Origin of the sequence: Paenibacillus sp. NRS-1760, assembly GCF_050467785.1 — a bacterium.
Taxonomy (GTDB): domain Bacteria; phylum Bacillota; class Bacilli; order Paenibacillales; family Paenibacillaceae; genus Pristimantibacillus.
This window is the reverse complement of sequence record NZ_JBITPK010000015.1, coordinates 57672-115342: the sequence shown is the minus strand read 5'-3', so window position 1 is coordinate 115342 and position 57671 is coordinate 57672. Positions and strand designations below refer to the sequence as shown.

Below are 57671 nucleotides of genomic sequence, written 5' to 3'. Positions count from 1 at the left end.
TTCCATTTGCTTCACCTCTGCATCAAGCTTTTTTTCTCATTCGATTATACGAATTATTTCAGCTTATGCATAGGTTGTACCCATTAAGTACGAACCTTTCATTTGATAAGGAACAGGACGTGCAGGTATAATGCCAATATGAGCAATAGCATAGGAGGACAAAGATCATGCGTTTTGTAAGCAATAATGGCATCACCGACCCAACGCTTAATTTGGCATTAGAGGAATATATATTGCGTTCATTGCCTGACAACGATGACTACTTGCTTTTCTACATAAATGAGCCATCCATTATCATTGGCAAAAACCAAAATACCGTCGAGGAAGTTAATGCAGATTACGTCGAAAGCAGTGGGCTTCACGTCGTCCGCAGACTCTCTGGAGGGGGAGCCGTCTACCACGATCTCGGCAACTTGAATTTCAGCTTCATTATGAAGGATGACGGTAAGTCCTTTCACAATTTCAAGAAGTTCACCGAGCCCGTTGTACGTGCGCTTCAAGAGCTGGGTGTAGACGCCGAAATGACCGGCCGAAATGATCTACAGGTTGGCGAGCGAAAAATATCCGGCAATGCGCAATTTTCGACGAAGGGCAAAATGTTCAGCCATGGAACGCTGCTGTTTAATTCTGAAATCGAAAATGTTGTATCTGCGCTAAAGGCAAATGCTGAGAAATATGTATCGAAATCAACGAAGTCGATCCGCAGCCGCGTGGCGAATATTACAGAGTTTTTGAAGGAGCCTATGACAATAGAGCAGTTTAGGCAAAGACTGCTTCAGTCCATCTTTGAGCAATCTGCTGAAATTCCGTTCTACGAGTTATCTGAACAGGACTGGCAAAATGTACACAAGCTGGCGGAAGAGCGCTACCGCAGCTGGGAATGGAACTATGGCCGTTCTCCATCCTTTAATGTGCAGCAGAAGAAACGAATCGAAGGAGTTGGCACCTTTGATGTTCGCCTTCAGGTTGAAGAAGGATTGATTGTGAACGCCGCTATTTACGGGGACTTTTTTGGCCGTGGCGACAGCAATGAAGTTGCTCAGAAACTGATCGGCATTCGTTATGAAGCTTCCGCTCTAAAGCAGCTTACAGCTGATATTGATCTGCCCTTCTATTTCGGTCCGGTAACGAAAGAACAATGGCTTGAGTTAATTTTGTAAGCAGCATGCAAACAGCCCCTTGCAATATGCGAGGGGCTGTTTACGTAATCATTGAAGGAGAGATTATGTTCACCCTTCATCCCCGCTCTCTTTATCCATTGAAACGTCGATATAACCGATTTACTGCTGCTGACATCTTCTCATTTTCCTTCCCCTTGCGCTCCAGATTTTCCTGATCTGCCCTCTCAAGCGAAAGCAGGATTAATCCATAACCAACGGCTGAAAGCGATGCTGAAACCTTGGCCAGTTCTTCAGACTTAATCTCTTTTTTATCTGCCATCAACTTTTCTCCTTTATATTGAAATTTTCAGGAAACTTTTATGTGACAAGCTGAATCATCATGGTCAAAGGTTTAAAGCAGCTCTTCCTTTTCCTCTTTTGCTTTTATGACGGCAAACAATCCAAATAAATCGCCAATGACTAATATAACTGCAGCCCATATAGCAAGATCATCAGACGATAATTCGGTTATCTCCGGTTTTGTTGTCGTTTTTGGCATTCGGATTAAGCTCCTTGATTTCATGTGATGATAACAGCCTATGCCAAGGAGCTGATTTGGGTTTGGGCGTATGCCGCTGTGTCCAGAAATAAAAAGGACGACAGCAAGAAACCCCAAGCGGTTCGCTCGGGGCTTTCAACCAGTTATTCCATTCTGAACTTAGAGACATGGCTTTGCAAATCACCGGCTGCGGCATGAAGCGTTGTTGCAGATGCTGTTATTTCCTCCATGTACGCTAGCTGCTCTTCGGTTGCTGCAGATACGCTTTGCGTCAATGCTGATGATTCATTAGCCTGCTTCGCGCTGGCTGAAGTGGATGCAGCAATGTTTTGCGAGCCTGAAGATATTTGTATGGATGACGCAGCAATCTCTTGAATTTGGCTTGCTACCTCACTCACTGAACTGCGGATAAGCTGGAATTGGCTGCTTGTCTCGATCAATGAACGCTTTCCCTTTTTCACTTCGTTTTTCCCTTTATCCATCATAGAAACAGCCTGCATTGTATTGTTGCGTACAGTGCCGAGCAGCTTAGACGCTTTTTTTGACGCTTCTTCTGATTGTTTCGCTAAGTTTCTAACCTCTTCCGCTACTACAGCAAACCCTAAGCCATGTTCCCCTGCCCTTGCTGCTTCAATGGTTGCATTTAATGCAAGCAGCCGAGTCTGAGCCGAAATGGATGCAATTAATGCTACGATGTTCTCGATGTGCTGCACGCTTTCCTTCACATTTTCCATCGCATTCGCAGTTTCATCGACGATTTGATCAATGCTGCTCATGTCTTGGGTGGCAAGCTCCATGTAAGAATGTCCGCCATCTACGATAAGAATGGCTTGCTCTGACGTTTCCGAAATCACCGTTACCGCGGATGTTATGCTTCTAATTGCTTCGACAATGTCCGCCATCGCTGTTGAAATTGTTTCTGAGCCTTGCAGCTGCTCCTCTGCTGATGCAGCAACCTGCTGTGTTGATTCAACGATGTAATGCGTAGCTGCTGAAGTTTGTTTGGCGCCTTCACGCATCTCCTCCGAGCTTGCTGCCAGCTGCTTCGCAGCCTGATTGACCTGCTCTATCATCTCCTGCAAACCGCTTCTCATACTATCAAACGAGTCTGCTAATGAACCGATTTCATCTTTATTTCGAATGTGAAGAGGCGTGCTGCGCAAATCACCGCTGGCTACGGCCACAGCTAATCCAGACAAACGTCTAATGGGAATGGAAATATTTCTAGAAAGCAGTGTACCCAGCAGCAGCGTCACCGCAATAAGGAGGATACTTCCGATAAGCATAGAAATATTTGACTGATTAACTTCCCTATCGTTTGCCAATACCTTGTCCGCCATAACGTCCTTTTGTTTTTGAGCGAGTTTAATCGCATTGGTGCGAATTAACTTGGCCAGAGGGAAAACCCGTGTGTTGGCATAAGAAGTGGCTTTTAACTGCTCCACATCGTTAATTTCTGCTATCCGTTCCATGTATTGATTGTTCCAGCCCAGAAGGGCGTCAAGCGCTTTAATATCTTCCTCATTTTGTATCAAAGCTTGTGCTGCCTTTGCTTGTCTAACAATATCCGCACTTACCGCATCCATTTCTTTTAACATGTCTTTATTTTTATTCAATAAGTAATCGCTAAAGCTGCTATTGAGCTGAACGGCATTTCTTTGAATAGACTCCATATTCATAAGGACGGCTACATTATTGTTAATGAGCTCATTATAGGATCTATTAAGGGTATTGAGGTTATAGAAAATGAAGCATAATAGAAGCATAATAAAAACAATTGCAGCAAAAAAACTGCCGTAAATCTTATTGGCTATCGTTAATTTACGTTTGCTCCTAATATTCAATTTCATCTATGCCGTCCTCCTTACGTTTTCTGTGAGGCAATATGTACTTCATGATAAAGCTTTAAATAAAAGGGCTGCCGCTGGCAGCCCTTTTATTTATTGCTATAATTTAATTTTTCTTAAGGAGCTTGCTAATGATAACGGCTGCTTGCGCTCTGTTAGCTATGCCTTTTGGAGCATAGGAGCCGTCCGTCATGCCGTTGATCACGCCTTGTTCTGTCAGAAGGGCAATCGCTTCTTTCGCATACGATGCCATTTTAGCTTGGTCGCTAAATTTACTTAAGGCACCCTCTACGTCACTTGCTGCTGCATCCTTATTGATGAGCTTCAAGGCGTTCGCAGCCATAATAGCCATTTCCTCACGTGTAATCGGTCGGTTAGGATCGAATTTGCCCTCTCCTACACCTTGAGCCAGTCCTGCTTTCACCGCTGCAGCTACTGAAGCGTAGTACCAATCCGACGTTTTCACATCACTGAAGTCTGCCGTGGCAGTCGCATCCGCTAATTGATAAGCGCGAACAAGCATCGTCAAAAACTCAGCTCGCGTTACTTGTTTAAGCGGTGCAAATGATGTGCTGCTAATACCTGTAATAATGCCTTTTCCAGCCAACTCCTTAATTGCGTCTCCAGCCCATGCCTCAACAGCTCCTAAATCTTTAAACTCAGGAACGTCAACTGGCGTTGGCGTCGGTTTAGGAGTCGGTGTTGGCGTTGGTGTTACAACTGGACCTGGCCCGCCGGTGCCTGGGTCCGGTGTCACAACAGGTCCCGTCTCCTCAGCAGATGCCGCAGCGAATATTGCATTGGCTACTACTCTGAATTGCTTTTGCGGATGTGCTCTGTTCAGTAAATCATTCGCAAATAACGTGACATTAATTTTGCCTTTTTTGTAGGTGAAGCCAATTGTTTTACCTTTTACTTTATCATTTCCAGGCCACCAGCCTGCTTTAAAGAAGTCAGCATCTGTACTTGCCGTTGCCAACACCTTCGCATTTGCAGGAGTAGAAGTGATCCATGAACCCGATGCAGTGTAGAAGAATTCTTTTGCATCGTACGCAGCCGTAATCAAATGCGTCTGATCCAGCTCTGTTTTGAACAAGCCTTCATGAGAGCTTCCTGTCGTTGCGAAATCGAATCCTGGCAACAGCGTTGAACCCTTCATCGTGTTCATTGCCGATCTTCCGAATCCAACATAAGGCTTGCCCTCACCGATCAGGTTCGTGCTTGCTTGTCCGCTTGTGTTAATAAGCACATCGCTTGCCGCCATATCCGTTGTCACAGGGAAACCCAAATCTTTTAGTACAAAAGCAGGGACTCCTGTTGCGGATACTGTCGTTAATTTCAGCAGCGGCCCTTCCTTGCTGTTCTTACTGTCAAAAGCGATAACATCGAGCAAATACTTTTTGGAAATAGACTGGAGATCCGCTTTGGAAACGAGGAAATCTCCTAATTCATAACCTGCAGCACCTTTGCTCAGCATCGTTACTGCTTTCTTAGCTGCAAGCAATTCATTTACTGCTTTAATGGCCGCATTGCTTGTATTTCTAATGACATATTGTTCTGCGTCGCCTGGAATGGTCGTCTCTGGGATTACGACTCCAGTAACGCTCGTCGTTTTACCGGAGAAGGCTCCATCCTGACGTACCACATAACGATCAAAACCTCTCATATCAGCAAAGCTTTGAACGATTTCGGCATACATTTCAGAGAAATCCGATACATCAAAGCCATCGTACAAGACGAGGTTAGCGTACCCCCTCTTCGCTTGCTTCATGTTGACAACGTAGGAGCCAATTGGATAAACAACCCCGCCAATCGTCACAGGTGTCGTGGTTTGTTCGACTTTGACGCCATTGCTCAGCAAGTACTGAACCATTTCATACGTTGCTAGGCGGTTTTTTTGCAATTCGCTTGCTACAGGAAGAACATAATAGTCTGGGAAGAAATTAGTTTCTGCACCGCGTGGTCTGCCAATGACTTGATCAGCAGCATTCGTCAAATATTTATCAACGGTACGGCTGTCTGTATTCTCGACTCCGCGTTTATAAACTTCAAGCTGGTTCAAGAACAATTTCTCTTTGTTTTCTACTACATACTTGGTTGCTGCAACGCTCGCATAGAAAAGTGCAGTCGTTGAATCCTCGTTAAGCTCTGGTATTTCCAGCGTGTGACCTAATGCACCATGGTGCATCGCATAAACAGCTGTGTAAGCAGGGGATGCATCGTCCCAGCCTGATTTATTAGGTCCGTTGTTGTTTTGATGAGATTCATACGGAATTTCGTAGCTTGTATATTTGGTATTAGCAATACCTGCTTTACCCATCGCATTCGCTTGCTCGAGCATGCTTCCAATCAATAGATCGTACTCGAAGTTCGGATCATGCGGCGGTGTACACGGCTCGATCAGGAAGCTGCCTACGAAACCGTGCATATCCAAGAAGGAAAGCGGCGACCATTTGGCAATTTCTTTCGTTACGATTTTTGTTTCGGGCTGTGTTTGATAGGAATTATCGCGGTTCAAGTCAAACGAGTTGGCATTTGCCCGCGTATTCAATGAACGTCCATCTGGATTTTCCGTAAAATTCATTAGGAAAATAGCATTTTCAAGCGCATCATTTACGTTTAACGTAACAGGCAGCGGATTAGCAGCATCCTCGTTCGTATTAAACGTAATGTTATCCTTCATCCCCATTTCCCGGAAGAAGTTAAGAATAACATCAACGCCAGGCGCTTCATCCGGATGGATGTTGTTAAGCCATACTGGAACTTTATAGTCGGTGAACGTGCCATTTTTGATTTTATCCTGCAAGCCCTTCGGATCATTCATCATAGCAGGCATCGTTTCATTTAAGTATTTGTCTACAGACGCTTTGTCCTTTGCCAAAATCGTAAAATAAATGTTTCTGCCCTGCACGGATTGGCCAAGAACCTGCGTTTCGACATAGCGATTATTTTTCGCATTAATTTCTGCTGTAATCGCGTCAATCTCTGGTTTAATTTCATCATACGAATGATAGCTGTCATAAACATTAAGCTTAATAGGTGCTGTCGCAATGGTGCGGCCTTTCTGATCTAGAACAGCAAAATCACGAGTACCAAGCATTGCCGGGTATCTGGAACGGTGAGCACCAGACAAGTTTGTTGTGTTGTAAATAAGGTCGAACGTAACTTGCGCTTTAACCGTCGTTCCATCCAGCACTGGCGTCCCTTCCAAATAGATGAATGGGTCTCCCGAATAAGAGTTCGTGCCCCACTTCTTCCATTCGGTTAGAGGTTTCTCGCCATAGCTCCATTTCAGATCTGCAAGCGCTACGCCTGCCGGCAATTCGAATGAAACGTCAATCGTTCTTTTTTCTGTTATGGATGCTTTATCTTTGCTTAGTTGAAGCTCTTGCACTTCAAGAAGAATGCCTGTGAGCACTTTAGTAAATGTCGTTAAATGCTCTTGGATTCTTCCCGGATAAGCAGACTCGATATAATCAAGAGTATCTTTTGCTGTGTGCCATATTTCTCCATCCAGTGTAGTCTGCGTATAACCATCCTTGTCGCCAAGGCTCCAGTTCGTCGCTTCCAAGTAGGCGTAAGGAATGCCTGCTTTCGAGAATGGCGCATGATCACTCCAGTCTCCTGTTGTACCAGCTGGATACTTTGGATTTTCACCTGGATTAGTTATAAGGGAAAGACCAAGACGGTCAGCAATACTAAGGCCTAGGTCACGAACGAAACCTTTTGAACCGCTGCTGCCATAAATGTACATATTATCGCCGACAGCCACACTGTCGAGGTTAATCATTGCAACTGTGTTTTTCTTATCTTGAGCAGTCATTTGAGACACATAATATTGAGAGCCTCTAAGTCCTTGCTCTTCCGCGCCAAACGCAATGAATTTAATCGTATACGGCGTAGCTAGCTCGGACACTGCTTTCGCTGATTCCAGCATAACCGCTACACCTGATGCATTATCATCAGCGCCTTTGCCTGCATTGACAGAGTCATAATGCGCGCCTACGATTATAACCTTTGGCGAGGTTCCTACTTTAGTCGCTACGATGTTATTTGAATTAACCGTTGTCCCACCGCGAGTATAGCTGAACGGCTGTACCGCAGTATTAAAGCCTAATTTTTCAAATTCAGCCTTTACATAATTTCCGGCTTCAACCTCTTTCGCTGTACCCGCAACACGAGCACCGATTGTGGTCGCCATATAATTAAGATAATCATAAGCACTTTTACCAACCGAATCTTCCGGCTCAGCAAGTGCAGAGACGATCAGCGGCTCCGTATCCGAAGTTTCTTCCAGCCCCGTTGTTTCTGGAGCAACTGCAGTCTCCTCAGCAGGAACCGAACCAGTATCGGCACCTTCCCGCGCATATGCAGCACCAGGAGCAATGATAGAGAAAATGAGCATTAAGGAAAGCATGAGTGCGAGAAGCTTTTGAGAGATAATCTTCTTAGACATGTTCTTCCTCCTTTTTTGTCTAGCAATTAATCCAATAAACAGAGTGCAGCCAAACGACAGATTGACAATGCTATACTCATCACTCCCATTCCGCTTTTGCGTTAATCAATTTTGACTTAATCTAGGGTGCGCCTTATGTATATGTGGGTAAAGCGTCAAAATTTGTATACAATATACTTCTATACGTGAGATAGTGTAACATCAACATTCCATATAGACAATGATATTTTCAGATATTCGATCGAAATTCGATAAAAATCAATCTTTTATGTTACTTTAATTAACACAAAACTCGTATAATCGCGACTATTATTCATTCATAGTTTAATAGACGTAAGTTTAGCTTGTGTGAACAATAGCATATAATCATGTCCGCCAGCCTTTGAATCTGTACCTGACATATTAAATCCTCCAAAAGGATGAACGCCTACTAACGCCCCTGTGCATTTACGGTTAATATATAGATTGCCGCAATGCATATCCTGCAGCGCCGCTTGGATTCGATCCTCTTCTGCCGAGAAAAAAGCTCCTGTCAGGCCAAACTCCGTATCATTGTAAATATGAATAGCCTCCTGCCAATCCTTCGCCTTAGCAATCGCTAATACAGGCCCGAAGATCTCTTCTTGCATTAACGAATCTTTTGGAGCAACATCAGCAAATACCGTTGGCTCTATGAAATAGCCGCTCTCTATTCCTTTTCCGCCGCCTGCTATTAATCTACCTTCACTCTTGCCTCTCTCAATGGCATTCAAAATCTTGTCAAAAGAAGCTTTATCAATAACAGGCCCGATTGCCGCATTCTCTTCCGGGGAACCCATAACAAGCTTGCTCGTTCTTTCTTTCACTTTTTCAATTAGCTCATCATACACATCCGCTACAACAATGGCTCTTGAGCCTGCCGAGCATTTCTGTCCTTGAAACCCAAAAGCAGAAGCTACAATAGCATCAGCAGCAGCATCGATATTGGCCGTTTCATCAACGACAATACCGTCTTTCCCGCCCATTTCCGCTACAACTCGCTTCATCCATATTTGTCCCGGCGCTTGTTCAGCAGCCAGCCGATTAATACGCAGCCCTATTTCCTTCGAGCCTGTGAAGCTAATGAATCTGGTCTTTGGATGGCTAGTCAAGTAGTCGCCGATTTCTGCACCGCTTCCCGGTAAATACTGAATAACATCAGCAGGCATCCCCGCCTCCACCATCAGCTCATAGAACTTGTATGCAATAATCGGAGTTGTAGATGCAGGTTTCATAATAATCGTGTTGCCTGCAACGATAGAAGCACTAGCCATCCCAGCGCATATTGCCAGCGGGAAATTCCAAGGCGGAATAACAATCCCGACGCCCAGCGGAATATAAGTCAGTCGATTGTCTTCACCTGCTAGCTTAACCAGTGGTTTAATCTCATTGGTTTCCGCTAATTTCAACATTTCACGTGCATAATAATCCATAAAATCAATCGCTTCTGCCGTATCTGCATCGGCTTCTGCCCAGTTTTTACCCGACTCAATTACGAGCCACGCCGAAAAATAATGCTTCCGCTCCCGCATGAGCGCTGCGGCTTTCATCAAGCAGGTCGCCCGTGTCCATACCGATGTATGTTTCCACGTTTCAAAAGCAGCAAGCGCTGATTTCATCGCCTGTTCAGCTAATTCTTGACTTGCTTTTGCCACTTCACCTACTACTTCATCCGACTTTGCCGGGTTGCGTGATACGATATAATCAGAGGTATGAACGGCATGACCTCCAATATGCAGCGGGTATTGCTTGCCTAATTCCGTTCTCACATGAGCAATTGCTTCCAGAAAGGCAGCACGGTTCTCAGCATTGCCAAAATCAGTCATCGGTTCAGTAACAAATGGCGTTACATTCCATTCTCTCATTGTCATTCCCCTCTACTTCCACATATTTTTCAATACAAACCAAACATTATCAGGTCGTTCTGCCAGTCTTCGCATGAAATAACCAAACCAGTCTTCACCGTAAGGGACATAGATTCTTACTCTATAACCATCACGAACGAGTTCATCCTGCAGCTCCTCGCAAATGCCATAAAGCATTTGGAACTCGAATTGCTCCACTGGAATTCCCTGTTCTTTGATGAACCTTTTTGCGGTATCAATGATGGCCCGATCATGGGTCGCTATCGCCGTGTAGCTGCCGCTCTGCAAATGCATCTTTATTAATCTCTCAAATGATTGATCGACATCCGTTTTCTGCGGATAGGCAACCTCTTCAGCTTCTTTATAGGCTCCCTTCACCAATCTTAGGTTGGCACGATTAAGTCCTAGCTCATGAACATCCTGCTCCGAACGAAACAAATAAGCTTGAATAACGATACCAACATGTTCATATGACTCTCGCAGCCTCTTATATAGATCAAGAGCAGGCTGGCAGTGAGAGTAATCTTCCATATCGATTCGAACAAAAATGTTCATTTTCGCAGCGGCATCCAATATCGTTCTCATATGCTCCTCGCACAGCTTGCTATCCAGCTCCAGTCCTAAGCTTGTAAGCTTTAAGGATAAGTTCGCATTTGCATTAGAAGCAGCAATTGCTTTAAGCGTGCGCAAGCACATATTTGCGGAATGAGCAGCTTCTTCCTTGCCTCGAATAAATTCACCTAAATGATCTAAAGTTGCCATTTTTCCTTGTTTATTAAGCTTCTTGACCGCTTCAATGGCGCTGCTTATCTCAACCCCAGCTACAAATCGGCTAGCTCCCAGCTTGAGGCCATATTTACGCGCCAAACTCCCAATCCGACTGCTTTTGCCGAGAGTCAGAAAAAAGCTCCTCATCATTTTTTCCATAGCGAACCCTCGTCCCCTAACCGCCTAGATTCTATATGATTCGTTTGCCAAGCAGAGAGGTCGCCATCTCAACTGCAAGCCGAGAAGTACGCATGCCTACATCCAGCAGAGGATTTACTTCCACAATATCCATAGAGGTTACGCGGCCTGTTTCAGCTAGCAGCTCCAGCGCTAGATGCGCTTCGCGATAGCTTATTCCGCCTGGAACCGGCGTCCCTACACCAATAGCTTCCGCCGGGTCCATACAATCCATATCAAAGCTTACATGCACACCATCCGTACCGCTGCTCACAATCTCAATCGCCTTCTCCATAACTGCCTTCATGCCCATTCGGTCAATGTCATGCATTGTGAAGCAAGCGATTCCTTCTGATCGAATAAGCTCCTTCTCGTAATGATCTAAATCACGCGCTCCGATAATCACTACATTTTCTTTCTTAATGAGCGGTCCAGCTCCCGGTATATCGGAAAGCTTAAATTTCCCTAGACCCATCGCTACCGCAAGCGGCATACCGTGCATATTTCCGGAAGGAGTGGTCTCCTCCGTATTCAAGTCGCCATGCGCATCAAACCAGATAATGCCCAAATTATTGTAATGACCAGTCAAACCAGCTAGCGAGCCAATCGCAACACTGTGGTCCCCGCCTAATACGAGAGGAAAAGAGTCCGCAAGCACTGCGCGATAGACCTGTTCCCCTACTAGCCCGCTCATCTCTTTCACTTCGGGAAAATATTTCATCTTGGGCTGCTTCGGATCAAGCACGCCATGCCTCGGGCAGCTGACCTCGTAGTTGCCAACTAAATCAAATCCCATACTTCTGATTTGACGCGCTAGCCCTGATTGAATAATGCTTTCCGGTCCAAGCTCCGATCCTGCGCGGCTTCCGCCCATCCAGAACGGAACGCTTATGAGTCTCACTTTTTTGCTCGCCATAAAATCCGTCCTCCCCGTCTTGTTAAGATTCGCTTCCCCAATGCTTCCCAAAGTGAACATCCCCTTCCTTAAGCTGTCTCCGTCCGCAAATTCATCCCTTATTCGGATTGAAGCACAAGCGCAATCCTTTCTAACGCCCAATCGATCTCTTCTTTCGTTATAATGAGCGGCGGCGCGAACCGAATGGTCGTGTCATGTGTTTCTTTGCACAATAGCCCTTTCGCCATCAGACATTCACAGTATGGCCTCGCTGCTGTATCAAGCTCCAATCCGATAAACAAGCCCTTACCGCGAATTTCCACAATATGCGGTGAACTAATTTCAGCTAATTGTTCTCGAAAATATTTCCCCAGTTCATCCGAACGCTCTGCCAGCTTCTCCTCCTCGATGACATCAATCGCTGCTGCAGAGACGGCACAAGCCAGCGGGTTGCCGCCAAACGTAGATCCATGCGAACCAGGCTCAAAAACATTTAAAATCGTATCGTTTGCGGCGATTGCCGAAATGGGCATCACCCCGCCGCCCAGCGCTTTGCCCATAATATAAACATCTGGCGTTACATTTTCCCAATCGCATGCAAAGCGTCTGCCTGTACGTCCAAAACCGGTTTGAATTTCATCGGCCACGAACAGCACATCATTTTGTTTGCACAATTCATAAGCTCCTGACAAATATCCTTCCGGCGGAATAATGATGCCCGCCTCCCCTTGAATCGGCTCAACGAGAAAAGCAGCTGTATTTGGTGTAATCGCCTGTTCAAGAGCAGCCAAATCGCCATAAGGAACTAGCTTGAAGCCTGGCGTAAATGGCCCAAAATCCTTTTTGTATTCCTCCGTTGATGAGAAGGAAGTGACCGTTATTGTCCGACCATGAAAATTGCCTATACAAACGATAATTTCCGCTTGGTCGTGCTCCACGCCTTTCTCACGATATGCCCAGCGACGAACCGCCTTAATGGCGGTTTCCACTGCTTCTGCTCCCGTGTTCATTGCCAAAATTTTATTTTTACCCGTGTAATTAACTAGTTTTTCATAAAACTCGCCCAGCTTATCATTGTGAAAAGCTCGTGAAGTGAGCGTTACTTTATCCGCTTGATCTTTAAGTGCATGAATAATCTTTGGATGCCTATGACCATGATTAAGAGCGCTGTACGCACTGAGCATATCCATATACCGATTGCCTTCAGGGTCGTTCACCCAGACACCTTCAGCCTCCGAAATGACGATAGGCAGCGGATGGTAATTGTGTGCGCCGTATCGATCCGACTGCTCCATGACAACCGCTGTAGATTTGGTAGATGTCATATCGATGAAATCACTCCCCGCAAATTTGTATACAATATTCAATTACTGTTATAAAAAAACCTGGATTGATTATTAACCACCAGGAATTTACAAACTAAACGACCTTGCTGCTATAAAACCTTTGCCAAAAAATCTTGCGTTCGCGGGTGCTGAGGATTTTGGAATACCTTCAGCGGCACTCCCTCTTCAACAATGCAGCCGCCATCCATAAACAGCAGCCTATCGCCAACCTCGCGGGCAAAACCCATTTCATGCGTTACAATAACCATCGTCATTCCGTTTTGAGCAAGCTTCCGCATGACTTCAAGCACCTCACCAACCATCTCAGGATCGAGTGCTGACGTTGGTTCATCAAACAGCATCACGCTAGGCTGCATGGCAAGCGCTCTCGCTATCGCAACACGCTGTTTCTGTCCGCCTGAGAGACGATCTGGATAGGCATCTTTCTTGTCTTCGAGCCCCACTAAGCGCAGCAGTTCCACAGCTTCTACATTCGCCTGCTCTTTGCTCAGCTTCTTCAGCTTACGCGGAGCAAGGGTCAAATTTTCCAAGACGGTCATATGCGGAAATAAATTAAAATGCTGAAACACCATGCCCATTTCTTGACGAATGCGATTTAACTCCGACTGTTTATTCGTAATCTCACGATCATTCAGCTGAATATGACCTGCCGACGGCTCCTCCAATCGATTCAAACAACGAAGAAAGGTGCTTTTCCCCGATCCGCTTGGTCCAATAACAACGACGACCTCACCTTTGCGAATTACCGTGTCTATCCCCTTCAATATTTCGTTTTTTCCATAAGATTTGCGCAGCCCTTTTACGACTATCATCAGCTTCTCAACTTCCTCTCTAGCACAGCAAGCAGCCTGGATAATGTAAATGTCATGATAAAATATAAAGCGCAGGCAATTAATAACGGCTCCATCGGCGAGAAGGTGACGCTCTGAACCGTCCGAGCATTGTACATCAGCTCCGCAATGCCTATGACGGATATAAGCGAGGAATCTTTTATAATAATAATGAATTCATTGCCGATTGCCGGCAGCATGTTGCGGAAAGCTTGCGGCAGCACGATGTACCGAAGCGCCATACCTCTGCTCAGACCCAATGATCGAGCCGCCTCCGTCTGACCCCTGTCGATTGCTTCGATTCCCGCTCGAAATACCTCTGCCATATAGGCAGAACTATTAATTGTGAGCGCTACCACTCCTGAAATGAAAGGCGGAAGATTTATACCAAATCCAGTCAGTCCATAATGAATAATGAAGATTTGCACGAGCATTGGGGTGCCTCGTATAATCTCGATATAAGTAGAGGCCAAAAACTTAACCGGCCAGAAGCGCGAGATTCGCATTAATGCAAAGAGTACCCCGAGCACTGTGCCGAGCGCCACGCCGAAGAAAGACAACTCCAGCGTGACCAAGGCTCCTCTCAAAAAAATCGGCCAATACTCAGCCATGAAACCGAAGTTTAAATCCATATCCAACTACTCCGTCCGCTCTTTATTCTCCAACCAGCTCATTGGCCTCAACGACATAACGATCAATTTCGCCGCTTTCCTTCAAACGAGCAATCGTTCCATCAATTTTATTAAGCAAATCTTGATTGCCCTTCTTAACAGCTATGGATACGCCAGCCTCTTCTACGGGCTGCTCAATCTTCACTTCAGACACTGCAATATCCGTTTGGGCCACTGCGTATTGATCCGCTACCGGTTTTTCTAGAATAATGGCATCTACACGACCGCTCTTCAGCTCCAAAATCAATTCAGGAATTTTAGCTAAAGCCGTTAGCTTCGCATCGGCGATTTCCTGTGCAATACCTTCTTGAATCGAACCTTTTTGAATACCGATTTTTTTGCCTTTCAAATCATCCAATGACTTGAATTGCTCAGCTTGATCCTTTTTCACCAAAACGCCTTGGCTAGTCAGGTAATAGATTTCAGAGAAATCAACGTTCTTTTTACGTTCTTCCGTAGGCGTCAGACCTGAAATAACCATATCTACTTTTCCTGTATCGAGTGCGAGCAGCAAACCATCAAAGTCCATATCTTGAATTTGGAGCTCAGCATTCATATCTTTTGCAATCTCTCTAGCAATTTCAATATCAAAACCTACGATCGTATCTTTACCGTCTATCATCTTATGGAACTCAAAGGGGGCGTAATCTGCACTTGTACCCAGGGTAAGCGTTGTTTTCTCTACTGCTGGAGGATCTGTTGCCGCGTTATTGTTCGTTGCAGCTGGCGTATTTTCCTTATTGTTTTGACCACATGCCGAAAGGACGACCATAACCGAAATAAGCAGCAATGATAATTTCTTTTTCATTTCCATCTCTCCCAATTCATTATCTGATTTAGTCTAAAATCCCCCGAATTGAATACGGAGTTAAATCTGTATACAATATACATATATGATGGTAGTAATTATAACATCGGTTTCCACTATCTACAATGTTTTTTTATGATTCTATTAAAAATTGTTATTTCAATGTGAGTTATTATGACACCTTTCGACATATTCACACACTTGTCTAATATCTGGATCAGATGATAAAATAGTGAAATCATCTACTGTACGAATGCATGATCATTCACCTAAGCCATTTATCTATCCCATATAAAAGTTATACAGCAAACAACTTCACCTCATTAAAGTAAGTTAGAACAGGGGAACCTACATGCAATCACCTAAATACCAATCGTTAAAAGACCATGTTTACGAGTATATCGCTCAAAAAATCCAAGATGGCACATTACTGCCGAATCAAAAAGTTAATGAAGCTGAAATTTGCAAAAAACTAGATATAAGCCGTACGCCTACCAGAGAAGCATTATTTCAACTATCCTCCGACAATCTCCTAGATTATTTACCTAGACGCGGCTTCACTGTCAAAGCCTTCGATTCCAAGAAAAAACTCGATTTTTCCCGAATTATTGGAGTGTTGGATGCACTCGCTGCTACCTTGTGCATTGATTTACTTCAGCAGCCTGACTTCATCGAAATGGAAAGGCTTGTCGACAAAATTGATCTTGATATTAGCAAGCTGTATTTCTCCGATTATCATATGGACCAATACAACTTCCATGATATTTATATAAAAAAATGCGATAATCCAGTATTAATTGAAACGTTGAATTCATTAAAAAACAGCTTTATTCGTCAATCCTATGCAAGTGAAGACAAACCAAAGCTCGCAAACGTGCTAAAGCAAGTAAATGCGGAGCATCGAAAAATTCTTAACTTGTTCAAAGAGAAGGATAAAGAAGCCTTGGAAGCTACACTTAAGCATCACTGGCGCATTATTGATACCGAGATGCTCTAATGCCATACAAAAAAAAGGCTACCAGCTTGAAGCTGGCAGCCTTCGTTTATGTACTTCCGAACCTATCACCTAGCGATTAATAGTTTATTAAACTCTAGCAATGGGAGCGGCTTATGATAGTAATAACCCTGCGCCTTGTCGCAGCCAAGCTGCTTTAGCTGTTCATATTGATCCAATGTTTCTACGCCCTCCGCAACCACCTGCTTTTGCAGGTCATGCCCCATCGACACAATCGTCTTTACGATAGATAAGCCGCCTTGATAGGCATCCATGTCTGTAATAAAGGAGCGGTCAATTTTGATAATAGCAATCGGCAGCTGCCTTAGCACACTTAATGAGGAATAGCCTGTCCCAAAATCATCAATGGCGATATGTATACCTAAAGCAACAAGCTCATCGAGCATTTTTCTAGCTACATTTAAATTATTAACGACCATACTCTCCGTAATCTCCAAGCATAACCGATCAGGCTCCAAGCCACTGCTGCGCAAAATCTCCTGAACCTTGTTTACGAAATCAGGCTGCATGAATTGTCTCGACGAAACGTTCACCGATAGCATAAAATCATTCCAGCCTTGCTCCTGCCACAGTTTACCCTGCTGACAAGCCTCCGCAATAACCCATTGTCCAATTTCATTAATTAATCCCGTTTGCTCTGCCAGCGTGATAAATTCTCCTGGATGCACCATGCCAAGCTCTACCGATTGCCAGCGAATAAGCGCCTCTGCCCCTATCAGCTGTCCGCTTGCCAAATTAATCTGCGGCTGATAATGGAGAACAAATTCCTTGCGTTTCAGTGCTTTGCGAAGATGCTTCTCCAGCTTGACGTCACGCTGTACTAGAGCAATCATCTCATTCGTATATAACCGATACTGATTGCCTCCGCTATGTTTCGCATTGTACATGGCAATGTCTGCCCTCTTGATAAGCCCATCAGAGCTGTCATCATCGAATGGATGGACACTAATTCCAATGCTGCCGCCTAAGTAGAAATCTTGCCCTTGAAGCGTAATCGGCAGCTGAAAGGCTAGATGAATGTTTTCGGCAAGCGACACGATCTCATCATATTCTTCCGCTTCTTTAATTAAAATAATAAATTCATCTCCGCCCAGACGGGCCAGCAAATGACGATGGTCTACGTTTTGACGCAGGCGCTGAGCTACGTCAATTAAAGCCTGATCACCAAACTGATGTCCAAGCGTATCGTTTATCAGCTTAAAGCGATCCAAATCGATAAGCATGACTCCGAGCAGCGCTTTTGATGATTTCACAGCTTTCAACGAAGCTTCCAGCTCTCGATTAAAATGATAGCGGTTGGGCAGCTTAGTCAATGTATCGTGATGTGCCAAAAAATGAATGAGACGCGACTCTTCCTGCTGCTGCGTAATATCCCGAATGACCATTAACAAAAACCAATCCTTGCCCTCAGCCATCATTTCCGTATCAGCCAAAATCGCACGTTTCTGGCCTTTTCGATTCACTATGGTCAGCTCACGGTTTCTCCATGCATCCTTCGGAAAGGAAGCAGCAAAGGCTTCCTCCATGTCTTTGCGTTCGTTCATAACGATGAATTCAGATAAAGAGCGATTTTCCAGCTCTTCTTCCTTCTCAAATCCAAGTATACGAAGCGCACCTGGATTAACTTCCTTCATGATCATATTTTTGTCGATCATAATGATGGCGGTTGGGGAAAAATGATAAAGCAGCTCATATTTTTTGGATGTAGAAGGCAAGAAATCATTTTTCATATAGACACGAAGTGAAATACTCCATATTATAGTTGTCAAAAAAATGACTGAATCTGAAATATAAACATAGGGCGAGAAAGCAGTATATACAATTAAGACCCCGATCGTCGCCAACTGGTAAAATAGATTGGCCTTAAACAGCACCATAAACCGTTTCCGATCTACGTTATTATTCGCTTTATAATGGGCTAATAAACAAATAGCTATATTAAGCAATGAATACATGACCAAAAAACCATAAATAACAGTCATAGCTGGAGCAACTTCGATTTGCTTCCAAAAACCTTCTATACGAACCCCTTCAAGCAAATATTCTCTTCCTCTTATGGCTAGAAGCAGAAAATACATTATAAATGGTATAAAAGCTATACCTATGGTGCTCCATCGAGAAAGCCGATGATAACTGTTTGTTGCCGTAAGATGAAGCAAAACGCTCATGCTTACCGCGGCTATAGAAGCTGGGTAAACCATATAAGCAGAAATATTCAGCGCATACTCGGCAGATAACAGCTGCTCGAGGTATTGAAAAAAAATCATGCTCGCCAGCAAACAAATGGTAAGAAAGGCAAGACGATTCTCAATATGCTTAGCGTTTCGTCTTATAATAACTAAAGCGGTGTCAATCATATACATGACGGGAAAGATAAAGAAGAGCAGAAGCATTATGGATTGATAGTCACTCATATGATGAAGCCACCTCGCTGAACATTATTCAAAAATACAATTCACATTTTTATCCAAGCAATAGTACCATTATAAAACTTAAATATCGGCAGGACAACGAGAAAAAGACGGCTAAACAGAGAGCTTCCCTGTCTAACCGTCTTTCGTTTCATAAGTGCGCCATGGCTCACGCGCAGGCTGCTCTTTGTTATTTCTATTTTCTGCCCTTAGCCGCGCTTCCACCTTTAAATGCGGTACTGCCTTTAGTCATGTTAGCGCTTTTAGCATTAGGCGTATTTTTATCGTCCGTTTTACCTTTTTCACCTTCAGCGCCTTTAGCACCTTGGTTTCTGCCAAATACCTTTTTCGCTAACTTCTTCTTTTCCCCTGCTTGCCAACGATTCCAGCCTTTTTTGTCCGTTCCTCTGCCGGTCCCGCCTTTACCCTTTGTACTACTCATATTATCACTCCATCATGTCTTCTATGCCGAGTTAAACCTCATAAAATGCAGCTAAAGCATCTATCAGAATCTTGTTCCTCGTTATCATTACTTATCAGTATACCATTAATCCTGCACTTGGATTCTTATGATGGCTTTTAAATTTTAAATTTCGTTATGCTCTTCGTTTGTTATTCTTAATAAACATGAACCTTATCGCTCATGATTTTCCGAAGAATATTTTTATGGCGCTCAGCTCTAAGGACCAAAGCCTTTAGCGCAGCTAACGCTTCACCAGCTTGTTCGAGGTAATACTCGTCGCCAAAAAGCGTGTATAATCTCATATAATCATTATATTCATCCAGCCATTCATTGAAGTAAGAAGAGATCATTCCCATCACTCCCTTAATTCGATTATAGAGCAAGAACATTAAGATTTTATGAAAAAAATAGGAGGAAAAACATAAAATCATTCTAGCTGTTTCTGTTCTTATCGTTTATAGTATATTTTAAAGTTTTCTGAATATTCCCAAAAATGTTTACGCACCATTAACAAATGCTGCCCCAATCTATTTATCCTTCTCTATACTATTAAATAGGAAATAACAGAAAAGTTAAATAGAAACTTCAGTTATAATTGTTTCTTATTTTATGGAAGAAAAAAACAGCTGCTTATTGACCAGAGAATGGAATCCTTTGTATTATGAATTTGCTGACAAATAGAAAGCGCTCACAGCTATCCCGCTTCAAGACATGTTTTATCTTATGAAGACTAGTATTTGAACTCATTGGAGGCCTAAAAAATGACATTAATCGATCAAAACGCAATTGTTCTATTTCAAGGCGACAGCATCACGGATGCTGGCCGCAACCGAAATGACTGGGCAAATCTAGGATCGGGTTATGCAAATCTTGTAACGTCTTTGTTTACGAGTAAATATCCTGAGAAACAAGCTACGTTTCTGAACCGCGGGATATCGGGTGACCGTGTCATTGATTTGGAGCGGAGATGGGAAGTGGATTGCCTTGATTTGAAACCAAGCCTGTTGTCTGTTTATGTAGGCATTAATGATACTTGGCGCCGCTATGACAATAACGATCCACTTAGCACGGAGGAATACTATACCACTTACCGCCGCTTGCTGAGCAGAGCAAAGGAGCAGTTGAACATTAAGCTTGTTCTAGTCGAGCCTTTCGTGCTTCCAGTAAATGATAGCCAGAAGCAATGGCGTGAAGATCTTGATCCAAAAATTCAAGCTGTCCGCGAGCTCGCTGGAGAATTTAAAGCCATTTATGTTCCGCTTGATGGTTTGTTCGCACAGGCTGCAACACAGACAGGACCGGCTTATTGGGCTCCCGACGGTGTTCACCCGTCTCCTGCTGGTGCCGCACTCATTGCTGAAGCATGGCTTCAAGCGGTCAAAGCATAAGCGATTTAGAAGGCTTCTGCTTAGAGACAGCGATACTGATAAAGAAAGGAGTAGGCGAATACGCAGCCTACTCCTTTCTTTTAGTAATTATTCATCAGCAGGGTAACGAAGACCCCACTGCTTCCTGATCGTATCCAGCGTCTCCATGATTGCTAGCGTCTCATCCAGCGGAATGATTGAACTTTCGAGCCTTCCCTCACGGAGCGCATTCATCGCTTCCTCAGCTTCAAATGAATAACCCTCTGCTTCACGGTCGTCCTCGATCGACTCTGCAGCACCCTGTTTCGGGTGCAAATATGCTGATTTACCGAACAAGAAGTTTGGCACATGAATATGCCCCTTCGTTCCATAAATATAAGCATCATTAACCATTTCCAGCTGTACCGCTCCATTCAGCGATGCAGTACGTCCACCTTCATATTCAAACAACAATGAAAACTGCTCGTCTACTCCCGTCTCGCCAAGACGAGCACTGCTCAGAATTTTGGATGGCGCCCCGCCGAAAATTAATGATGCGAAGGAAACGGGATAAATACCAGCATCCAGCAGTGCCCCGCCGCCCAGCGCAGGATCAAGCAGACGGCTTTCCGGCGCCCAGCCGATATCAAAGCCAAAGTCAGCTTTAAGCATTCGCACTTCTCCGATTTTACCATCCGCAATCCATTCCATAACCTTAAGGATTGGCGGTAAAAACCGTGTCCACATCGCTTCCATAAGAAATACTCGTTTTTCTCTGGCTAATGTAATGATTTCTCTTGCTTCCGCCGCATTCATTGTGAATGGCTTCTCGCAAATGACAGCTTTGCCAGCACGCAATAGGGCGAGCACATTTTCTTTATGGATGGGATGCAGCGTGCCCACATAAACAATATCGATCTCGGAATCTTGCGTCAGCTCTTCAATGCTGCCATAAGCGCGTGGGATATTATACTCTTTGGCAAAACGCTCTGCCTTCTCCAGGTTTCTCCCACCAACAGCGACTAGCTCCGCGCCCTCTGCAAATGCTAAATCTTTAACAAACTTTGAGGAAATCCAGCCCGGACCCAAGATGCCCCATTTCATTGTTTGTACCGACATATCCTTATTCACTCCTCTGAATAAAAAATGCACATTTGTTGTTTGCTCCCTATTATTGGTCGCTTCCACCACACCATCTCAAAGCCTGTTTTATCGTTGCTTGATACTCTTCCATCTGCAGCACGGATAAGAGATGCCCTGGTGTAAGCACGCAAACTCTTCCTTCACCTTGCTCCCTTATCCAGCCCGCTGGCTGCGTGCCGTGCTCTGACTCCGAAGTCATCAACACTTGAATGCGCTCGTCGATAACCTCCATAAAATAATGCTCGTCATGTACCGTAAAGTCCTGTGCATGCGCCTTGTCCCATGGCGTTTCGTCCTTATGAACGATCGTAACGGAACAAGCGGCCGGATGATGCTGGAATACCCCGCCTACAAGCTCAAAGAAAACAGACTCATCACGATAGCCCACCGTTCCTGCATGCAGCACCAGCAATCCTTTTCCTTGCTCAACATAGCTCTGGAATTGCAGCTGAATCTCCTCAGTGAGCCAAGGCGTTGTATCTGTTGACGACACTTGGTTCGACTTGGCAAGCACAACCACATCCTGCTGATCCATCCACCCTCGCGACCATTCTGATGCATGCTGGGTATAATCGAGCTGAAAACCTTGCTTGCCGAGCGGCTCCAAGCCTTCCTTGATCAGCTTGCCCGGGTGCCAATAATCGTCGCAAATGATGCCGATTTTCATCTCTATCATCCTCTCGCTTCTATATTAGCACTGCTCCTATAGAAATTGTTTTAAATTGTTAAAGCTAATAGCCAAGCTCTCAAACGGATCACGTCTGCATACATCCTGCTCGACTACATACCACTCTACTCCAATCTCTCTGCATGCTTCAATAATCGCTTTGAAATTTAAGTTTCCTTCGCCAATTTCAGCGAACACTTGCTTATAATCAACGATTTCCAAATCTTTGAGATGAACAACACCCATCCGGCCTTTAACCTGATGAATCGCATCCACCGGATTTACTCCGCCAACATGTACCCAATAGGTGTCGAGCTCGAATCCAACTGCAGACGGGTCACTTTCTTGCTGCAAAATATCCATTCCTGTTCTGCCTGCAAACTTCTGGTACTCAAACTGATGATTATGATAAATAAACTGCAAGTCATGCTCCTTCAGTTTTCTTCCAATTTCTGTCGCTTGCTTCGCAAAAGTGGAATAGCCCTCCCCGCTAGTGCGGTATTCATCCGGAATAGAGCCTAACCCAACATACTTACAGTTCCACAGCTTATGCATTTGCACGGTATTGTCAAAGTCATTGACCATAGAATCCAGACTTACATGCGTTGCACAAATACGAAGCCCTTCAGCATCTGCTAATTGCTTCACTCTTTCTGGAGCAATAGGGCCTATTCCCGATACTTGAACCGCTTCATAACCTATTTCCCTTACCTTGCGCAGCGTCTGCTCCAAATCCGCTTCATTCTGGCAATAGTCACGCAAAGTATACAACTGTACTGCAATATTTGATAAATTCATTTCTTCGCCGCCTTTATCATAGATTTGGGTTAGCTTACATGGTTATAGATTAATTGTAGCATTATTAATGAAAGCGCTACTTTACTGAGGTTAACCAAGCATACCCCGCCAATTGATTATAATTGACCAAAAGGACGCTTTTCTTTTAAAGGTGTTGAAAAAAGCGCAACAGGAGCCCCGCACTTTCGTGCTTGGAAACCCCTATTGCGCTTCGCAAACTATCTATTCGTTAACCTTCGATCAGCTTCTTGTAAGCATCCATTTGGCGCTGCAATTCTGCAAGCACCTTGTCGTAGCCAGCTGTTTTCAGCTTGCTGCGGAATTGCTCTACGGCTTGAGCCGGGTCTCCTGCTTTACCATACGTAATCGCTGGCCCCATCTCGCCCGAAACCTGTGTAATCGCCGTTAATTCAGCTTCTACCGGCGTTTTATCAAATACAAATTGGCCGTAAGGGTAAGGCTTTTTGATTTTGTCATATTCCGCATACAACGTTTCTTCGAGCTGATCCCAAGTTGTTACGCTCGGAATTTCGAACTTGTCGACACGTCCACCCCAGAAATCCGAATAAAATGAATCCTTAGCCTCGTTGTAGGCTGCTGGCTGTTGGCGTTTGCCGTCTTTCACTTCGTATTGAACGCCTTCCAAGCCGTAGTTGATCAAATGATAAATTTGCTCGTCATTGCGAATTAAATCATAAGCCATTAAAGCGCGCTCAGGGTTTTTGCTGTGCGCTCCAAGCGATGTTCCTCCGTGCGTGATGGAGAGCTCCGTCAAGTTATTGCCGCCTGTACGAGCAAATGGGAACATTTGCAGCTCAGAGCCGGGTTGATCCTTATCCATATTAACGCGCAGCCCGCCAAACGTTTGTGTATGATGCTGATCTAGTCCCGACAATCCAGCGCGCAGTGCGGAGCGGTTGTCGTTTTTGTTGTTCAGCACATCCTCGCGCCAGTAGCCTTTATCTGCCCATTCCTTCATTAACGTTGCGAAATTAAGGAATGTGTCTTCGAATACAGGGCTCACTACCGTATATTTCTCTTCAAATGATTTGGTCGTGTACACTGGCAAATAGCCCGTTGAAATTGGAAGCTCTAATTGATCCGTATAGGACGCTGCATACCCGCCAAATGTGCTTGTTGCTGCAACAGCATCCCAAGGAATGACGCCTTCTTTGTTATCTTTAATATATTGAAGGTATTTGCCAATGCCTTCCCAGTCTTTAATTGGATCCGTTATGCCCGCTTCCTTCGCCCAATCTCCACGGTAGAAGAAGCCATGGTTAACCCACTGTGTGTAATCATTTTCTGGAATCAGAACGATATTCCCTTTATATTTGCTCTCCGACCAGTCCTCTTCAGGAATTGAATTCCAGGTTTGCGGCGCATATTGCGGCAATAAATCATTCAAATTCATAAACGCGCCACGCTGTGCATTGCCCCATGTATCAAGCCAGTCCGTACCAATCGTAATCAAATCCACCGCTTCGCCGGATGCCAGCAGCAAATTGTATTTCGTCTGCCAATCTGCCCACTCGACCCATTTCCACTCCAGCTCGGCGTTGATTTTTTCCTTCATCAGTTTATTAACCTCAGCCAGCACCTTCTCGAACTGACCGTTTTTCGGCTTATCGCCAAGTACGACATAGCTGATTTTTACGAATTTGGACGTATCAGCTGCTTTATTACCATCTTCCGTGTTCGTGCTCCCCTTATTGCCGTTTTCCGTGTTCGTACTCCCTTTATTGCCGCTTTCCTTTTTATCTCCGTTGCTGCCGGAACAGGCCGCAAGGCTGATGATCATCATTACAGCGATTAGCAGAGCGGAAATCTTCTTGACGTTCGACATCTCACTTCTCCCCTTTGTTTTCATGATTCGGGCTTCGCCCTTTATGTGAAGAGACCCTTGCAGGCCTGCGGCACATCAGCCTTTTACAGCACCTACTGTAATTCCCTTAATGAAATACCGTTGCACGAATGGGTAGAACAAAATGACAGGGCCGGTCGCAACCACCGCGGTAGCCATCTTCATCGATTCCAGCGGCATATCACGAAGCTGCACATTAGATGCAGCGGACGAATTGCGGATAAAGTCAGCGCTGGTTACCACATTGTACAAAAACAGCTGAAGCGGCCTGTACTTCATGTCCGCCGAGAGGAACAGCATCGAGTTGTACCACTCATTCCAGTAGCCAAGGGCGATAAACAGCCCGATGGTTGCTAACGCCGGCGTAGTCATTGGCAAAATCAGCTTTAGAAAAATGGTAAAGTCGCCTGCTCCATCGATCTTCGCTGATTCGGTAATGGCATGCGGGATTGAACGAACGAAGCTTTTCATCATGATGATGAGAAAGGGACTAAGCAGTCCCGGAAGAAGGATAGCAAGATAATTGTCCTTCAGCGTCAAATATTGCGTCATCAGCAAGTAAAAGGGCACAAGACCGCCGGAGAACAGCGTCGTGAAATAAATGAAAAACGAAATGCCATTTCGATAGCCGAAGTCTGGGCGCTGCAGTGCATAACCCGTCATCGCCACGAGGAAGAGACCAAAGACCGTTCCAACAATGGTGATTCCCATCGTGACAAGGTAGGAGCCAATAATGAGATCGGGGTTTTCGAACACGATTTTGTAGGCAAAGGTGCTAAAATCGCGCGGCCACAAGTTGAAGCCGTACTTCTTAATCGTGCCTTCTGCTGTCAATGAGGTGCCAAGCACGAGCAAGAAGGGCAATAAACAGCATATCGAAAAACATGTAATGAAAAGATAACCAAAACCTTTGACGATGATGCCACTTATGTCTGTCCGAATGCTGCGTGATTCATCCCTATTTTCCATATGTGACACCTCCTAAAATAACGAGTTTTCAGGCGAGGCCTTCTTCACAAGCCAGTTGGCTGTTAAGACGACTACAAAACCGAACAAGGATTGATATAAGCTTACTGCGCTGCCAAGTGAGAAGTTGAAGTTTGTCATCAGGGCACGGAATACGTAAGTCTCGATAATATCCGTTGTTGGATATAGGGCTGTGTTGTTTGCGCCTACTAAGTTGAAAAACAAACCGAAGTTGCCTTTAAGAATGCCGCCGAGCGAGAACAGCATCAAGATGATGAACGTTGGCTTTAGCCAAGGAAGCACGATGTAAATAATGCGTTGGAAGGCATTGGCGCCGTCAATTTCGGATGCTTCGATAATTTCGTTGTCCAGCCCCATGATGGCTGCAAAATAAATGATCGAACCGTATCCAGTGGACTGCCATAGGTAGGTGAGTACGATGATAAACGGCCATATTTTCGGATCAGAATAGGTTTTGACAGGCTCCATGCCTAACGATTCCAGCAAGCTGTTCAATAAGCCGTAGTCATAGCTCAAGATGTTGTAGGCGATAAGCCCGATTAGAACGGCTGATATAAAGTGAGGTAAAAACATAAGCGTTTGCGTGATCTTCTTGAACCATTTGCGCCGAATCTCATTCAATAGAATAGCTACAAAAATTTGCATGACATTTCCCAGCACGATGAATACCAAATTGTAAGCTACCGTATTAAATGAGAGCCGCCATAGATCACCATTCATGACGAGAAAGCGAAAGTTGTCAAATGCAACAAACGGGCTTTTGAAGATGCCATCGGAGTAGTTGTAATTAATAAAAGCTAGATACAAGCCGGGCATCGGCAAGTAAGCGAATATAAGAAAGAAAGCGATGGCCGGCAAACACATGATTAATAACGTTTTGTTGTTCCAAAATCGTCTAAGCTTGCCGCTGCTCATTCGCTTCTGCTTCCTTTGGGGAGCCCGCTCGACTATGGTCGTTTCCATCCTTCTTCCCCCTTGTCGTCATTGCTAGACGGATATGAATTGAATTGCTTCCAAACGCCCTTGCTTCTCTTGATCAACCGCTTCCAGCAGTATCGTTAAGCTTCCTTCTCCGCCCTCATACCAAGCTCCCGGCAAGTAAAAGGAATCCGGGCTTCCGCCTGACATGACAGGCCTGCTCGCTTGGCTTGGCAGCCATAGTCGTCCAACGATCCTTCCTTCCAGAAACACTGTCATTTTAAGGCTAGTGCCGGAAATCTTCGCTCTCCAGCCTTTGCCTGCTTCTGAATTCACGGTAGTCGCATACAGCCATGCGGTTTCACCTGGCTCCAATGAGATGGGGAATTCGGTTGTTCCGCTTTGCGACCGCAAGCTTACCGCATGCTCTAGAAGCGCTTCCTCCTCTGCCGCATAAACTGCAAAGTTGTCGGCCTCTTGGCCTTCATACAAGTAAACCTGCCCGGATGGTAAACCGAGCACCCTCTCAACGAATACAGTAAGCTCTACGGATTGCCCTGCCGTCACATGCTCAGAGATATTAAAGTATGGATCAAACGGATGCACCTCGCCTATTTCCTTTCCGTTTACAAAGAGCCGAGCAAGTGATTGAATGCCTTGGAAATGCAGCGTCCACGAGTCTGCCGCTTCCGATGCACGGAATGTTTTTCGGTAATATTCGAAAGCCGGATGATCAGGAGACATCCAGCCGCCAAAGTTAACGATCGGCCACATGCTGCTATCAGGCGACTCGATCAGCTCCTTGCGCAAAATCCGATCCGCAGCCCGGTAAACACTCCAGTTACGGCTAAGGTCTCTAACCTCTGTAATGGCTGACAGTCCTTTAATCCCCTTCATCGCATGCAATCGAAGCCCGGGAAGCCTAGCATCGTCAAAGTTCGAATGTCCCCATATCTCCACTCTGGCAAGCAGCTTTCCATCTTGTAGGCCATTGCTTAAATGAAGATAAGAACTGCCTCCCCCAGCCACTGCCGTTCCCGCGTATTCTCCTCCCGCATACAGCGACACAACATCACTGCCTGAGCGAATAAGAATACCTTTTACCGCTTTGTCTTCAGGCAGTCGAACCATCGCTTCATACCAAGCATACCCTCGGTAAATTTCATGCTGTTCTAAGTAATCTGCTTTTCTTGAAGCGGATGGGCCTCTCTTATCCTTTTTATTCATAGGTGATGCCGCATCAAAAAGATTTAGGCGCCACTCAGCAGCAGCCATTTCAGTGCGATCCGAGTAATGGAGCGGCTTGCCATGATTAATGGTGTCATCAGCATCGTTTAACCCTTCTGAATAAAGCGCTTTCATTCTGTCTGTAATAAATAGCTTCAACGTATGCCCATCCGAAGTAATAATGGAACAGACGCTATCTTCTTTACCTTCAAAGGCGATCCTAACCTTGCCTCCCTCTATCGTTTCCACAGTTGCATTCAGAGCTTTCATATCCACCGCTGCATCTAGCAGCAATACAATTTCACCATAACCTTCTGTATGAAAAGCGAGACTTGCACCTGTATCATTTGTTTCTGCCATATATAGCTCCGCTGTCGAGCTCTCTAGTGATCCTTCTACTCCCCAATGCTGTAGAGGAACTTGAGAAGGCAGCGCCAGCGACCTGCCCGATTTGAGCTTAAAGCTGCTCGCAGCTTTTGTATTCGTATCATTCTCCATCACGATGGCTAGTTCTTTATCTTGATCATCTAAATTCGTAACAAATAGGAGTTTTCCGCCGCCCTTTAACTGCAGGGCATAGGGGCCAACAACTCTAACGCTTTGTCCAATCAGCTTCCAATCCGTGCTTAAGCCTTGGCTTTCTGCCTCAGCAAGCGGAGTACCGTAAGCTGCAATCATCCGTCCAAGCAGCCTGCCTTCATACGCTTCCTCGCGGATATGCCCTTCAGGAGAAATCATGCCGCCAAAATCATAGTCCGACGTCATAAACGCTAGCGGCTTGCCCCAATTGTTCGTCGCATTCGTGAAGCCAAAATCCGTTCCCGATACCTGCAAATACGGACCGAGCAGCTTGGCGCCGCAGGAGAGCAATCTACGTAGGAGGTAATGTGCCCGGTTCGTCTCCGTTACGAGCAGCGGATAACCTAGTTTAGCTAAGGTTCCACTGTAGTGAAGCACCTTGTCTTCAAATTCAGCCTCCCGATTATCTGGATAGAAATTACAGGTCGGCACCACATCCTCTGCGAGCCCCGATGCTTGCAGCAAGCCGCCCTGACCAGCACAAGCGAACAGCGGCACGGTTATTCCGTGATCAAGCACCATATCGCGCAGTGCACTAATATATCCTTTGGGGTCATGACAATCATAGAAATCGAGCTCATTATCCAGTTGAACACCGATTACCGTTCCGCCCTCACCTGCTTGATTCTGCTTTAGCAAAGGCAGGATGTGATCAAACCATTTGGAAACATAGCCGAGGAATTCAGCATCGTTATCGCGAAGCTTCAGTCCCTTCGTAAGCAGATAAGCCGGAAGTGCCCCTCCATCCCACTCCGAGCAAATGTAGGGGCCAGGTCTTGCGACGACGTATAGTCCTACTTCGGCAGCCGTTGTCAGGAATGCGGCAATGTCACGCTCTCCGCTAAAATCCCATTCTCCTTCAGCTGTTTCATGATAGTTCCATGGAAAATACACATCGATGCTGTTATACCCAAATGCCTTCAGCTGCTCCATCCTCTCCTTCCAAAGCGCGCTTGGAATACGGAAGTAAAACAGCGAGGCACATAGCAAAATATGAGGGGTTTCCTGAATCTTCACGGCATCCGCATCAAATCGCACGGCTGCTTTCGCTCCAATGTCCATGACCATGTCAAAACCTCCAACGAATTAGACTAAAAACCCGAAATGTGTAACCCGTTTCATGTAACCCGTTACATTTTTAGATAAAAATAAATACACGTCATGACCGGGATAAACAGAACGCAATTCTGTACGGTTCGCTGATGTGTATTTATGTGTTAGCTTCTGGAGAGAAGCGATCTCGCTGTAAATGTAACGGGTTACATTATTGTAGGTGACACCTTGTTATCTTTTCACATTTTGATTGTATTCAACATTGTAAGCGTTGTCAATAATTATTTAAAAGCGCAATTTTAAGCATTATTTTGCTTTGAAGGTGGAGCTGTAGACTCCCTTACAACGAGCTCCGGCCTTAATTTGGTGCTCTTATTCACTTTGTTTTTCGTAATCATTAGGTGGAGCAGCTCCGCTGCGTTCCGGCCTACCTCATAACATTTTAGAGAAATCGTCGTTAATTCTGGAATGCTGTTCGAGGCATAAGGAATATCGTCAAACCCAATCAGCGATAGGTCCTGCGGTACGCGAAGCCCTGCTTTGTGAGCAACTTTCATAACGCCGATAGCTACTAAATCGTTCGCGCAAAATATAGCGGTTGGTCGCTCGGGCAGCTCCAGCAGTTGATGCATTAGCTTCTTACCCGCTTCAACGGAAAAACCGCCATCGCGTATCCATTCCTTGCGAGTTTGGACTCCGTTTTTCTCCATCGTTTTCACAAAACCGCGAGTACGCTGAATCGTGTTGGACATGTTTTTGTACCCGCCAACAAATGCAATATCCGTATGTCCTAAGTCAATCAAATGCTGTGTCGCAAGCTCTGCGCCCTCCAGCTCATCGGCATACACACGAGTCATCCCTTCACCGGGGAGATTGCCGTTAATGAGCAGCAGCGGCACGCGTTTACTAGCTTCAACCACTTCGCTTACAAGATCTTTGCTTGGCTTAGCAAGGTTAATTCGTCCGCCTATCATCACAATGCCGTCTACTTGCTTCTCCATCAAAATACTCAAATATTGCGACTCCCGCACATATTGCTCTGCTGAATCTCCGTTCGTTGATACCGTATCGCATAGAAAAAAAGTGTAGCCTTTGCTGCGCGCTTCTTGATCCAAGCCTGACAAAACCTCTGGAAAAAAAGGGTTCGTAATATCTGGCAAAATAACGCCAATCATTCCCGTTTCCTTCTTAAACAGGCTTCTTGCAATGGCATTTGGCTGAAACTGATGTTTCGCAATTAACTCCATAACTCGCTCTCTGGTTGACTTTTTTACCGGAGCCGTATTATTAATGACGCGCGACACAGTGGCTACTGAGACGTTCGCTTCCCTAGCAATATCATATACAGTAACCGGCTTGATAGCAGCTCACTCCTCAGTCCAAAGTTCTATTCTTCAGTAGAATAACAGACTTTTGTTTAAATAGAAACGAACATTTCCTATTATTTACAACAAAAGCCAAGAGGAACTAGAGCGCTTCCCCCTAGACTCCGCTTGGCTTGTGCCGCTTATTTATTCACTTTTCTCCGAGTTACGCTCGATAGGCTGTCTTCGTTTTCACCATCTCATGTCTCCGCTTTATCCATACGCTTACGCCGGCTGCAGCCATAATCATCCCCGTGGCGACAAAGATCCAGTGGATGCCTACGGCCAGGCCTAACAAACCTCCGATGAGCGGACCAAGCATCGCACCGAACTGATTTGCGCTTGTTGTTAGCCCAAATGATCTGCCTCTAAACTGCTCATCTGTGCTTTGGACAACCAGCGTATTGACGATAGGCGCTATGCCAGCCATAAATAAACCGAATACGAATTGCACGATAGCGAAAAGCCATAATTGTTGTACAAAAAACTGCATGCTAATGATCGATCCCGCGCAGAACAGGCATACGACGAGAATCCGGTAGAAACCCTTCTTCTCACCAAGCCTTCCCCAAAGTGGCGATGCCAAAATGCCTGCTATTCCGATAAGCGAGAGCACAAAACCAGCTGACAGCTCCGCTCCTTGCAGCCCCCCTTGCAGCTTGGCAATATGAAGGGTAATGAGCGGCTGTATCATATTAATCGATAGCTGAACGATAACGAGCAGCAGCAGCATACTCATGAGTGCACGATTGCGAAAAGCCATCCGATAAGTGATTGGCTTTTCTTTTTTGGTTCCGGTCGCTGCCCCTTCAGATGTGTCCGCTTTTCCTTCCCTCACCCATACAATAACCGCCACTGTCGCAGCTAAAATAATAAACGCAGCGACAACAAAGGATCTGCGAAGTCCAAATGCTTCAGCCAACAGCCCGCCGAATAATGGTCCGAGAATACCGCCAGTCATCGTACCCGCTTGCATCATGCCAAGGCTCCAGCCAAGCTTCTCCTTCGGTGCAACTGATGCTACGATCGACATCGATGCTGGAACAAATCCACCCACAAAACCATGCAGCATTCGCACGCCGACGAGCTGCCATGGCGTTTGCACAAAAGCGATCAGCGCATAAATAATAGCTAGGCTGAGTCCTGCTCGTATGACCATTTTCCGCTTCCCATACTTGTCTGCAAGCATCCCCCATAAGGGAGCCATCACTGCTCCGACGAGGAAAGCTGAGGAATGCACAATTCCAGCCCATAGGTTGACGGAGCTTTCCGGCACCCCCAAATCGAACAGAAATAGCGGCAGGAACGGTACGGACATCGTATAGCTTGAGCTGCAAAAAAGAACGCCGAACCATAAAATCCACATGGTACGCTTCCATGGTTCCATACTCGGCAACCTCCAGTCTGCCTTGCTTTGCAATTTCCGTGTCATTTACACTATTAACCACTATACGCCTCCTTTACCATTTGTTCAAAAACCACTATAAGGTGCAAAAACAAGAAAACCCGAGACAAACCACGTCAAATGATGGTTAACGAGGTTATTTGCGCTTAGAGGGGCAGTCTGGAAAATGGCATCTTAATACCTAGAGGGCAGCCTCTCTATAATCAGCTGCCGCCATTTTATTACCAAATAACAGAAGGGGTGTCCCAAAAGTTAGAACCTATGTGTGCTTACTGCTCCATTTCCACCTCGAACAAACGCTGCTGTAACTCTGTAAGCGCATATTTGTTCTTACAGACAACAAACCTAACCTTTTCTTCAGCTTTAAGAACCTATGCATGCTTACAGAGAGATTTCCACCTCGAACAAACGCTGCCGTAACTCTGTAAGCGCATATTTGTTCTTACAGACAACAAACCTAGCCTTTTCTCTCGCTGTAAGAACCTATGCGTGCTTACTGCTCCATTTCCCGCTCGAACAAACGCTGCCGTAACTCTGTAAGCGCATATTTGTTCTTACAGACAACAAACCTAACCTTTTCTTCAGCTTTAAGAACCTATGTGTGCTTACAGCTCCATTTCCACCTCGAACAAACGCTGCCGCAACTCTGTAAGCGCATATTTGTTCTTACAGACAACAAACCTAGCCTTTTCTCTCGCTGTAAGAACCTATGTGTGCTTACTGCTCCATTTCCACCTCGAACAAACGCTGCCGCAAGTCTGTAAGCGCATATTTGTTCTTACAGATAACAAACCTATCGTTTTCTCTCGCTGTAAGAACCTATGCGTGCTTACTGCTCCATTTCCACCTCGAACAAACGCCGCCACAACTCTGTAAGCGCATATTTGTTCTTACAGATAACAAACGCTGTAAGAACCTATGCGTGCTTACTGCTCCATTCCTACCTCGAACAAACGCTGCCGTAACTCTGTAAGCGTATATTTGTTCTTACAGACAACAAACCTAGCCTTTTCTCTCGCTGTAAGAACCTATGCGCGCTTACTACTCCATTTCCACCTCGAACAAACGCTGCCGTAACTCTGTAAGCGCATATTTGTTCTTACAGACAACAAACCTAACCTTTTCTCTCGCTGTAAGAACCTATGTGTGCTTACAGCGAGAGTTCCACCTCGAACAAACGCTGCCGTAACTCTGTAAGCGCATATTTGTTCTTACAGATAACAAACCTAGCCTTTTCTCTCGCTGTAAGAACCTATGTGTGCTTACAGCGAGAGTTCCACCTCGAACAAACGCTGCCATAACTCTGTAAGCGCATATTTGTTCTTACAGACAACAAACCTAGCCTTTTCTCTCCCTGTAAGAACCTATGCGTGCTTACTGCTCCATTTCCACCTCGAACAAACGCTGCCGCAAGTCTGTAAGCGCATATTTGTTCTTAAAGACAACAAACCTAGCCTTTTCTCTCGCTGTAAGAACCTATGTGTGCTTACAGCTCCATTTCCCACCTCAAGCAGACGCAGAAATTCGCTCACCTACCATTTATTTAAACAAACATACATAGACCAAAAAAGAAAAATGACGGCACTGGAATAAGTTCCTGTGACGCCATTTTTTCAATATTTTTATGATTTTTAATTAAATCGAAATATCTCTTCAGCGAGTTTAACTCTTTTTGGACACCCTCTCTCTGCTACTTATCCGACGCCGCTAAAATATCGCCATAAGCCCAATGATTGCTAGCAACATCCTTCCACGGGGATGGTGTTATGCCAACTAGTTTGCCTCTGCCCAGCATTTTGTTGATCATGCTGACTGCTTCTGCACGCGTCAGCGCGTTATTTGGCTTAAAGCTTCCATCCGCATAGCCATTAGTGATTCCAGCGGCTTGCACATTTAGAATAGCTGCCTTCGCCCAATGAGTCGAAATATCGATAAAACCTGCTCCAGCCTTTGGTGCAGCGCCGATAAGCGTGGATATAAGCTTCGCCATTTCAGCGCGTGTCATTGCTTTTTCAGCACCAAACGTTCCATCTTCATATCCTTGCATTAAGCCCATTTTTGTTACTTTCGAAATCGCATCCTTCGCCCAGTTGCCTGCGAGAACATCATGATAAGAAATGTCCGCCGCAGTCGCTTCCTGCTTCACGATTCTTGAAAGAATAACCGCCATCTCAGCACGGGTAATCTTATTTTCCGGCCTAAATGTACCATCCTCATAACCATTCATATAAGCGGCACCCAAGCTAGAATCGGCTAAGCCCTCCACATGGACGAGTGAAAAAAGACTGAATTTGTCGACTGTGAATTGAAGGCCCATCTCACCCTTGTCGTTAAACGGTACGATTATGCCCTTCAGCAGCTGCTTCGTTCCGTCGCTGTGCTCGATATATACAGCCAGGTCCTTCCTGTCCGCTTCGCTCAGCTTCACATCCTTCAAAGGCAAAATGAGGGTTACATTGCCTTTTGGCAAATTCGTTTCAATGTTCATCGGACGGCCTATTATAGATGCCTCTTTATTTCCTGCAACGATCCTTAACATCGCTTCTTTATTCGCTCGACCCGCAATCTCTTGCTTCTTCGTTTCCTCCTTTACCGGTGTAAAACGAATGAATAGATCCTCCAGTGATGACCGAAGCAAGCCGCTAGCCACCATTATCTTAACGTTTTCTATCGATATGCCTAAATCAATTTTTGCATCTGCGAACACTTTATTTGCTTCCTTCGGCAGAGTGACAGAAGTTAGCATTACTTCATCCTTCGTATCAGGAATCGTGATATTAACCAATTTGTGTCCCGCTGCTGTGACACTGTCTACAGCTTTTTGCGCTTGATCAACAGTAATCGGTACATCATCCGTTTTCTTGCCATCCGCTTGTGTCGTACGCGTGATTACAACCTTAGCGGCATTTTCAACATCAATCGTGATAAGCTCCTTAGCTGGAGCATTCGTGGTTACGGGTGCCGATGTTGGTGTTATCGTTGGTGTTGCCGACGGCGTCGGCGCTATTGTTTCTTCCGGTGTTGCCGTTGGTGTTATCGTTGGTGTTGCCGACGGCGTCGGCGCTATTGTTTCTTCCGGCGTTGCCGTTGGTGTTGCTGACGGTGATGCTGTTGACGTTGGCGTTGCTGACGGCGTTGCCGTTGGCGTCGCAGATGGCGCTGTTGTTGGCGTTGCCGATGGCACTGTCTCCGCATTCACCTCAAACTTCACACCATCCACCAACATATACTCGCCGGATTTTTTAACCGCCTTAATCGTATGAGCACCATTTGCTAACCCAGATATGCTGTATACCGCTTGCTGGGTCAGTCTGCTCGCATGATGCGCGCTTACCGTTTCTTTAAATACATTGTCAACGTAGATGTCTATGTCACCTTGAGAAGATGACTTCGGCGCAATTAATGTTATGCCGGTTCCAGTAAACAAATATTCAACATAGTCGCCATCCGTCTCCGCAGCGTGCAGGTCATTTTGAAAATCGCCTTTATAGGAAATGGCTAAGCTCAACGCTCCATCCGGCTGTGCGGCAAGATATTCTTTTTTAACTGTAATCACACTACCTGATATCGTGTAATCACTGCCCGCCGCAAGCATTGCAGCGCCATTCGCAATACCAATCAGATTGCTGCCATCAATGCTAAGCGTTGTCGTTACATCGGCTTGTGCCGTCTTGTCAAAGCTTGCAGCATCCGGACTAATCATATCTGCAATTCTAAACTGTAATTGGTCTAACAGCATATAATACCCGGATTTCTTAACGACCTTAATCTTATGTGTTCCTTCAGACAATCCCTCAATACTATAAACCGTCTGCCTAATTTGCCGGCTAGTATTGTACGTGCTGATCGTTTGCTTAAACACGTCATCCACATAAACATCGATATCCCCTTGCGAGGAATCCTTCTCCGTTACGATCTCAATGCCTGTTCCCTCAAACCCATATTCAAAATAATCGTTGTTCGCCTCCGTGTAATGGACATCATCCTTGTAATCACCTAATCCACGGTTTCTGCCATGCTGCCATGCACCCTTATAAGAGATTCCGCTATCATCATTATTAATAGATACATAGCGGCCTCTAGACGTATCGCTTACTGCGATAGCCAGTATTTGCGCAGCTCCACCGCTAAAAGACAACGTCAGATTGGTCATTCCATTTGGCTTGGCCGCAAGGAATTCCTTCTTAATCGTAAGCTGGTCGCCCGACAACTGATAATCGATGCCTGCCTGCAAAGCCGCCGCACCATCAGCAATACCGCTCAAGCTGTTTCCGTTAAAGGTGAGCTTCGTCCAAATATCTGCTTGTGCATTCGCTCTTTTGTCGAAGCTTAATGCGCTTGGGACCATTGTGCTGTTCTGACCTGTCGTATCACTTACGACAATCGATAGGTTCTGTGCCATTCCGTGATCAAAGCTAAAGCTTAGATTCACCATGCCGAGCGGCAATGATGCCAGATACGCTTTATTAATCGTGACTGTATCGTCCAAAACGATATAATCGCTGCCTGCCGCCAACGTCGTTGTGCCATTCGAAATACCGACAAGCGTATTTCCATTCAGCGTTAACGTTGTTGCGATATCTGCTTGCATATCTTCCTTCTTATTGAAGCTGGCTGTGACTGGGTTAATTGTGCTGTTAGCAGCAGATGAATCACTTACAGCAATCACCAGCGTCTGCGTCGCTCCGCCATCAAAGGCAAAGTTCAAGCTCACAGTCCCAAGTGGCTGTGCCGCCAAATATTCCTTTTTAAGCGTCACCGCATTGCCATCAACCGTATAATCCGTGCCCGCTATCAAGGCTCCCGAACCGCCTGCAATACTGCTAAGGCTGCTTCCATCGACTGTTGTCGAAAGAGTAAAATCAGCCTGCTGCCCATCAGCCTTATCAAACATTCCACTGCTCGCGCTAATTAAATCCGGCACACTAATTCTCAGCTTATCAAGCAGCAGGAAGTAACCAGACTTCTTCACCGCTTTAAGCGTGTGGGTTCCGTTAGTGAGTCCTGTTATGTTGAATACTGGCTGCTGTGCCAGCCTTCCGATGTTGTAGGTACTGATCGTTCGCTGGAATACGTTGTCCATATAGATGTCTATTTCGCCTTGTGAAGGATCCAGCTCGGTAATGAATTCAATGCCCGTTCCCGTAAACGTATACTCAAAATAATCGTTGTTGTTCACCTCCGCATAATGCACATCATCCATATAATCGCCAAGTCCGCGGTTATAGCTGCGGTTCCAGCCGCCTGTATAGACAATAGACGGATGGTCATCATTGATGGAAATCGACCCGCCTACAGATGTATCCCTTACGACTAAGGAAACATGCTGCTCCGATCCTGCACTAAATGAGAAGGTTAAAGCCGTCGTTCCCATAGGAAGCCCCGCTAGATACTCCTTCTTAATCGTCAGCTGGCTTCCCGATACGGTGTAATCCATGCCGATTGCCAAAGCGTTTCCTTCATGCGCAGCGCCCGTTAATTCATTGCCGTTTAACGAGGTCGTCAGCGTAATATCAGCTTGAGAGGACAGCTTCTTATCAAAACTCACTGTTGCAGGAGTAACCCTGCTATCCCTTATTGTCGTGTCGGTTACGGTTATGGCAAAGGTCTGCGCTGCCCCGCCGCTAAACGCAAACGTTAAATTCGTAATGCCTGCCTGTCTTGCTGCTAGGTACTCTTTTTTAATCGTAACGGTATCACCTGATACGGTGTAATCCGTACCAGACGCCAGTACCGTTCCATTGTTAGTGATACTATTCAGTGTATTTCCGTTCAGCGTCATCACCGTCGCAGCATCAGCCTGCTCCGAAGCCTTCTTATTGAAGCTTGCCGCAGAAGGGCTAATACTGCTGTTTTGCGCTGTGTTATCGCTTACATCAATAATGAAATTTTGTTTGTCTCCGACTAGCTCCTGCCCGCCGCCACGAACCCAATGGCCCGAATATTTCATTCCGGTATCGTCGTCATTAGCAGCTGCTGTTCCGTCCTGTGCCACTACCTTGAACAACCTCGAAGCATGCGAAGCCAAATTTTCATCACTGTATCCTGTCGCAAATGAGCCCAAATCCTCATGGCTCCACAGATCACGGACAGTGGCTGGACCGGTGATGCCAATATCACTCCAATTCACGTTAACCGTCGCAGCAGAGCTTCCGAGATTAAAGAATCCCACCGTATAGCTTCCGTCACCATTATTCGCATACCACACCTGCTGCTCCGTCGCTGTCGATACAGGATGCCCCGGCCTGCCAGCCTGATTGACCGCGATTACTTCTTCATTCGTCAACAGCTCGATGCCGTAATCGTCCAACTTTGTCATGTCATTACCGATGTATAATTGCGCCGATGAAATCGCCCAGAACGACATCGCCGACATCCGCTCGTCCTTCGTGATGCCATCCATTGTTCCATTTCCGATATTCAATGAATCAAAATCATTCCAGCCGCCTGGACCTGCATGACGCCAGAACTGCTCTGCTTTCGGGAATAATCTAGCGATATTAGGCCAAGCCGTTAAACCCCCGTTGCCGCAGTAGCATTCGATGTCCCAGTCCACACGCCATCCGTTTGCATACTGCTTCCAGTAATCGATGTATTTGATATCAAGCGCCCAGGAAAGCTCCAGCCAAATTTGGTGGGGAGCCAGCGCCTGCGACCAAGCCTTTACATCGTCACGCGCATCCAGCGAAAGGTCAGAAATACCTGAGCCTGGCGTCACGCTGTCAAATTTCAAAAAGTCGATGCCCCATTCTCCATAAAGGTCGGCAATTGAATTTATGTAGCTCTGCGCGCATGGCTGGTTGAAATCTATTTTGTAGCCAAGCCCCCAATAATCCGACTCCTGAATCGGCTGAGCCGCGATGTCCTTCATCGAGCAGCCGGGAGCGCCATAGATCGGCAGATCCTGATCATACGCTTGCGGCGATAAACCTGGAATGCCATACAAGCCGATCTTTTGCCCATTCGCATGGACGTAATCAATCACCTCTTGAAAGCCATTCGGATATAAAGTTGTACTCGGGATTGGCCGCCCATACTCGTCCATTCCGCCATTCCATGCCGCATCGATATTAATATACTCGTAGCCATAAGGCTGAAGTTTCTCATGCATCGCATCCGATTGCGCTTTAATATTGTCTGCGTTAATCCACTGCCCATTGCCCGTATAAACCTGCAAGCTGTAGCTGCTCCATCCCATATAAGGCTTCGCAGCTAATCCATTATTCGCCGCCTCCACTACATCCGGTTTTGGTATCACGATTCCCAGCTGCGTAGTAATCATCACAACAATTAGCAGCCATAAACGTGATTTCTTCATTATTTGCGTCATTATTTAGCTCCTTTGTTTATGAAATAGGATCAGGCTTTTATTTCGCAATAAAGAACCTGACCCTTTGAAGCCACTATTATTTAAATGATTGGTCGTACGCTTTTTGCAAAATTTCAAGATAACGATCGATCTTCAGATCCTTGAGTCCCTTCACGTAACCGTCCCAATCCTTCTCCAGCGATTTATTTCCGGTAATGAATTGAAGCGCATTTTGCTCAATAAACGACTTAATGTTTGTTTGCAAAATGCTTGCCTCATCGATTTCCGCTGAATCAATCCAAATCGCCCACAATGGGAAAAGTTCCTTCGGCTCATGGCCTTGGTACAGTAGCGTCGCTTGGTACAATCTGCGCTCATAGTTGGCGGAATCATAAATATCCGTACCTTGAACCCAGCTGTCTCGGTATTCCCTTGGCATGTAGAAGTGAGCCGTTCCGCTCCAACCTGCATTACGAGGCGCTTCGCCTTCAACCGCAGGAATCGTTGCTACCTTCGGTGTAACGCCTTCTCCAAGCGCTACCTCGCCTTCCTTCGGCTTTCTCCAGTCGATGCCTTCCATGCCGGAAGCGCCATTCGTTTGTCCTTCTTCTGTAAACATGTAATCCACCAATTTAATAAGCGCAATTTTTTGTTCTTCAGATGCTTTATTTGTGATTACAAATTTTGCTCCCGGCGCAACGCCGCCGCCATCATGAGTCGCGAACGAGCCATGTGGTCCTGTAAGCGGAGGTACGGGGTTGTAATCAGCTGAGTTTTTGTTGCCTACATCGATGTTTACGAAGATAGCAGGATGCATGCCGGCGCCAGCGCCCAAAATTTGAGCATCGCCATTTTCGCCAATCTTTTTGAAAGCTTCCGCGTTTTGTGCAAAGGCGCCCGGATCGATTAAGCCTTCATCGTATAACAATTTAATATACGTTAAGCCTTCTCTCCATTCCGGCTTAAGCGCAGCCGACTCTACTTTGCCATTGGTTAGATTCAAGTAATTCCGGTCATCGTCATAGACAAAACCATTCATGAGGAATGGAATGACGCGTACGCCAAAATCCTCAATTGAACCGCTGAGCGGCACTTCATCAGCAATGCCATTGCCGTTTGGATCTTGTGTTTTGAATGCTTTCAATACAGTTTTAAACTCTTCAGGCGTTTTGGGCATTTCCAGCTGCAATTTATCCAGCCATTTCGTATTCAACCACATTTTGTTTGGATACGAGCAGTGGAAGCACTGGCTGTAAGCGACAAGTCCGTAAATATTGCCATCGGGTGCCGTGTTGAACGCTCTTAAGTCAGAGTTATTTTCCATGGCTGCTTTGATGTTTGGCGCATATTGCTCGATCAGATCGTTCAGAGGCACCAGCACCCCTTGTTTTCCATACTTCACAACATCAGCCTGCGTGAATTGATCAATATAGCCAGGAAGCATATACGCATCCGGGTAATCTCCGCTCGCTAATGAAATTTGACGTTTTTCCTTCGCGCCATCCGGAGGTGTCGTTTCAAATTTAAGTTTGATGTTGAATTTCTCTTCTACAAATTTGGTAAATTTATTCGTTGCCATATCGATATTCGGTTCTTGTACCGCAAATATCGTAATTTCAACCGGTGCGGTTGCTCCCGTCTCTTCCGATTGTTCCTTTGGCGTATTTGTTGCCTTATTAGTGTTGGAAGTTCCTTTATTATTCGAGCACGCGGCAAGCACCAAGCTGATCATCAGCATGATTGCGAGCAAACTTACGAGTCTCTTTTTCAAATGTATCGCTCCCTTTTTCGATTTGTGCCATACTTTTGTATTGCAATTACACTACAAATGAACCACCTCCTCTCATCCAAACCAGCGCAGTCTCTGCCTCTTTCCGGTTAGCCTTTAACAGAACCAACCAGCATCCCTTGTACGAAGTAACGCTGTACGAAAGGGTAAATAATGAGAACTGGCAGCGTAGCGACTACGATCAACGAATATTTGAGCAGCTCTGACAGCTGCTGCCTTTCCACTTGCTTCAAGGCATCCGTTACGCTTGCGCTGTTGTTCATAATGATGATGCTCCTCAGAACGAGCTGAAGCGGAAACAACTTCGCTGATTTCAGATAGATTAAGGCATCGAAGTAGGCATTCCACTGACCTACGCCATACATTAGGAAAAGCACAGCAAGAATAGGCTTGGATAACGGAATAACCACGCTTCGCATAAATCGGATGTCGCTGCAGCCATCGATCTCGCTTGCTTCAAACAATTCATCTGGAATGGACGACTGGAAGAAGGAGCGTGCAATAATGACCTGCCATACCCAAACGGCATTCGGAATGAGCAGCGCCCACCGCGAATCGATCATGCCAAACTCCTTCACCACCATGTACGTCGGAATCAAACCGCCGCTGAAGAGCATGGTGAACGTAATGAGCATCATAATGACGCTGCGGCCAAAAAAGGATTTGCGCGACATCGGATACGCAATCATGACCGTAAGCGTTACGCTGATTAACGTTCCTGCTGCGGTATAGAATAGCGAGTTCCCGTACCCTCTCATAATTTCAGGCGTATCGAACAGAACCTTAAAGCCCTTAAAGGAAATATCAACAGGCCACAGCCAGACACGGCCTGAAGTAACGGCTGCCGGGCTGCTGATCGAGCTGCTGATAATATAAATGAGCGGATAAATAACCGCAATCAACACAACCGCCAATATGGCATAAATAATGAACAAAAAAATCTTATCGCCTGTTGAATCCTTAATCGTTTGTCTGATTGGTGCCTGCGATGCTATCTTCGTTGATGCCATAGGCGCACTCCCCTTTTACCAAATGCTTGATTTCATAAACCGTTTGGCCAAACCGTTAACCGTGAACAGCAGCAAGAGATTGATGAATGAATTAAACAAGCCTACCGCTGTAGCGAAGCTGTAATTGGCATTTAAGAGCCCAATTTTGTACACGTATGTGGCGATTATTTCGGAATTAACGATATTGAGCTGATTTTGCAGCAAATAAATTTTCTCGAAGCCAATCGCCATTACGCTGCCTACATTTAAAATGAGAATGATCGTAATCGTCGGCAAAATGCCCGGCAAATCAACGTGGACGATTTTCTGAAAACGCGAAGCGCCATCCACTTTGGCAGCCTCATAGAGCATAGGATCTATGCCCGCAAGCGCCGCCAAATAAATGACCGCGGAATAACCAGCCGTCTGCCAAATATCCGACCAGACAAAGATCGATCGGAACATGCTGGCTTCACCAAGGAAGTTGACTGAATCCATGCCGAAGTAGTGGAGCGCCACATTCACAAAGCCAAGCCGCGGCGCCAGAAACATCATAATGATCGAAACCATAACGACTGTAGATATGAAATAAGGAGCGAAGGTGACCAGCTGTACAAGCCGTTTGAAACGGCCATTTCGCACTTCATTAAGCATCAATGCCAAAATAATTGGAATCGGAAACCCCGCGAGCAATAAATAACCGCTGACGTATATGGTGTTCTTGACCAGAGTCCAGAACATCGGATTTTCAAAAAAAAGCCTGAAGTTTTTGAGCCCGACCCATTCGCTGCCCCAAATGCCTTTGATGACGTTGTAATCCTTAAAGGCAAGCACCGCATTCAGCATCGGGTAATATTTAAAAATAAGAAAAAACAATACAGGCGGTATAATGATAAGGTACAGCTGCCAATGCTTCTTGAAGCTTCTGCTCGCTTCATCCGCAAGGCTGCGCTTGCTCTTTTGCTTCAACAGCTTGTTATTCAATACAATCTCTTTTTCCAGAACAATCCCCCCTAGGTAGCTAATGGCCGATGAAATGACAGCGCTTTCTATACGATGATCATAGTAGAAATCCACATTATCCAAACAGGTACATTTGCGTCTTTTAACGTACAATAACCCCTGTTTTCAGGGGGCAAATCGCCGCAGCGGCGTACAATTTTCAGGATTGCTGCTAATAAACGCCAAAAAAACCCGACTGCTTGGGCAGTCGGGTTCTTTCTTATGCATTTCTAGTGCATAGGTTTGTTTTGGTCATATGCTTTTTGCATGATTTCAATAAAACGATCAACCTGCATATTCTCCAGTCCGCTCACATAGGTATCCCAATCCCTATCCAAATCCAAGTTCCCGGTAATAAATTGAAGCATGCTTTGATCAATGTAATTCATCAAATTTGTGCTCAGCATCCCCACTTCATCCGCTTGTGCCGAATCAAGCCAAATGTTCCACACCGGAAACATTTCGTCAGGCTCATGTCCCTCATACAGCAGAGTCGCTTCAATAAGCCTTCGCTCATAGCCGTCGGGCGCGTATATGTCTTTGCTTGCGACCCAGCTGTCTCGATAATCTCTTGGCATATAGAAATGCGCCATCCCGCTCCAGCCGGTGTTCTTTTGCTCAGTGCTTTCGATGGGGATCAGCGTTGCAAATTTGGGCTCCAGCCCTTCACCAAGCGCAGCCTCACCAGCTGTCGGCTTTCGCCAGCCTACGCCTTCAAGACCCGATTGCGCTAGCGTTTGTCCTTCCGGCGTGTACATGTAGTCAACCATTCGAATTAAGGCAATTTGCGCTTCCTTGCTCGCCTTATTCGTAATGACAAATTTAGCTCCCGGTGATATGCCGCCGCTGGCAAAGGTAGCATAGGAAGCATACGGCCCCGCAAGCGGCGGCAGCGGTGCATAATCCTTCGTTCGCTCACTCACGAAGATAGCAGGATGCATGGCTGCAGCTGCGCCGAGAATATCAGCATTTGCATTGTCTCCAGCTTTTTTTAGCGCCTCGGCATTTTGAATAAAGGCTCCCGGATCAATTAAGCCCTCATCATAAAGTGACTTAATATAAGCAATCCCTTCCTTCCATTGCGGCTTATTGGCCGCTGTATCCACCTTCCCATGATTCATATACAAATAATTGCGGTCGTCATCATAAATGAAGCCATTCATCAAATAAGGAACAATATGAACGCCAAAATCTTCCGTCGAGCCGCTCAGCGGAACTTCATCCAATAAACCATTTCCGTTCGGGTCGTTTTGCTTGAACGCTCTCAGCATCTCTTTAAATTCGTCTGTCGTTTTGGGCATATCAAGCCCTAATCGCTGAAGCCACTTCGTGTTTACCCACATTTTGTTTGGATAGGAGCAGTGGAAGCATTCACTATAGGCAACAAGCCCATAAATATTGCCATCAGGCGCCGTATTCAAAGCCTTAAGCTTCGGGTCCTTTTCCATTGCTGCTTTAATGTTCGGCGCATATTGCTCTACAAGCTCATTTAACGGCAGAAATACGCCTTGCTTGCCATACTTCAACAAATCGGATTGTGAGAACTGGTCAATGTAGGCCGTTAAAATATAAGCATCAGGAAAATCGCCGCTTGCAAGTGAAATTTGCCGCTTCTCCTTCGCGCCGTCCATCGAAATAATGTCCCAATTAAATTTGATATTAAATTTATGTTCAAGCAGCCTCGTAAAATCATTTGTTTTCAAATCGATGCTGGTATCCTGCTGGGCGAAAACATTAATCTCAACCGGCTTGTCTATGGAAGTAAGCGAGGCTGCATCCGTATGAGCTGGCTCATTGCTCTGCGAGCATGCGGCAAGCAGTAAAACTACAAGAAGTATAAGCGCAGATAGGCCTGCGATTCTTTTCTTCACTCCAACCCTCTCCTTATCGGTAACTGCACTGAACGCTTACACTTCGATCGATTGTCGATATGAGCTTGGCGCAACGCCCATGACTCGCTTAAAGGCTCTGCGGAACGAATGAGAGCTGTTGTACCCGACGCGGGCAGCGATTTCATCAACGGTATAAGCGTTCGTCCGTAATAAGGAGGAAGCCTGCTCTATACGAATCATCTCCAAATAGTCAGAGACATTAATATCCGTAACCTCTTTAAACAATTGTGAAATGTACTTCTCCGGCCGCTCCACCCGCTCTGCAATGCGGTATAAGGTCATCTCGGAGTCGCCATAAGCCTCAGCAATAAACTGCTTAATTTCCTCGACGGTTTGAATATGAGCATGATTTTTTTTGCTATTGATGACGCTGCATAATGCTTCTACAATTTCGATGATCTCCTCCTGTATAGCCGCCATTGGATTAGATGCTTGAATGCCGATGATTTGATTTTTCAACGCATGCAGCATATCGGATTCCATGAATGTTTTCTGGTCCAGCAGTTTAAGCAGCGTACCCTTCAGCTCGCCGATCAGCTGCTGCTTCATCTCGATAGAAAGCTGCTTATTCTCCATATTAATATTCATAACCGAATGAACCATCCGCCTTGCCTCATCTGAATCTCCCGCACGAATGGTGCTAATTAAGCGCTGCTCAATGTCCATTGGATAATAATATGTCGCCGTTTCAAGCCTAGATTCCGTAAACCATACGAAGCTCTTTTTGCTATTAAACTCGGCATACTCGATCGTTTGTTTCGCTTGCTCATAGGAGTGGCTAACGTCAAGAATTGTCGTGAACGCATCTCCGAATGCTGCAGTGACCGAAATCTTATACTCCCTATAAGCGATATCAGACAGCTTCTCAAGAATATGACTCATTCGCAGCTTAGCTGCTTCGACTCCATACTCCCCTTCCATTGTCGTTATAATGGTCACAATTCGATCCGAGCCAAGATCCGTCATATGCAGCTGGCTGTCCAGATCGATTAACGCCTTTTTCAAAATAAGTCTTGCTGCATACAGCTCGTTCAGTATTTCTACGTTGTCCATGCCGGAGTATCCATTAATCTGCAAAATACCGACATAACCCTCATTTGTATCAAACCTCGTATCCGCCTGTACAGCCGCTGCCGTAATTTCCTCAGTGGTGTGAAATTCCCCAGCAATTAACCGTTTTAAGAAGCCATCTCTAACTAAAGGAAGCTGCCGTTTTAATTCCGTCTCCAGGTGGCGATTGCTCGTAATGATGCTCGATATGTTGCCCTGCAAAAAATCATATTCGTTTCGGCCCGTAATGCCATCCTTGCCGAACTGCTCCTTCATCACCGTAAGCAGCCTATTTATTGGTGCGCTGTTTCGATAGGACAGGAGCAGACCAGCGAGCAGGCCGAGAAGTAGGGCGATGCCAGTCACCAGCCAAGTAATATGTTTAATTTGATTTGCGTTTTCCATCAGCACCTGCTTTGGAATTCCCGCTCGATAGGTCCAACCATTTTTTTCGGAATGGATCGTAATGACGAGATCGTTATTATAAAATTGACTAACTTTGTCTTGGATGAGGCGTGAATCCGAAGACAGCAGCTTGGCATTTTCCTCGCTAATTCCGCGAAGTCCAACTGTATTCCCTTGCGCATCGCTAATATGAGCCCAGCCGCCATAACGATCCTCTACTCCCGCGAGCAGGCTAGATATGTTTTCTTCATCAATCATGACGACCACAGTGGCAGGTGATGAACCGCTAAAGCTGTCCAAAGGGAGCGACTGCATATACGTAACGACGGAGGATTGTTTGGCATTGCTAGTAAAGGAGCTGAGAGGCATAATTTCACTTCGGTGAGTTTTGTCCAGTACTGTTTCCTTCCATTCCGCGAGCGTAAGATCGTTATAATGAAAGTTCTGATAATAATGTTCGGGACGGAAATAGGCGGAGCCCTGTGTAAAGATCACATCATAGTTATTTAAGTAGATAAAATAGTTTTGCAAAAAATCATTTGTCTGGCTAAACGGCGTTACCTGTCTCACCATGCTCCAAATGCCATAAACGTTGACGATGTCGCCTTTTTTCTGCTCATTCATTAATTTATTTAAATCAGGATTCAAAGCGAGCTGCCTTGTGAAGCCCTCAACCTCAACCATCCTTCTCTCCAAAATATCCTGGCTCCGCTGCAGCAATGTGACGCTATTCTCAATGGAAATGGATTGTGTCACCGAGATTGAAGTACGATAGGAAACGTAACCCGCTATGCTTGGAATGACCAAAATAATAAGATATGAAATGAGAAATTTCCGAAAAATGGTTGAGTACTTTGGCACGGTCAACCCACCTCCCTTGATTGTTAGCGCTTACATAAGATAGGCAGCATAGAAGCCTAGAAGCAACAAAAGAGCTTCGCTCATTTATAATAACTTACTGACGTGAAAAGACAACTACTATTAAAAACAAGTAGTTGTCTTATTCACTAACTAGGCACATTCCGTTTAAGCTTCTTGCTGTACTAGAGCTTTCAATTCTTTATCGAATCGATAGACACGGCCGGGTATCAAAGAGACTTGCACTTCCTTCTCACCGAATCTTACGACCGTTTCCCCTATAGAGAAAGCTTGAATCGTCGCTTCAGTCAGCACGCCATTTTCCCACGAGACGTCAACCTCGACATTTCCTTTGGCACGCAGTCCTTTGTATGACCCTTTGGACCAGACAGCCGGAAGCGCTGGAAGCAGGTGAATTTCGCCCGGCTGGCTTTGAAGGAGCAGATCCGCTACCGCTGCGGTTCCGCCATAATTGCCGTCGATGACAAAAATATTCGTCTCCGCTCCGGCTACACCCGCCTTGGAATAGGTCAGCATATTATCGAAGCACAGCTCTCCAATTAAATGAGTGATATGCTTTAGCGCACGATCACCTTCGTACAATCTGGAGAAGCCGGTGGAGAACAGTACCGCTGTAAATTCAATATCCTCCAGCTCATCGGTCTGCATTCGGCCAATCAACGTTTGCTTAGCGGCAGCACTCAGCTCCGGCGTCTTCCGCGGTGTAATTTGATTGCTCGGGTATAAGCCAAATAGATGAGCAAGGTGGCGATGCTCCGGCTGCGCCTCCTCATAATCCTCGAGCCACTCCTGCAGCTGTCCTTTTTTTCCGATCATGAGAGGCGGCATCAGCAATAACGCTTGCTCCAGCTTCTCTTGGAACTCAGAATCTATTTGCAGCAGCTTCGCCGACTCTAGGCAAAAAGTGAACAAATCCCATATCAGCTGCTGGTCCATCGTTGAGCCCATCGACAGCTGCTGAGCTTCATCCTTGCTGCCGCTCGGATAAAAGCTGTTCTCAGGCGAATTGGACGGTCCGGTTACGAGCCAGCCATAAGTAGGGTGCACAGTCATATAATCGAGGAAAAAGACCGCCGATTCCTTCATAACGGGATACGCCTGCTTCATTAGGAAATCGCGGTCAAGCCCATACTCATAATGCTCCTTCAAATGCATCGCAATCCATAATCCGCCTGTTACATTCAGTCCCCAGCCCGTCTCCCAGCCCGGTGCCGAGAAGCCCCAAGCATTCGAGAACACATGCGCCACCCAGCCCTCGCTTCCGTAGAAATCCTGAGCCGCTTGCCTGCCTGCGACAGATAAACGTTCAATATAGTTCATCAATGGTACATGGCATTCCGCCAAATTGCTTATTTCCGTCGGGTAATAGTTCATTTCCGTGTTGATATCCAAGTGGTAGTCGCAGCTCCAAGCCATGCGATTCGCTTCGCCATCGTTCCACACGCCTTGCAAATGCAGCGGCAGCGGCGAATCCTCGCGCGAACCTGCAATCGTTAGATAACGGCCGTATTGGAAAAATAAAGCGACTAAATCCGGATCATCATAATGCCCGTTCCGAAGCTGCTTCATCCGCTCGTCTGTTGGCAGCTTCGCACTCGCCGTATCGCCTAAATCAAGGGTAACACGAGCGTACAAATCGCGATAATCTACAATATGATCCGCTCTTAGTCGCTCATAACCTTTGGCAATAGCATCGTTAATTTGCGCATGGCATTCCGAAGCCCAATTCTCATCCGTCCTGCCATAATCCGTATTCACCGCGAAATATATAAACGCCTCATCCGCTTGCGATACCTTGATTTCATTACCACTAGCTTCGATAATGCCGCCTACGGCAACGACCTTCACCTTGCCCTCGCAAAACACACCACATTTTCCGTTGCTGTGCACATCTTCCGTCGCTTGGCCGCGGAACCCAATTGTATCGTTATCCGCAGCTGTCGTTGCAAAATCTCCGGTTCTCCCTTGAATGCTCAGCGAGAAGGATATTGCCCCTTTTAGCTCACTCTTTATGCGCGATACAACAATGCCATCGGCATGCGTTGCGAACGTCTCACGTGTTATTTTGCCGCCAGAGCTTGTATAGGAAGTTTGTACGATTGCCTTTTCCAAGCTTAACTCACGAACCAGATCTTCCCCTTGCTGCTCGAAGCACAGATTGATATCGCACACAGAAAGGTTTGTGCCAAAGTTTTGCTTCTTCGGCTGCAGCCCTTGCTTAGCAAGCCGGTCTCCCTCGCTATAATTGCCCTTGAAAAACTGCTCTCTCATCTGCTCCAGATTGGCTTTCGGGTTTCCGTTTCCTTGAATGCGCTCCACCTGACCCGACCAGTAAGTAATTTCTGTCATGCTCCACGTTTCGCTTTCTATTCCACCGTGAATGACCGCGCCTATTCTTCCATTCCCTATCGGCAGTCCTTGCTTCCAATCGACTGCTGGCCCTGAATACCAAAGCTTTGAATGATTCATGCAGTCCCCATCCTTTAGTTATAAGATTCGTGTAACAAATGATTTGTCAATTTCCCTGCTATCTATCGAATACGGAATTCATTAAAATATTTAGGAATGATTTCAGTGGAAGCGCCCGGCAGCTCCGGCAGCACATATTGTCCATTCTTGACGGTTGCCGGTTCAACAAAGATCGTTCTGATCCAAGGGATATACTCAAGCATCATTGCCCCCGGCGTAGCCGCCACCAAATGCTGGTGAATTTGTCCCATATCGCCGACATGCGGGCATATTGGTATGTCGTACGAAGCGGCCAGCCCCGCGACCTGCAGCCACTCCGTAATACCCGCTACCCGCGTAACATCAACCTGACAATATTCGATAGCGCCTTGATGAATATAATCACGGAACGCATATTTCGAGTACACATGCTCACCGAGTGCAATCGGAACATTTAGTGCATCAGCCAGCTTCTTGTGACCTAAAATATCATCAGGATTAAGCGGCTCCTCCAGCCAAAATAAATCAAATTCCTCCAGCTTCTTGCCCCAAGTCATCGCCGTATTAATATTCCATTGCTGATTGACGTCGATCATAAAGATCACCTGATCGCCAATCGCTTTGCGCACCGCCTTCACTCGGTCATAATCTTCATGTGGATCGGACTTGCCAACTTTAATTTTCACCCCTGTAAACCCCTGCTCGATAATGTCCGTGACATCCTTCAGCAAACGCTCCTTCGACCAGTTCAACCAGCCGCCGTTCGTGTTATAGGCTTTAATGCCTTTTGATTTATGTCCGCCAAGGTACTGCCATAACGGCTTATTGGACGCCTTCGACATAATGTCCCATAACGCAATATCCACAGCAGCAAGCGCCATATGCGTAATGCCTGCCCGTCCGATCCAGTGCATTTTGCCATACCGCAGCGTTTCCCAAATCTCCTTTACCATAAAAGGGTCCTTGCCGATCAACTCCGGAGCGTAATAACGTTCAATCGTGTCGACGATCATATCATCGCCATGGGCGCAGGTTCCTGTGTAGCCGTATCCGACGTAACCTTCATCTGTAAAGATCCGAACGCCTGACAGTCCCCAGTGCGTCGCCACATTAATCGCATCCGTTATTGGCGGGTCGATGGGGACATGAAGAACGAATGTTTCCACTTTTGTGATTTTCATCATTTGTACTCCCTTCCTTTTGTTTAATAGCCTAGCGAAGCTCCACCCTCAACCGGAAGAGCTACACCCGTTATGAAAGCCGCTTGCTGGGAAGCCAAATACAGTACCGACTGCGCGATCTCCTCCGAGGTTGCTGATCGGCCAAGCGGATGCATCGCATTCAGCGCATCCAGCGCTGCTGCTTGATCAGGCTGCTGTCTGAGCCAATCTTCCAACAAAGGCGTCATCACACCAGCCGGACACACACAGTTGACTCTTACACCATCCGCTGCAAAATCGAGCGCCAATGACTTCGTCAGCGCAATAACGGCACCTTTGGAAGCAGCATAAATCGGATTATTCCGCTGCCCGATAAGACCGTTCAGCGAAGCCATATTCACAATCGCGCCTTTGGTCTGCCGTAATAGCGGAATCGCGTGCTTGATCATCAAATACACGCCCTTCACATTTACCGCAAGAACATGGTCAAATGACTGCTCATCGATTTCCTCAAGCGGCTTTGGCAGAATAACCGCTGCATTGTTATACAGAACATCGAGCTTGCCGAATGTCTGAACCGTTTCTTTCATAAGCGCTTCAACCGCACTCTCACGCGATACATCCGTCTGCATTGCCCGCGCACTTCTAGATGGAAGCCCTTTCAAGAATCCTTGTTGTTTATTGATTTCATCAGCCACGCGCTGCCCTTCATGCTCATTCCAATCCGCTATTACGACTTGTGCGCCCTCTGCCGCGAACAACCGTGCGCTTTCCTCGCCGATACCAGAACCGCCGCCGGTTATAAGCACAACCTTATCTTTAAATCTCAAAGGCATTCCTCCATATACACGCAATCGTTAATGCAGCTAAAGAAAAGATTTATGTTGTTAATTGATCCACATCAGCTATTGCTGTTCATTCCCTAATATTTTTGTTATTGTATCATCTATACAGGAAAGTGTATTTGATCAGACATCCATTAAGTTGACAATTCATCCGCTAAATTTTATATGAATATACCAAAGAAAAGGGTGTTCGCTTGAAGAAGCTGAACGAGATCACGCCTCATGTCGGAGATTCCATGTATTACCTTTACGATGGCAGCTCCAATGAGAAGCTGCGTATTTGCAGCGTTTATGCCTTTCATTTATTTACTGATGGTCCCGGAGAAATGGAGATTGACGGCAAGAAATACCCTATCAACAATCGAACGCTGATCTTTCTTAGGCCAGAGCAGCCTCACGCCTTCCATATTTCATCCGACCATCCGCTGTCCTCCTACAATTTGTATTGTGATCTCTGGAATCAGAGTGATCCCGTCTCTGCCAATCGAACGTTCATCTACGCCCCGGAGCCGTTCGAGCTGAATACCGTCGCCCCTTCCATGGCATGTGATGAACTCGACAGCCTGCCATGCGTATTTTCCTTGCAGCCTTATCCAGAGCTGTACGATTCCTTCTTAATGCTCGCTAAGCTGTATAATGATTCGCAATTTTACCGAACAGAGATGATGAACAGCTTGCTCTATGCTTGGATTCTGAACTGGTATAATACGATTCATACGCACCAGCCTACCGATTATCGCATCGTCCGCTTGCTCACGCATCTAAATGCTCATCCTGAGAAACGCGAGTCCGTCGAGACATGGTGGGAATTTTGCGGGCTGAAGCGAACCTACTTTCATGCTTTGTTTCTAAGAGAAACCGGACTCACGCCTAAAGCCTACCATCACAAGCTGCTCATGAGACGCGCTTCCCATCTCTTGCTCGAAAGCGAGTTGAGCGTTACCGCCATTGCCGAGAAGCTTGGTTATGCCTCTATCCATCCTTTTACTCGTCATTTCAGCGCCTTCTATGGCACCAGTCCAAAACATTACCGCATGCAGCCTCAGTCAGAGAAATGACCACTACCAATATGCAGCAACAAAAAAAGCTGGAAGCACGTATATGTGCTTCTTACGCCAATTCGACGTGCGCGCAACAATGAAAAATGGCTGTAAGCACACATTTGCGCTTACAGCCTCAATATAGCCTAGGTAGCTCGTCCGTAAGCACACATACGTGCTTATTACGCCAATTCGACGTGTGCGCAACAACGAAAAATGGCTGTAAGCACACATTTGCGCTTACAGCCTCAAAATAGCCTATGTAGCTCGTCCGTAAGCACACATACGTGCTTATTACACCAATTCGATGTGCGCGGAACATTGAAAAAGGCTGCTCCTCCTCCTAATTGAAGGCGGTTAACAACGACTTCGCTTCCTCATGTTCTGGCTCCATCGCCAAAACTTGATGCGCATATTGCAATGCTTCTGGCTCTTCGCCCTCTTCATAGAAGCAAATCGCCAGCTTGTAGAGTGCATCTACAGTCGTCTTGCCAGCCTCCATCGAACGCTCCAAATATAGCCTCGCATCCGCATACAACTCCAGCTCATAAAGCAGACTTCCGCAAGCCAAAGCCAAATGATGCTGTTCATTCATCGGATAATAGCCCGCCCACATCATTTGCATGCCCTGCCGAAGATCATCGGCTTCTTCGTCGCTGCTATCTGGCAGCAGCGACTGTATGCGCTCAGCGCTTTGAATGAACAATTGCGCATCGTAGCGGCTGAGTCGCCAGAAAGCTAAAATGGAGTAAAGCTCTAGCGATTCCAAATGCTCATCAAACCATAGCTTCAAGCTAAAGAAATCATCCGGTCCAAAACGTTCAACAAAACGACGATAAGCTAAGCGTGTGTTCGCATAGGTCGCTGGCTTCTCCAGCATGATGATGCAGCCGACATTCAAATTTTTATAATGATGGTTAGTAAAATAGGACAATGCGCCTTTTTGTTCAAAAACATGCTGTATAGCATGATAATTGGCCGTGAGCGAAAAGCTGCCGTGATGAATCAGCTCGGGCGGCTCAGCAAATGCCCAGTTCTCCATTCGGTGATCGCCTTTATCGGCTGTAAGCAGCACAAATCCCGCTTGCGATAACCGTCCAAGCCGTTCAAGACAATCCATCCCAATCTCCGGGAAGAGGATATGCGAATCCTCAAGCTGCTGCTTATACAGCTCAATCACATTCCGATAAGGATACGATTGCTCTTCATACTCGGCTGCTCTTCGGTAATGATACTCGGGCTCTATGCTCACCAGCATGTCCGATACATCTCTGCCATCCTCCTCAGCAGCAGGTACCGCGAAGGACACTTTACATTCAAAAGTATGACCTTCATCCACATAAATGAGCTCCTGCGGAATGCTGTCAAAAAAATAATTGGCAACAAGCAGCAGCGGCTCCTTCAGGTCTGCCTGCTTTATCGTGACGCTCGATTCCGTCAATCGAAGCTCTGTATCACGTACAGCGTCAAACTTAGCGAAATCGAGTATTCCTTGCAGGACAAATGGCTGTAAGCGTTCATGCTGCTGCCAATAGGCAATATTTTTGACTGGCAAATCACTCATGATGTAACGAAACGGCGGAAGCTCCGTACCTGCAAAATCTATCAGCTCACATAATGCCGTCAGCACTTGATAGGCTAGTCGACCCGAGCCTGCTCCAAGCTCAAGGATCGTAATCGGTTCCTCCGATATGCCGCCTAACCTTGCTCTATCCTGTAAAAATCCGAATATGATCTCTGCATAAGCAGACGCGATCACAGGATTGTTCGTAATGTACTGCGGCACTTCATCATTTTGCCACGCCTCGATGCCCTGCTCTTCAAAATAAGCGCGCTGCAGCTCCCAAATAGGGGCTTCGCTAAATCGGTAAATCGGCTGATCGCTATTATTCATTCTTTTAAACCTACTTTGCTTAATGTAATAAAAGAATTAATCTGGCCTTATCCAAATATCCTAGGTCAAATCCATCCGCTTTAAACCTATCATCTGTATCCAGCCTTGTCTACACTTAATGAACCAGCGAAACGGTTTCACCTGCCATACGCAAAAGAGGAGACGAGCCTGCAGGCTCGTCTCCTCTTTTTGGCTATATTAGACGAATTAAAATACCTTCGTCGTCCAAGATTCACAGTTCCATGTATCGGTTACAACATCGCGGTAAAATTCTGGTTCGTGAGAGATAAGCAAAATGCTGCCTTTGTACGCCTTAAGCGCACGTTTTAGCTCATCCTTCGCATCGACATCCAAGTGATTGGTCGGCTCATCCAGTACTAACAGATTTGTTTCGCTGTTGATCAGCTTGCAAAGGCGAACCTTCGCCTTCTCGCCGCCGCTAAGCACCGCAATTTTGCTTTCAATATGCTTGGTCGTCAGCCCGCATTTCGCGAGTGCCGCACGTACTTCAAATTGGGAGAGTGAAGGGAACTCCTTCCACACTTCCTCAATACACGTATTGTAGTTTGCATCCTTAATTTCCTGTTGGAAATATCCGATTTGCTGATGCTCCCCGCGCTGTACCGTACCCGATATAGCTGGAATTTCGCCTAAAATACTGCGAAGCAGCGTCGTTTTACCAATACCGTTCGCCCCTACGAGAGCAATCTTCTGACCGCGTTCCATGCGAAGATCAAGCGGTCTCGACAACGGACTGTCATATCCGATAACAAGCTCCTTCGTCTCAAATATGAGCTTGCCCGAGGTTCTTCCGTCCTTGAAGTTGAACTGCGGCTTCGGCTTTTCCTTCGCAATTTCAATGACTTCCATCTTATCGAGCTTCTTCTGTCTCGACATCGCCATGTTCCGCGTCGCTACGCTCGCTTTGTTGCGTGCTACGAAGTCCTTCAAATCAGCTATTTCCTGCTGCTGACGCTTATATGCCGATTCAAGCTGCTGCTTTTTCATTTCATGAACCTGTTGGAAGTATTCATAATCGCCCACATAGCGGTTCAGCTCTTGATTCTCCATATGATAAATGAGGTTAATTACACTGTTAAGGAACGGAATATCATGTGAAATGAGAATGAATGCATTCTCGTACTCTTGCAAGTAACGCTTCAGCCATTCGATATGCTGCTCATCGAGATAGTTCGTCGGCTCATCGAGAAGCAAAATGTCCGGCTTCTCCAGCAGCAGCTTCGCTAGAAGCACCTTCGTCCGCTGCCCTCCGCTCAAATCATTAACGTCCTTATCGAGACCAATATCCGTAAGGCCAAGACCACGAGCCGTTTCGTCAATTTTCGCGTCAATCAAATAGAAATCCTGATTCGTCAGCGTATCCTGAATCGTTCCAACATCCTCAAGCATTTGCTCGAGTTCCTCTGGCGTCACATCGCCCATTCTGCCGTACATATCGTTCATTTCTTGTTCCATATCGAGCAGGTACTGAAAAGCTCCCTTCAGCACGTCCCGCATCGTCATTCCTTTGCTGAGAACCGCATGCTGATCGAGATAACCTACGCGCATGCGCTTCGACCATTCAACCTTGCCGTCGTCAGGCTGCAGCTTGCCTGTAATAATGTTCATAAAAGTGGACTTGCCCTCGCCGTTAGCGCCGATCAGTCCAATATGCTCGCCTTTAAGCAGGCGGAAGGATACGTCGTTGAAGATCGCGCGATCTCCAAAGCCGTGGCTTAGTCGTTCTACGTTTAATATGCTCATGAATGACACCTTTTCTTTTGGAATATTATCGTTTTATTATAAACGTTATAGGCCCTACAACTCAATGTGGGATTAAATTGTTCATGAACTTCGACACGATTCGATAATTTTGATATAATTAACATGAAATTTTTTACATATTTCGGGTTAGGCGGTGCCATCATGAGTTGTCAAAATTGTGAGCTTGTCCCCCCTATTCAAGACCAAGGTACGATAAAACTCGTTACCCCGCAGAAATCCGAACAGATACAATACACATCCAAAGAACAGCTTTTGGAGTATTTGAACAAGCTGTTGCAGCAATTGAGTCCGGAGGAGCAATCAGCTGTTCAAATCGAATTTGGGAACGTAGGAGAGACAAGCTCTGCTTTGACTCCCAATCGTCTCCCTCTCAACCTATTTGCCGCACGCATTCATCACCATCACCTCGTCCATATGATAGCTGATAATCATTTTACAAGTTTTATGCAGCCCATTATGGATATCGTTAGCCAAAACATTTTCGCCTATGAGTTTCTCATGCGCCCTGCCGAAGGGCAACCTGCCTTCCAACCTTATGAACTCTTTCAGGTTGCACAGCAAACTGGCCTGCATTCTTTTCTTGATCGCTCTGCCCGTATTTCAG

General features: G+C 45.9%; 39 protein-coding genes and 1 pseudogene (2 of these 40 cut by a window edge). 5 read left to right on the top strand and 35 right to left on the bottom strand.

All coding sequences use genetic code 11. The annotated features are described in order from the left end of the window. On the bottom strand, positions 1–6 hold the 5' portion of the coding sequence (locus ACIFSR_RS24335; RefSeq protein ID WP_339205192.1) for an NUDIX hydrolase. The gene continues 552 nt to the left of window position 1, outside the view; the window shows 6 of its 558 coding nt (coding positions 1–6); it begins with the start codon at positions 4–6; its stop codon lies off the left edge, out of view. Positions 7–167: 161 nt separating this feature from the next. Here ACIFSR_RS24335 and ACIFSR_RS24330 point away from each other — a divergent pair, with 161 nt between their 5' ends. Further along, positions 168–1160, top strand: coding sequence for a lipoate--protein ligase (locus ACIFSR_RS24330; RefSeq protein ID WP_076270374.1), 993 nt, complete (start codon positions 168–170; stop codon positions 1158–1160). A 91-nt stretch (positions 1161–1251) separates the two neighbouring features. Here the strand turns inward: ACIFSR_RS24330 and ACIFSR_RS24325 are convergent, their stop codons facing one another. The 11 genes from ACIFSR_RS24325 to ACIFSR_RS24275 form a co-directional block, all read right to left on the bottom strand. After that, entirely contained in the window at positions 1252–1440 is a 189-nt protein-coding gene (locus ACIFSR_RS24325; protein WP_430060615.1) for a hypothetical protein, read from the bottom strand. Positions 1441–1512: 72 nt separating this feature from the next. Beyond that, a complete protein-coding gene (locus ACIFSR_RS24320) occupies positions 1513–1659 on the bottom strand; it encodes a hypothetical protein (protein ID WP_179089894.1) in 147 nt (48 codons plus the stop codon). A gap of 143 nt (positions 1660–1802) precedes the next feature. Continuing rightward, a complete protein-coding gene (locus ACIFSR_RS24315) occupies positions 1803–3509 on the bottom strand; it encodes a methyl-accepting chemotaxis protein (protein WP_430060612.1) in 1707 nt (568 codons plus the stop codon). 103 nt (positions 3510–3612) lie between these two features. Further along, positions 3613–7962 carry a M20/M25/M40 family metallo-hydrolase gene (locus tag ACIFSR_RS24310; RefSeq protein ID WP_430060609.1) on the bottom strand — a complete coding sequence of 1450 codons (4350 nt, stop codon included), beginning with the start codon at positions 7960–7962 and terminating at the stop codon, positions 3613–3615. Positions 7963–8279: 317 nt separating this feature from the next. Beyond that, positions 8280–9845, bottom strand: a complete 1566-nt coding sequence (gene pruA / locus ACIFSR_RS24305) for an L-glutamate gamma-semialdehyde dehydrogenase (RefSeq protein ID WP_430060606.1) — start codon at positions 9843–9845, stop codon at positions 8280–8282. Positions 9846–9857: 12 nt separating this feature from the next. Beyond that, the gene (locus tag ACIFSR_RS24300; RefSeq protein ID WP_430060603.1) at positions 9858–10772 is read right to left on the bottom strand and encodes a proline dehydrogenase family protein; all 915 of its coding nucleotides are present in this window, start codon (positions 10770–10772) and stop codon (positions 9858–9860) included. 31 nt (positions 10773–10803) lie between these two features. Next, the gene (gene rocF / locus ACIFSR_RS24295; RefSeq protein ID WP_076270426.1) at positions 10804–11706 is read right to left on the bottom strand and encodes an arginase; all 903 of its coding nucleotides are present in this window, start codon (positions 11704–11706) and stop codon (positions 10804–10806) included. Between the two features lie 98 nt (positions 11707–11804). Continuing rightward, positions 11805–13010 (bottom strand): ornithine--oxo-acid transaminase, encoded by a 1206-nt coding sequence (locus ACIFSR_RS24290; protein ID WP_430060600.1) that lies wholly within the window; start codon positions 13008–13010, stop codon positions 11805–11807. Positions 13011–13120: 110 nt separating this feature from the next. Beyond that, positions 13121–13843, bottom strand: a complete 723-nt coding sequence (locus ACIFSR_RS24285; RefSeq protein WP_430060597.1) for an amino acid ABC transporter ATP-binding protein — start codon at positions 13841–13843, stop codon at positions 13121–13123. Next, positions 13843–14493, bottom strand: a complete 651-nt coding sequence (locus ACIFSR_RS24280; RefSeq protein WP_339209768.1) for an amino acid ABC transporter permease — start codon at positions 14491–14493, stop codon at positions 13843–13845. The genes ACIFSR_RS24285 and ACIFSR_RS24280 overlap by 1 nt, the downstream gene beginning before the upstream one ends. A gap of 22 nt (positions 14494–14515) precedes the next feature. After that, positions 14516–15340, bottom strand: a complete 825-nt coding sequence (locus ACIFSR_RS24275) for a transporter substrate-binding domain-containing protein (RefSeq protein ID WP_339205203.1) — start codon at positions 15338–15340, stop codon at positions 14516–14518. A 352-nt stretch (positions 15341–15692) separates the two neighbouring features. On the opposite strand from ACIFSR_RS24275, the gene ACIFSR_RS24270 reads away from it, so the two are divergent. Next, complete coding sequence (locus ACIFSR_RS24270) at positions 15693–16337, top strand: GntR family transcriptional regulator (RefSeq protein ID WP_339205204.1); 645 nt, start codon at positions 15693–15695, stop codon at positions 16335–16337. Between the two features lie 65 nt (positions 16338–16402). Here the strand turns inward: ACIFSR_RS24270 and ACIFSR_RS24265 are convergent, their stop codons facing one another. The 3 genes and pseudogenes from ACIFSR_RS24265 to ACIFSR_RS24255 all read right to left on the bottom strand — a co-directional run bounded on the left by ACIFSR_RS24265 (position 16403) and on the right by ACIFSR_RS24255 (position 19579). Then, entirely contained in the window at positions 16403–18769 is a 2367-nt protein-coding gene (locus ACIFSR_RS24265; protein WP_430060593.1) for an EAL domain-containing protein, read from the bottom strand. A gap of 354 nt (positions 18770–19123) precedes the next feature. Continuing rightward, positions 19124–19208: pseudogene (locus ACIFSR_RS24260) on the bottom strand (DUF3934 family protein); the annotation flags it as partial. A 176-nt stretch (positions 19209–19384) separates the two neighbouring features. Continuing rightward, positions 19385–19579, bottom strand: coding sequence for a hypothetical protein (locus tag ACIFSR_RS24255; protein ID WP_076270361.1), 195 nt, complete (start codon positions 19577–19579; stop codon positions 19385–19387). A gap of 411 nt (positions 19580–19990) precedes the next feature. Between ACIFSR_RS24255 and ACIFSR_RS24250 the strand changes: the two genes are divergently transcribed. After that, entirely contained in the window at positions 19991–20617 is a 627-nt protein-coding gene (locus ACIFSR_RS24250) for an SGNH/GDSL hydrolase family protein (protein ID WP_430060590.1), read from the top strand. 87 nt (positions 20618–20704) lie between these two features. Here ACIFSR_RS24250 and ACIFSR_RS24245 read toward each other — a convergent pair whose 3' ends face one another. The 18 genes from ACIFSR_RS24245 to ACIFSR_RS24160 all read right to left on the bottom strand — a co-directional run bounded on the left by ACIFSR_RS24245 (position 20705) and on the right by ACIFSR_RS24160 (position 52339). Beyond that, complete coding sequence (locus tag ACIFSR_RS24245; protein WP_430060587.1) at positions 20705–21694, bottom strand: Gfo/Idh/MocA family protein; 990 nt, start codon at positions 21692–21694, stop codon at positions 20705–20707. A gap of 52 nt (positions 21695–21746) precedes the next feature. Further along, entirely contained in the window at positions 21747–22394 is a 648-nt protein-coding gene (locus ACIFSR_RS24240) for a ThuA domain-containing protein (RefSeq protein WP_339205208.1), read from the bottom strand. A gap of 27 nt (positions 22395–22421) precedes the next feature. After that, entirely contained in the window at positions 22422–23183 is a 762-nt protein-coding gene (locus ACIFSR_RS24235; RefSeq protein ID WP_339205209.1) for a sugar phosphate isomerase/epimerase family protein, read from the bottom strand. 229 nt (positions 23184–23412) lie between these two features. Then, on the bottom strand, positions 23413–25029 hold the full coding sequence (locus tag ACIFSR_RS24230; protein ID WP_339205210.1) for an ABC transporter substrate-binding protein: 1617 nt from the start codon (positions 25027–25029) through the stop codon (positions 23413–23415). Positions 25030–25104: 75 nt separating this feature from the next. Then, on the bottom strand, positions 25105–26016 hold the full coding sequence (locus ACIFSR_RS24225; protein WP_076270355.1) for a carbohydrate ABC transporter permease: 912 nt from the start codon (positions 26014–26016) through the stop codon (positions 25105–25107). A gap of 12 nt (positions 26017–26028) precedes the next feature. After that, positions 26029–26949, bottom strand: coding sequence for an ABC transporter permease (locus tag ACIFSR_RS24220; RefSeq protein WP_076270425.1), 921 nt, complete (start codon positions 26947–26949; stop codon positions 26029–26031). A 72-nt stretch (positions 26950–27021) separates the two neighbouring features. After that, positions 27022–29826 (bottom strand): beta-galactosidase, encoded by a 2805-nt coding sequence (locus tag ACIFSR_RS24215; RefSeq protein WP_430060582.1) that lies wholly within the window; start codon positions 29824–29826, stop codon positions 27022–27024. 284 nt (positions 29827–30110) lie between these two features. Then, positions 30111–31172 carry a LacI family DNA-binding transcriptional regulator gene (locus tag ACIFSR_RS24210; RefSeq protein WP_339209769.1) on the bottom strand — a complete coding sequence of 354 codons (1062 nt, stop codon included), beginning with the start codon at positions 31170–31172 and terminating at the stop codon, positions 30111–30113. A gap of 169 nt (positions 31173–31341) precedes the next feature. Beyond that, on the bottom strand, positions 31342–32562 hold the full coding sequence (locus tag ACIFSR_RS24205; RefSeq protein ID WP_430060579.1) for an MFS transporter: 1221 nt from the start codon (positions 32560–32562) through the stop codon (positions 31342–31344). 1708 nt (positions 32563–34270) lie between these two features. Then, a complete protein-coding gene (locus ACIFSR_RS24200; RefSeq protein ID WP_430060576.1) occupies positions 34271–39910 on the bottom strand; it encodes a X2-like carbohydrate binding domain-containing protein in 5640 nt (1879 codons plus the stop codon). A 76-nt stretch (positions 39911–39986) separates the two neighbouring features. Continuing rightward, the gene (locus ACIFSR_RS24195; protein ID WP_430060573.1) at positions 39987–41660 is read right to left on the bottom strand and encodes an extracellular solute-binding protein; all 1674 of its coding nucleotides are present in this window, start codon (positions 41658–41660) and stop codon (positions 39987–39989) included. A gap of 107 nt (positions 41661–41767) precedes the next feature. After that, positions 41768–42688, bottom strand: a complete 921-nt coding sequence (locus ACIFSR_RS24190) for a carbohydrate ABC transporter permease (protein WP_339205215.1) — start codon at positions 42686–42688, stop codon at positions 41768–41770. A 15-nt stretch (positions 42689–42703) separates the two neighbouring features. Next, the gene (locus ACIFSR_RS24185; RefSeq protein ID WP_430060707.1) at positions 42704–43657 is read right to left on the bottom strand and encodes an ABC transporter permease; all 954 of its coding nucleotides are present in this window, start codon (positions 43655–43657) and stop codon (positions 42704–42706) included. A gap of 242 nt (positions 43658–43899) precedes the next feature. After that, positions 43900–45540 carry an extracellular solute-binding protein gene (locus ACIFSR_RS24180; protein ID WP_430060570.1) on the bottom strand — a complete coding sequence of 547 codons (1641 nt, stop codon included), beginning with the start codon at positions 45538–45540 and terminating at the stop codon, positions 43900–43902. A 36-nt stretch (positions 45541–45576) separates the two neighbouring features. Next, complete coding sequence (locus tag ACIFSR_RS24175; RefSeq protein ID WP_430060568.1) at positions 45577–47877, bottom strand: AraC family transcriptional regulator; 2301 nt, start codon at positions 47875–47877, stop codon at positions 45577–45579. 165 nt (positions 47878–48042) lie between these two features. Further along, the gene (locus ACIFSR_RS24170; protein WP_430060565.1) at positions 48043–50364 is read right to left on the bottom strand and encodes a glycoside hydrolase family 95 protein; all 2322 of its coding nucleotides are present in this window, start codon (positions 50362–50364) and stop codon (positions 48043–48045) included. A 62-nt stretch (positions 50365–50426) separates the two neighbouring features. After that, entirely contained in the window at positions 50427–51527 is a 1101-nt protein-coding gene (locus ACIFSR_RS24165; RefSeq protein WP_339205220.1) for a mandelate racemase/muconate lactonizing enzyme family protein, read from the bottom strand. 20 nt (positions 51528–51547) lie between these two features. Then, positions 51548–52339 (bottom strand): SDR family NAD(P)-dependent oxidoreductase, encoded by a 792-nt coding sequence (locus ACIFSR_RS24160; protein ID WP_430060562.1) that lies wholly within the window; start codon positions 52337–52339, stop codon positions 51548–51550. 203 nt (positions 52340–52542) lie between these two features. Here ACIFSR_RS24160 and ACIFSR_RS24155 point away from each other — a divergent pair, with 203 nt between their 5' ends. After that, positions 52543–53406, top strand: coding sequence for an AraC family transcriptional regulator (locus tag ACIFSR_RS24155; protein WP_339205222.1), 864 nt, complete (start codon positions 52543–52545; stop codon positions 53404–53406). 325 nt (positions 53407–53731) lie between these two features. Here the strand turns inward: ACIFSR_RS24155 and ACIFSR_RS24150 are convergent, their stop codons facing one another. Then, the gene (locus ACIFSR_RS24150) at positions 53732–55282 is read right to left on the bottom strand and encodes an SAM-dependent methyltransferase (protein WP_430060559.1); all 1551 of its coding nucleotides are present in this window, start codon (positions 55280–55282) and stop codon (positions 53732–53734) included. A 207-nt stretch (positions 55283–55489) separates the two neighbouring features. Beyond that, positions 55490–57046, bottom strand: a complete 1557-nt coding sequence (locus ACIFSR_RS24145; protein WP_339205224.1) for an ABC-F family ATP-binding cassette domain-containing protein — start codon at positions 57044–57046, stop codon at positions 55490–55492. A gap of 369 nt (positions 57047–57415) precedes the next feature. Here ACIFSR_RS24145 and ACIFSR_RS24140 point away from each other — a divergent pair, with 369 nt between their 5' ends. Beyond that, positions 57416–57671, top strand: partial view of an EAL domain-containing protein gene (locus tag ACIFSR_RS24140; RefSeq protein WP_430060556.1) — the 5' end (the start) only. It continues 533 nt past the right edge of the window; only the first 256 of its 789 coding nucleotides appear in the window; the start codon lies at positions 57416–57418; its stop codon lies beyond the right edge, outside the window.

Coding starts and splice junctions, on each gene's coding strand:
- ACIFSR_RS24275 (WP_339205203.1), bottom strand. CDS start 15,340: ATGAAAAAGAAATTATCATTGCTGCTTATTTCGGTTATGGTCGTCCTT.
- ACIFSR_RS24220 (WP_076270425.1), bottom strand. CDS start 26,949: ATGAGCAGCGGCAAGCTTAGACGATTTTGGAACAACAAAACGTTATTA.
- ACIFSR_RS24245 (WP_430060587.1), bottom strand. CDS start 21,694: ATGTCGGTACAAACAATGAAATGGGGCATCTTGGGTCCGGGCTGGATT.
- ACIFSR_RS24265 (WP_430060593.1), bottom strand. CDS start 18,769: ATGAGTGACTATCAATCCATAATGCTTCTGCTCTTCTTTATCTTTCCC.
- ACIFSR_RS24310 (WP_430060609.1), bottom strand. CDS start 7,962: ATGTCTAAGAAGATTATCTCTCAAAAGCTTCTCGCACTCATGCTTTCC.
- ACIFSR_RS24300 (WP_430060603.1), bottom strand. CDS start 10,772: ATGGAAAAAATGATGAGGAGCTTTTTTCTGACTCTCGGCAAAAGCAGT.
- ACIFSR_RS24330 (WP_076270374.1), top strand. CDS start 168: ATGCGTTTTGTAAGCAATAATGGCATCACCGACCCAACGCTTAATTTG.
- ACIFSR_RS24290 (WP_430060600.1), bottom strand. CDS start 13,010: ATGACATCTACCAAATCTACAGCGGTTGTCATGGAGCAGTCGGATCGA.
- ACIFSR_RS24315 (WP_430060612.1), bottom strand. CDS start 3,509: ATGAAATTGAATATTAGGAGCAAACGTAAATTAACGATAGCCAATAAG.
- ACIFSR_RS24200 (WP_430060576.1), bottom strand. CDS start 39,910: ATGACGCAAATAATGAAGAAATCACGTTTATGGCTGCTAATTGTTGTG.
- ACIFSR_RS24150 (WP_430060559.1), bottom strand. CDS start 55,282: ATGAATAATAGCGATCAGCCGATTTACCGATTTAGCGAAGCCCCTATT.
- ACIFSR_RS24160 (WP_430060562.1), bottom strand. CDS start 52,339: ATGCCTTTGAGATTTAAAGATAAGGTTGTGCTTATAACCGGCGGCGGT.
- ACIFSR_RS24225 (WP_076270355.1), bottom strand. CDS start 26,016: ATGGAAAATAGGGATGAATCACGCAGCATTCGGACAGACATAAGTGGC.
- ACIFSR_RS24190 (WP_339205215.1), bottom strand. CDS start 42,688: ATGGCATCAACGAAGATAGCATCGCAGGCACCAATCAGACAAACGATT.
- ACIFSR_RS24240 (WP_339205208.1), bottom strand. CDS start 22,394: ATGATAGAGATGAAAATCGGCATCATTTGCGACGATTATTGGCACCCG.
- ACIFSR_RS24255 (WP_076270361.1), bottom strand. CDS start 19,579: ATGATCTCTTCTTACTTCAATGAATGGCTGGATGAATATAATGATTAT.
- ACIFSR_RS24165 (WP_339205220.1), bottom strand. CDS start 51,527: ATGATGAAAATCACAAAAGTGGAAACATTCGTTCTTCATGTCCCCATC.
- ACIFSR_RS24270 (WP_339205204.1), top strand. CDS start 15,693: ATGCAATCACCTAAATACCAATCGTTAAAAGACCATGTTTACGAGTAT.
- ACIFSR_RS24205 (WP_430060579.1), bottom strand. CDS start 32,562: ATGGAACCATGGAAGCGTACCATGTGGATTTTATGGTTCGGCGTTCTT.
- rocF (WP_076270426.1), bottom strand. CDS start 11,706: ATGGCGAGCAAAAAAGTGAGACTCATAAGCGTTCCGTTCTGGATGGGC.
- ACIFSR_RS24235 (WP_339205209.1), bottom strand. CDS start 23,183: ATGAATTTATCAAATATTGCAGTACAGTTGTATACTTTGCGTGACTAT.
- ACIFSR_RS24250 (WP_430060590.1), top strand. CDS start 19,991: ATGACATTAATCGATCAAAACGCAATTGTTCTATTTCAAGGCGACAGC.
- ACIFSR_RS24325 (WP_430060615.1), bottom strand. CDS start 1,440: ATGGCAGATAAAAAAGAGATTAAGTCTGAAGAACTGGCCAAGGTTTCA.
- ACIFSR_RS24145 (WP_339205224.1), bottom strand. CDS start 57,046: ATGAGCATATTAAACGTAGAACGACTAAGCCACGGCTTTGGAGATCGC.
- ACIFSR_RS24215 (WP_430060582.1), bottom strand. CDS start 29,826: ATGGTCATGGACATTGGAGCGAAAGCAGCCGTGCGATTTGATGCGGAT.
- ACIFSR_RS24285 (WP_430060597.1), bottom strand. CDS start 13,843: ATGATAGTCGTAAAAGGGCTGCGCAAATCTTATGGAAAAAACGAAATA.
- ACIFSR_RS24320 (WP_179089894.1), bottom strand. CDS start 1,659: ATGCCAAAAACGACAACAAAACCGGAGATAACCGAATTATCGTCTGAT.
- ACIFSR_RS24230 (WP_339205210.1), bottom strand. CDS start 25,029: ATGTCGAACGTCAAGAAGATTTCCGCTCTGCTAATCGCTGTAATGATG.
- pruA (WP_430060606.1), bottom strand. CDS start 9,845: ATGAGAGAATGGAATGTAACGCCATTTGTTACTGAACCGATGACTGAT.
- ACIFSR_RS24170 (WP_430060565.1), bottom strand. CDS start 50,364: ATGAATCATTCAAAGCTTTGGTATTCAGGGCCAGCAGTCGATTGGAAG.
- ACIFSR_RS24280 (WP_339209768.1), bottom strand. CDS start 14,493: ATGGATTTAAACTTCGGTTTCATGGCTGAGTATTGGCCGATTTTTTTG.